The organism is Acidisarcina sp. (genome assembly GCA_035539175.1).
GTDB lineage: Bacteria > Acidobacteriota > Terriglobia > Terriglobales > Acidobacteriaceae > JANXZS01.
This window is the reverse complement of sequence record DATLIY010000008.1, coordinates 288,358-346,028: the sequence shown is the minus strand read 5'-3', so window position 1 is coordinate 346,028 and position 57,671 is coordinate 288,358. Positions and strand designations below refer to the sequence as shown.

Genomic DNA, 57,671 nt, shown 5'->3' with positions numbered 1-57,671 from the left:
TGAAGAGCAGTTCAAGCAGGCCATCGCCAGCAGTCCGCGCAGCGAGTTGGCGCAACAGTCCTACTACCAGCTCTCCAGGCTATATCGCTCGATGCAGAGGATGGACGACTTCCGAACCGCCATCGCTCAATTCCAGCAGTTGAAGGAGGAGCGAGACTCGGAAAAGTCTCGGAAGCTGGAGGAGCGTATGAAGGCCCATAAGGAAGCTGGAAAAGATTCGGCTGAAAAGTGAGGAGTCCGCTGGACCTTTGCCTGGCCAGCCATCAACGGCTCTCGACCGTGCGCTTCCGCCGGCGCGCTTTTCTAGCCTGCGCCAGGTACAGTGCGAGCATGACTCCGCCGTAGGTCCGTTCATGGCAATTGCGGCAGCGAATCGGATACTGGAGCAGTGCTAGCCTCTCCAGGTCCTTCCAGCGAAAGCGAGAGAGTCGAAAGTTTGACGATGAGCAGTTGGTACAGATCATGTTCCGCTCCTCATTGCCGACCGGTGCTTCTTTTGACACCGTTCCGACTTTTTTTACACTAGCACCTTTTCGTTGACGGAAGATGTCTGATCTACGCTACAGTTAGGAAGCATTCAGCCTGAGCTGACAGAATGCAAACGTGGAGAGTCTATGGCCTGGGACGTTTCTTTCACTTGCGATATTTGCGGCAAGAAGAAGGGCGAGAGTAATCACTGGTGGATGATCATGCTGGGGGAAGTTCCCTGCTGGGAAGACGACCAGCCAAATCAGCGATTTACGCTCTTTCCGTGGAACGCAGCAGAGAGTCGTAATTCCGAGATGTACCACGTCTGCGGTCAGGGATGCGCCATGCAGGCCATGGAACGATTTATGACCAATGGCACCATCGCCGCGACTTCTGAAGCCGGGGCTGCGCAAGCTCGTTAGCGTTTTCCGCCAGGCCCTGTCTGGGTCAGACTTCGTTCAGTCTTCGAAGAGTTTGGCGGCAGGCGCCTGAAAGCGCTTTACGTTGCGCGTGCGCGTTTCGGGGGTATTGGGCGGGACCGAGAGGATGCCCAGCAGCTCACGGAGTTCGCGGCGCATTTGCTCCACAGGAACCGCTCGCTGTCCCTTGGTTGCACCTGCCGGCGCATCCTGTGGCTTCAGCACGATAGGCATCGCGGGCATGGGCAATTCCGGCTGGCCACCCTTGCGGCGTGATTCCGCCTGCAGGATCTGCCGGGCCCCCGCAATGGTGTAGCCCTCCTCGTGCAGCAGTCGCTTGATGCGAAGCGCCATCTCCACGTCCCGCTTGCGATAGAGCCGCTGCCCCGTCCCGCTCTTATTGGGGCGGAGTTGGGAAAACTCAGTCTCCCAGAAGCGCAAAACGTAGGCTTCCACAGCACAAAGGCGCGAAACCTCCCCGATCCTGAAGTAGAGCTTATCGGGGATTTCGGTCTTTACGGAAGCGCGTCGATTTGGCTGTTGATTCGGCATGATCCAGGCGTGACTCCGCCCCGAAGGGGCCGCGTCCACTGTGCAAAGTATAGGACACCGCTCCCCGGAGACGTAGCTTTCTTTTTGAGGTTGCCCTCGCTGGTTCCCGCTTCCGCTACTTAGCTACAAGGCTGGTAGTTGCGGACGACACAGGCTGGCGCTGCGTGGCGATGCCCTCCGCCGCGCGCAGATACTGTGGAGGCCATGCGATTGACTGCTTAAGTTCCACCGCCGCATGGAGAGGCCAATAGGGATCGCGCAGCAACTCACGCGCCAGCAATACCATGTCTGCCTGTCCGTTGAGCACGATCTGATCCGCTTGCTGGGCTGAGGTAATCATCCCGACCGTGCCGGTTGGGATCCCGCCTTCCCGCCGTATCCTCTCGGCGAACGGTACCTGGTAGCCAGGCCCAACTGGGATCTTTGCGTTGGGCACCACTCCTCCGGAGGAGGCATCGACCAGATCGACCCCATGGTCCTTCAGCAGGCGGGCAAGCTTCACCGATTCTTCAGTACTCCAGCCGCCCTCGACCCAGTCGGTGGCGGAGATTCGAATGAAGAGTGGCAGTTCCAACGGCCACTCCTGCCGCACCGCGTCCACGACGTTGACTACAAGGCGGGTACGATTTTCAAAGCTGCCGCCATACTCGTCGGTGCGATGGTTGCTGAGCGGCGAGAGGAACTGATGCAGCAGGTAGCCGTGCGCGGCGTGAATCTCCACGACGTCGAAGCCTGCCGCCAAGGCGCGGCGAGCCGCGGAAGCAAAGGCCTGAATGACGGTATCGATGCCGTTCCGGTCCAGCGCGATGGGTTCGGCATAGCCGGGCTTGAAAGCGATGGCGCTCGGAGCGACGACGTTCTCCCAGCCTCCTGCGGTGGGCAGAACGACATTGTCCCCCTGTGCGTCCCACGGACGGGATGTGCTTGCTTTGCGTCCCGCATGGGCCAGTTGCACCCCGGCCCGTACGCCCTGGCTGTGGATAAAGTCTACAATCCGGCTGAGCCCTGCTATGTGCGCATCTTTCCACAACCCCACATCCCACGGGCTGATGCGGCCCTCCGGCACGACGGCGGTAGCCTCCGTAATTACCAGTCCGGCGCCGCCAACTGCGCGGCTTCCCAGGTGCACCAGGTGCCACTCATTGGTAAATCCATCCTCGCTGGAGTATTCGCACATTGGCGAAACGGCGATACGGTTGGGAAAAGTAATATTGCGGAGCGTAAAAGGAGTAAATAGACCACCGAGTTCGTTCATGAGCGCCTCATAAATTGAAGGAATCCGCGGAAGAACCACAGTCCTGCCTACTCTGATGATTTCTCTGTAAGGAAGGTCGCATGGATTCTATGAAGCTGTGGCCCAGAAAGCGGCCTTGAACACGGCCAGAAGGAGCCAGGGAACCGTCCGGCTGCAGTACGCGTATCTAGGACGGTCGCACCTTGGAGCGTCAGGGGGAGTGGGATGGCCGATATTCAATGGTTCCTGCGCAGATCGAGCATTGTTCTGGCGGCAGGCTTGCTGCTGGCGACCGCCGCATGCAGCGTTCAGGTGGATCCATCGAAGGACGGGAAAGATAAGAACGTCAAGGTTCAGACGCCCTTCGGCAATGTGCAGGTCAAGACGAACGAAATGGCCGCTTCCGATGTCGGCTTGCCTGCCTACCCAGGCGCGACTTCAATTACCCGCCGTGAGGAGAAGAGCGGCGCTTCCGATGTCCAGATGGCCTTTGGCAACTGGCAGATGCGCCTGAAAGTGATCAAATACCATACGCCGGATTCCAAGGACCAGGTTTTGACTTACTACCACAAGGCGCTGGGCCGTTACGGCGATGTCGTCCAGTGCGAAGGGGCGAAGGCTGTGGGGGCTCCTGCGGTCACCCGCCAGGGCTTGGGGTGCAGTGAGCAGGACAGCGGCCCGCATGGCTCCCACTCCGCAGTCAACGCCGATGCATCCGCGCTGCTGAAAGCAGGGTCAAAGAAGCACCAGCATCTGGTGAGCATCGACAAGTCCGGCGGCGATGGGACGGACTTCTCTCTCGTGCTTCTGGACCTTCCTGCAGATGAGCCGCCAGGTAAAGACGAAGCCCGCGAAAGCAACTAGGGCCTGCTAACCTTGGCTGGGCGGCGGCTAAGTTCTGTCATCATGAGCCTCATTTAGTTTGTCTCTCTGAGCTTCATTTAGCTTTGTCATCCTGAGCGAAGCGAAGGATCTGCCTCACAGCGCAAAAATCGCGCCATCCTTCAAGACTGGATACCTTGCTGGGCTGGTTCGCTAACGTCGAAGGGCCATGGTGTGAGCCGTGGCCCTTCGACGTTAGCCTGCATAGGATCCGCAGTGCTCCAGCTATTGCTGTATCGTCTTCAGGTATCGCGTTAGATTGCTGATTCGCTGCTGTTCTTCGGCGGAGTTGGACCGATTCATGGAGTGAAGTACAGGTCCCCATACGGGCATATCCACGGAGCCGTGGGATGGAAGCTCTGACCCGAACCGAAGCACGCTGACGATGTGATCCTGAGGAAATTTATTGCCATTATTCTTGGCAAGCATTGTCAGGTCGGTTGGGTGTGTCTTGAGCGCTGCTGCCGCCGGACCGTTGCCTTTTCCATCTGTGCCGTGGCAGGTCGCACAGTAGGCTCCATACATCTCTTTTCCGGATACCGGTGATGTCGGTTTGACCGGAACCTTTTTCACACTATCCTGCTGCTGGGCCATTCCGAAAATGGCGGGTAAAAACAGGGCCGCCATAGCAAATACGAGTACATGTTTTGGCATGTGCCCTCCTTCCGGACGTGGATACTACACTATTCGCCCCAATTGCGCGATGTGACTGTGGTCACCTGCGAAATTCACGTTGAGAACAAGAGGATTAGTCGCCTTCAGGTCTCACTGTGCCCGGATTCTGGTGCAGAATCCAATCGCGATCCGCAATCGGCCAGCGGCGTCTGGTGATGGTTCATTGCTTTTGAGGATGCCGTGGGGTAGCTTCAAAGAGGAATGGAATCTCTTTGCCATCGTTGCGGGAATCCGCTGAGCGCCTCAGGCATGTTCTGTCCTCATTGCGGATCTCCGCAGTTGCGTCTGGAAGCGAGCGACGAAATGGAAGGCATGGCCTCCTCCCGCGAATTCACGGGCGAGGCGGAGCGCAGAGGGACTTCCTGGAAGCACGCCATTCGCTCGGCTCTCATTGTTGGTCTTCCCATGGGACTGCTGAGTTCTTCTCTGCTTCCTCTCTCCACAGGATCATTCCTGTGGCTTGTTGGCGGAGCGATGGCGGCGGTCGCGCTCTACCGAAGACGCTCCCAGGCGAGCTTCCTGAATCTGCGGACGGGCCTGCGGATTGGTGTTGTAGCCGGCATTGTGGCGGCGTTTTCTGCAACCGCCTGCAATGCGGGTGTTCTCCTCTTCCAGCGCCACGCGCTGCACATGAGCAAGGCCATTGACGACTCCATGGATGGCAATATCCGGGCTATGGTGGAGCAGATGGGCGGACGCATGGCCCAAACGACACCGGAAGCGCAGGCGCAGATCCGGGCTTATTTCCGCTTCCTGCTCTCACCGGATGGCAAGGCGTTTCTTAGCCTGACCAGCTCCGCCACAACCGCGCTCGGTATGATTCTTTTTGCCGCTCTGGGGGGAGTTCTAGGGGCGCGGATCTTCGCATCGCGGCGCAGTCCCCTCAGCAATTCCTAGCTAACTCCTCGTCGCTGGAATCGCAGTCTCCGCCCTTCCTCTTGCTCCACCGGCCCGGTGCTCGTATCATCCCGCCAGAGCCTTATGACAGATCAGACAGTCACACCTACCGCCGCCCTCCGCGAAAAGCACCGGATTATGTCCGCCTCGGAGATCGAGAGAACGCTCGTCCGCCTGGCGCACGAGATTGTTGAAAAGAACAACGGAGGCCAGAACCTTGGACTGGTCGGCATCAAGCGCCGCGGCGTTCCCCTGGCGGAACGGCTGGGCCGCCTGATCAGCAGCATCGAGAGGAAGCAGATCGACACGGGCATGCTGGATATTAATTTTTATCGCGACGATCTTTCCACCCGCGATCTGCGGCCTGTCGTCCGCCCCGGCTCTATCGGCTTCGATGTGGACGGCCGCAACATTATTTTGGTGGACGATGTGCTCTATACCGGGCGCACCGTTCGCGCAGCGCTCGATGCGCTCTTCGACCAGGGTCGGCCCCAGCGCGTGCAGTTGCTCGCCCTCATCGACCGTGGACACCGCGAATTGCCGATTGAAGCCAGCTTCGTGGGCCGCCTGGTGCAGACGACCGAGAAGGAGGTCATCGAGGTGAAGCTGCGTGAAATCGATGACGATGAGGAAGTATTGTTGATGGAGCGCATCGACTGAACTCCTGATCCTCGACTTGCTGAGGATCCATAACCGCGGCAGTAACGAAATATAGACTGGACTAAAGCAACCAGCCAGGCATCCGAATGTCGAAAAGCAAAGAACCGTTCAGCCCTTCGTCCCTGCAATCTGCCACCTCAGGCGTTACCAACCGCGTTGCCGGATCGGTCCTGTCCGTCAAGGACCTGAGCCTCGACGACCTCAACTCCGTGCTGCACTTCGCCACCGTGCTGGAGAACGAGGACCCGCTGCTCCGGAGCAGGAGGCTGGCCAAGCGCCGTGTCGCGCTGCTCTTCTATGAATCCAGCACGCGCACGCGAACCTCCTTTGAACTCGCAGCCAAGGCCCTGGGCGCCGACACCGCATTGATCAGCTCGTTGTCGTCCAGTATTGAGAAGGGCGAATCGCTCAAGGATACCGGCATCACCCTGCGGGCACTTGGGGCGGAAAGCATCATTCTCCGCCATCTCTCGTCGGGCGCTCCTTATTTGCTGGAGGCATCCACTGGCCTGCCCATACTCAACGCCGGAGATGGAATGCACGAGCATCCCTCGCAGGCGCTTCTCGATCTGCGCACCATGCTGACGCGATTGTTCGGCGCGGAGAAAGCCTCTGCGGTAAACGAGAAGACTCTGGATGGGGTAACGGTTTCGATTGTGGGCGATATTTTTCATAGCCGGGTTGCTCGCTCCAACGCGCTGCTGCTTCCCCGTCTTGGCGCCAAAGTGGTGTTCTGCGGACCGGTGCCGCTGCTGCCGGAGGTGGCTGCTGCCATTGGCCCCGGCATAGAGATCGAGCGCGACTTCGAGCGTGCCCTGGCTCGCTCCCAGGTCGTCATGATGCTGCGCATTCAGGCCGAGCGCCTGGCTGGCCTGCACCTTGATCTGGAAGAGTACAAGACGCGCTATCAGCTAAACCTGGAACGGCAGGCTGCCTATGCTCCCCATGCCGTTCTGCTGCACCCTGGGCCCATCATCCGCGGGCTGGAGCTTACGGCCGAGGTAGCCGATGGGCCGCAATCCGCCATTGCCGAGCAGGTACGTCACGGCGTCGCCATCCGCACGGCCCTGGTGCTGCGAGCGCTCGAAAAGGGAAAGCTTGAATCACCAGAGAAAGCAGCGAAGTCTGCGAAAGGAAGCCGCGCATGAAAACGATTCTGATCAAGGGCGGTCGCGTGATCGATCCCGCATCTTCGCTGGATGCCGAGTTCGACGTGCTTCTGCGCGGCGGCAAGGTAGCGGCCATCGAGGCACCCGGCAAGCTGAAGGGGAACAAGGACGAAGAGATTCAGGTGATCGACGCCAGGGGACTGGTGGTTGCGCCCGGGCTCGTCGATATTCACGTTCACCTGCGCGAGCCAGGACAGGGTTACAAGGAGACCATCGCGAGCGGCACGGCGGCTGCCGCGGCAGGTGGATTCACCAGCGTGTGCGCTATGCCGAATACCATTCCCGTCAATGACTCTCCTGAGACCACCCGCTGGATGCAGAGTGCGGATCGGGGAGCTGTCGTTCGCGTCTTTCCCATTGCCGCGGCAACGCGAGGCAGTGCCGGCGAAGCGCTCTCGGAGTATGGATCGCTCAAGGCTGCCGGGGCGGTGGCTGTCACCGATGACGGCAAGCCCATTCTGAACGATGCAGTGATGCGGCAGTCGCTCGCGGCTGCGGCTCGTGCCGGGCTTCCTGTGATTCAGCACGCCGAGGATACCCGCCTCACGGTGAACTGCTCCATGAACGCCGGGCCGATGGCGTTCGCTCTGGGGCTGCGTGGAATGCCGGTCGAAGCGGAATCAGGGTTGGTGGACCGCGACATTCGCCTGCTGGCTGAGTTCAAGGACGCACGTCCTCACCTGCACGTCGCACATGTTTCGACGGCTGCGGCTTTGGAGTCGATAGGCCGCGCACGACGGAATGGTTTGCGGATTACCTGCGAAGTGGCTCCCCATCATTTTTTGCTGACGGAAGAAGCGGTTGGCCTCTATAACACCAACGCCAAGATGAATCCGCCGCTACGCTCGGCAGCCGATCGCGATGCCATGGTCGCAGGCATTCTCGACGGCACCGTGGATGCTATCGCCACCGATCATGCGCCGCACGCAACGCACGAGAAAGAGCAGGAATTCGAGCGCGCACCAAATGGCATTACGGGGCTGGAAACGGCGCTGGGTTTGTCGCTGTCATGGTTACATAAGACCCACAAGCTGCCGCTTACCCGTGTGATCAGTCTGTTGAGTACACAGCCTGCTGCCGTGCTGGGGCTGAAGGGACGAGGCAGCCTTGCGGTCGGCAGCTTCGGGGATGTGGTCCTCTTTGATCCTGCAAAGGAGTGGGTCTTCGAAGCCAGCCAGTCCAGATCGAAATCGAAGAACACGCCGTTCGATGGCGTTACGATGCTGGGCAAGGTGCATACCACGATCAGCGAAGGCCGCGTGGTCTTTGCCGCGGAGTAGAGTCCTCATCCGGCCTGTGGCAGGATTTCAGGATTGAAAGGAAGCGCGGCCTCTTCGTCAGCCAGGAGCCGCGCTCCATCCTTTGTACCTCTACCCTAAAATGCCAATTTTCCGGGCGACGCGTTCGATCGTTTCGAGCGCCTGGTCGAGCTGCTCTTTCTTGTGCTCGCTTGTCATGATGGTGCGAATCCTTGCCTTGCCCTCCGGCACCGTTGGGAAGGCAATCCCCGTAGCCATTACACCCTCGTCGAAGAGTGCTTTCGAGAAGTCCATCGTCAACCGGCCATCGCCAACTATGATGGGCGTGATCGGTGTTTCGCTTGCCGGAGTAGAAATGCCGCCGATGTCAAAGCCGGAGCGGCCCAGCTCTGTCTTGAAGTAGCGAGTGTTCTCCCACAGCCGGTCAATGCGTTCGGGCTCGGTCTCCAGCAGGTCGAAGGCGGCGATGCATGAGGCCGCAACCGATGGTGGGTGCGAGGTGGAGAAGAGGAACGGGCGGGCACGATGATAGAGATAGTCAATCAAATCCCGCGAGCCGCAGACATAACCGCCGAGTGAGCCGATGGCTTTGGAGAGAGTCCCCACCTGCACATCCACGCGCCCGTGGCAGCCAAAGTGGTCTATGCTGCCACGTCCGTTGCGCCCCAGCACGCCGGAGGCATGCGCATCGTCAACCATCATGATGGCGCCATAACGCTCGGCCAGGGCCGCCAGCTTATCGACGGGGCCGATGTCGCCATCCATGGAGAAGACTCCGTCGGTGATGATCAGCTTGTGGCCCGGCTCGTTTTCGAGCTCGCGCAGAATCGATTCGCAGTGGGCCACGTCCTTGTGGCGGAAGACCTTGACCTTGGCGCGTGACAGCCGTGCGCCGTCGATGATGCTGGCGTGGTTCAGCTCGTCGGAGAGGATGAAGTCCTCTTTACCAAGGATCGCAGAGACGGTGCCGGCATTCGCTGTGAATCCGCTCTGGAAGACGACGCATGCTTCAACGTTTTTAAAGCGGGCAATCTTCTCTTCCAGTTCCATGTGGATACTCATGGTCCCGGCGATCGTCCGCACCGCACCGGAGCCGACGCCATACTTGCGCGTCGCCTCAATGGCTGCCTCTATCAACTTCGGATGTGACGTCAGCCCCAGATAGTTGTTGGAAGCGAGATTAATTACCTTCTTGCCGTCATAGGTGCAAACCGGGTTCTGCATATCCTCCAGCACGCGCAGGCGGAAGTGTGTGCCCTTATGCTTCAGCTCATCGAGCTGTGCGGTAAGGTACTGTAGCTGCGGACGCCGGGAGAGAAGAGTACTCATTTTCGAATGCCTCCATCGTGCATAAAGCACGAACTGAAAATGATACCGCGTTCACGGAGACGAGGCGAACGCGCATTGCGAGCCGCATCCCTTCGGCCTCTCGACACACGCGCCTCTCAACACTCTTGCTGCAGCTTCTTCTGCGCCGATGCGCTCCTTTGCGGTGAAGGCGCGGCGAGCTACCGTGGCGCGTGCGATTTGCGATAGACTCAGAGCGTTTGAGCAGGGAGTTCCTCATGCGGCATTCGCTTCGTTTTCTTCTCGTCGGCATTGTAGCCGTCAGCCTCAGCCAGCCACTCTATCCCCAGTCTGTCCTTGCTCCTCCTGCAGCGGAAGCGCCGCGAAAGACTGTCGAGGATGCAGCCTTACTCGACTACATTCAGAAGGCATGGGACACCCTGTCGCGTTCGATGAGCGATTGCAATTCGCTGGTTGATCCCAAGGTCACGACCACGCCCATCCTCTACCTTCCCGCCGGGATGGAAACGCCGTCGGATGTGGTCGCCATGCAGCAGCATTGCAAGGTCGATGTGGAACACCTGCCGAATAAGATCACTCACATGGGCGATGTGTCCGTCTCCTCAATCCCGCGCCCGGGGCTGCTGTATCTGCCCAACCGCTATGTAGTTCCCGGCGGCCGGTTCAACGAGATGTATGGGTGGGACAGCTTCTTCATCATCCGCGGCCTGGTGGATGATGGCCGCGCTGGTCTCGCGCACGGCATGGTGGAAAACTTCTTCTTCGAGATTGAAAACTATGGCGCCATTCTCAACGCCAATCGCACCTACTTTTTCACCCGCTCGCAACCTCCACTGCTCAGCTCCATGATCCAGGCTGTGTATGATGCCGAGAACAAAAAAGACGCGCCAAAGGCAAAGGCATGGCTGCAGCGGGCCTATGGTTACGCGGAACGGGATTACTCCCTGTGGACCCATGAGCCACACCTGGCAGGAAAGACAGGCCTGGCGCGTTACACGGATATCGGCGCGGGTCCAGTGCCGGAGATGGCCGATGACAGCCAGTATTATCCCGATGTCATCCGCTGGCTGGTTGCTCATCCGGATGTGCATACGGATTATCTGCTGCGTGCGCCGGAGGATCCTACCGCGGAGCAGGCGGAGACGCTGGCCAGGAGCAGTTGCGATGTTCGCACCTCCAGCGTCTGCGCTCATGCCTACGCCGATGGAAATCGTCTGACCGCGAACTTCTATGCTGGGGACCGCGCAATGAGGGAGAGCGGATTCGATCCGAGCTTCCGCTTCGGTCCCTTCAGCGGCTCGACTGAAAACTATGCGCCGATCTGTCTGAATAGCCTGCTCTATAAGTACGAATTGGATATGGCGCGGTTTGCCCGCCTGCTGGGCAAGAGCAGCGATCAATCCAAATGGCTGGCACGCGCGAGGGCTCGGCACGCGGCAGTCAACCGCTATCTATGGAATCCGGCGAAAGGCATGTACTACGACTATGATTTCGTAGCCGGAAAACAATCGACATATAACTACATAACTGCTTTCTATCCCCTGTGGGCTGGGCTTGCTTCGAAGCAGCAGGCGGCGCAGGTGGAGAAGCATCTCTCTGTCTTTGAACACGCAGGTGGATTGGCGATGAGCGACCACGACTCCGGCCTGCAGTGGGACCTGCCCTTCGGCTGGGCGCCTACAAACTGGTTCGCAGTCGAGGGGCTTGCCACAGCCGGCTACTACGCCGACGCTGCGCGAGTCTCGCGAGAGTTTATGCAGATGGTGCGGCAGAACTTTGAACGCGATAAGACTGTAAGGGAAAAGTACAACGTCGTAACTGGATCGACGACGGTGAATCTATCGGCAGGCTACAGGAGCAATGTCGTCGGATTTGGCTGGACGAATGCGACCTATCTCGAGATGAAGCAGTTACTAAGTGCGAGAGGCGCGCATGCGGCAACTGCTGCTGCTCACTAGCGCGCCCCCGTGGTTTGATTCACTGCTCGGTTACTTTACTGCTTAGTTTCTCTGCTGCTCAAACGGTGCCGGCAAAACCGGACGATTTCTAAGTCCGGTTTTTGCGGTTACCAGTGGAACGTGACAGTCTTCTCGACGTATCCGTCGCCGGGTCCGAATACAACCTGCAACTTCCGCAGAGATGCATTGCCTTCGCTGGGAGCTTCCACGCCATCCATCTGAACTTTTGCTTTTCTGTCGTTCATGCGAAGAAAGATGGTCTGGTGGCTCAGTGCAGGTGCGGAGAGCTTCAGCGTCAGCGAATTTGCAGCAGCCTGCTGGTCGAGTACTTTCATCTGTTGCGTGGCTGATCCTGGCTGAGGCAGGCCGTGAGAGATTCCCACCTCCACTGCCGGCAGTGGAATGCGAAGCACCCCATTCACCAGCTTTGCTCCGTTTGCACGGGAAGCAAGAGCGATCGCTGGATTTGTAGTCTTCGTAATCCGAACAGCCAGGCTACTTCCTTCGCGCGTCATCGCGAGATCCAGGTTGTCCTTGCCCAGCGGGATGTGATGCAGCTTGGCCTCATCCCAATCCGCTGGCAGGCTGGGAGTTACCTTTAATGCCTTGGCCGCAGCATTCCACTCCACTCCGAAGAGTCCCCGCATCACCGGTGAGATCACCATCGCAGACGACCATAGTTGATGAGAGGTGCTGCGTCCGAGCGGTGCGAAGTATTCTCCAGAGAGCAATTCCGTCACCGCGCCGGGATCCTGTGCCCAGGTTAGATCGGCGTTCTGCATCAGATGCGTGTAGCCTGAGAGACTGCGCCCATTGCGGTATTCCGCGAGTGACACCCACCCGGTAAACAGCGGCCACACCGTGCCCTGGTGATAACTGATCGGATCGTAGAAGCTGACCGTAGGACTAAGATCGCGTGTGCCCCAATCGGTTGAAAATTCGCTGGATGCCCAGCGAGACATCATCGGTTGCGCATGCTGCAGAGCATAGCTGCCATCCCAGGACGCTACTGCCGGATAGATAGTCGGGCTGGGATCGGTGGTGCCGTTCGCATTGCGGCTGAAGGCGTAGAAGCTTCCTCCAGGAAGCAGATATTCCTTCTCGATCTGCTCTCCAATGTGCTTTGCTCTTGCCTCGGCATCCTTGCCCAGTTGCGTGTGGCCGGTGGTCTGCGCAAGATGCGCGAACGCTGTGCTTGCCTGTTGATCGAGTGCCGCCAGATAGATCTCCTGGTGCGGCATCCCCGGTGGCCAGGACTCCACCCATCCCGTACCTTCCGTGTTTTCGTAGATGCCATCGCCATCGGAATCGTGCGAGCTTTCAAATTTCCAGGCTTTCTGTAACTCGTCCCAATGCTTCTCTACGAATTCCTGATCGCCGCTGACTCGCAGGTAGTCGTCGACAGCCATCAGCAGTAAGAGAGTGGAGTCAGCGGAGGCATAGGCATAGGGCTGGCTCTTCCAGTCAAATAGGTTGGCGCTTTGCGACCACTCGTGCGGGATCTTACCTTCAGGACTCTGACGCTTCAGCAAAAACTCAAGCTCATTGCGTGTCAGCGAGTAGTCTCCATAGCTGTTCACCGCGTAAAGGCTCCATAAGGAGTCGCGGCCAAAGTACCAGCCAAATCCGGGTCTTGATGAGTCTCCCGAGGTGTAAAAGCCCGCGACCAGCGCCGTCTCCGCATGCGATGGAGTTACTTCTACGCGCAATTGGTTGATGGCTGTCTCAGCCCATCGAAATGCTTCGTTTAACTTTGCATCCGGCGTTTCAATGCTCAGGTGATCCTGGAGAAACGTCGCGTAGTAGCTCTGCGTATCGCGGTACATCGTCTGCACAGAGGCTTGCTGCTCTTGCAGCTTTTTTGCCAGCGCGGAGTTCGTTAACTCCGTCGCTGAATCCGCTGTCACCATGAGCAGGGGGAATATCTTCTGCGTATCGCGAGAAGGATCAAAGTGCAGCACGAATTGCAGAGGATAGGTCTTTGGACGTTCCTGATACGGCGGCAGAATGCCGGGCTCCGCATTCGGCATGGCGATTGCGGCGCCATGATCCGGAGTCGTCAGGTGCAGCACATAGTAGCCGCTGTCTCCGGTCTTCACCCAATCCGTCGTGGGGCGGTCGTCGGAAAGCGCCGGCCACATCCGCTTCATCTCCGGCGTCAAGTTGAAGGTGAGCGTCATCGGCCGTACTGCTTCTATCTGGTACAGCACCAGCGCGCCTGCTCCCTCCGGCGCATGCTGCGGAGTGACAAATGTTTCGCGAATGGTGAAGTTAGCGTGGGAAAACGTAATCGTCGTGTGATCCGGTTGAACGTCGAGGTTTGACGCTAATTCGTTGACGTCGATCGGTACGGCATAATCCTTCATCTCCGCCGTGATGCGCATGTTGCTCAGGATCTTCCAGGGAAAGATCCATGCTTCATACGTGCCGTCCTGCTGTCCTAGAAGGGCGCCCCGCGGTCCGGTAACGGTAAAGGGCCGGATGGGGAGCACGGTGCTTCGAAGAGAAATCTGTTCTGCGGTGGCAAGCGGGAAGGAGGCGACGGGCCGTAGCGGAGCCGGTTGCGGAGCCTCGCTTGTCTGTGCGTTCAGCGAAAGCGCACAAAGGAAAAGAAGAGAAGAAAAGAAGTACTTGTTCATGCAATCCTCATACCCACAATCACTGGTGCATTGCCGTCTCTAGGCCAGTTGTCGCATTCGAAGTTACAGGCCGGAGGTGGACGAAGCAAGAGAGGGATGGCGCTTCAGTCTCTCCGGAAATCAAGGGGCCGTGTCGTGCGGAATGCAAAAAGAAGAGGCGGCCCCTGGGGGGAGCCGCCTGTCAAGGAGGGAAGAATCAGAATTGGAACCTTGCATAGAACTGCAGCCTACGCATGGATGTTCCATCCTGAGAGGAAATAGTGTTGGATATGGTTCCCGCATTGCCATCCTGGCAATCGACGCAGGAGTCCGGTTGATTGAGGTTCACGTGGTTGAATACGTTGAACGCCTGTGCGGAAAGCTGCATGTTGACGCTCTCCCACAGCTTAAAGTTCTTTGCGATGGACAGGTCCGTATTGAACAGTCCAGGTCCCCAAAGAGAGTCGCGTCCGAGGTTGCCATAGGTGCCCATCTTGGGACGAGCAAATCCGCCGAAGCTGTTGTTCGGCTGTCCCGGTGATTGCAGCACATAAGGAGAAGGTGTGAAGTAGGGAACCTTGTGTCCGATTGGATCAAACTTACCCTTGTGAATCTGGAAGTCTCCGCCAGTCTTGTTCAGGTAGCAGATTCCCAGGTCCTGATCGTTGCCGCAGGAGGCATAGTTGGGTGTGAATGGCAGACCGCCATCCAACGTCAGCGATCCGTTGAGTTGGAATCCACCGATGATCTGGTTCAGCCATCCCGGAACATTCGAGGCGAGCATCTTATCCCTGCCGAAGGGCAGGTCATAGGTGCCCGCAAATACGAACGCCTGGCGCCGGTTGTAGTAGCCGTTGCCCTTGCCGATCTTGGGATCGATCAGGAATTCGTAAGCCTCGTGCCCGATGGCGTGAGACCAGGTGTAGTGCGTCAGGAACTGCAGGCCAGAGGCGAAGCGCTTGTTCAGGACCACCTGCAGCGCGTTGTAGCTGCCGGTTGCCTGGTTTGCCATGTAGTCCACACGCTGCGTCCATCCGTAAGGCGCGCCAAACTTGACGCCCAACTGCCGTTGCGCAGTCCCGTCGTAGTACGGCGAGCGCTCGGGGATGGTATACAGGCAGCTATCCGGCGGCGTGGATCCCGCCGGCAGATTCGAGCAGCCTGGGTGGTTTGGATTCACCTGGTTAAAGCCAGCGATGGTCTGTTGGTTTGCCGGGAACGATGGGGACGATTCAAACATGTTGTGATAGGCTTCGCTGCCGACGTACGCGACCTGCAAAGACAGTGTCGGAGTCAACTGCTGCTGCACAGCCACGTTCCAGCCGGCCACAGTCGGCAACCGGACTTCCATGGGCCGCGCAATCGAGTAGATGCCATCTGGCAACGGATAATTGCCAGTGGAGGGAATCGGGGGGAAGGTATATCCCGGAGGTCCCTGACTGAGGTTAAAGACCGCGGCGGAGTTTGAAGCCGGGTTCAAGCTCTGCGCAACCTGCACGGGATAGGACGCTGTGAGGACACCACCGAAGGTATCGCCCGCCCATCCCTGGCCATACACGATGCCATAGCCGGCACGAACGACCGTTTTCGGCGTCACTTGATAGGCCACGCCAATACGCGGAGCAAATTCCTTCCAGTTGTTCTTGACGTTGAGGTTGTTTCCGTAAGGCCCGTAACCCGCGATGCGGACATTGCCGGTTCCAAGGTCGAGCAAGCCTCCCTGGCCTTTGCCGGTCACCGACTCAGGAGTGTAGAGCTCCCAACGGACGCCGTAGTTCAAGGTGATCTTCGGAGTCATGCGCCACTGGTCCTGAGCATAAGCAAAGAATCGCTTCTGCCGTTCCTGCGCATTGGTGTTCTGTGTCTGGGTACGCCAGAAGGTCGTGGCGTCTCCCAGCAGGAAGGTGGCAAAGCCGACGCCCGAGGAATCGGGGCCCGCCGTGCGCGACTGAGCAAAGAAGTAAGTGCCCGAGCGGAGGAAGTTGTTGCTCACCGTGGACACGATGTGGTTCAGGCCGTAGCGGGCATCCCAGCCAAATTTGATGTTGTGAGCCCCCATGGTATGGGACCAGTTGTTCACCACCTGGTACTGGCTGGTGTTCTGCAGGTTCTGGTTTGCCGATGTTCCGTACTCGATGTTCTGGCTGCCGTTGGAGCCATTGCTCGGAATGTCGATATTGAACTGCGGCATACCGCCATTCAGTGAAAGGTCGCCAACGTTGGAGTTGGGGATGCCGAGCTGGTTGCCAAGCGGCTTGTTGTAGTCAGGTCCGTTCGAAGCGATGCGTTCGCGGTAATAGCCGAAGCGGAAATCGGTGAGCCACGTCGGAGTCACAACATAGTCGCCGCCCGCCGCGATGCTCTGGTCCCGCGCTGCATTGGTGCCTGCAAAACCGCCTGCGCCAAAGCCAAGGCCACCCGCCGCTCCAAAGTAGGGCGCGCCCGACAAGGCCGAACCGAAGTACGTGTAGCGGCCAAAGAGGTGGAGCCTGTCCCGCACCTGTCCATCGACACGCGCATCGAACTGGTTGGTGTTGAAGATGCCCGATCCAGAGGCGGAGAAGTTGTTCACGATGCCTGCTCCTGCGACATTGGGCTTCGGAAGCAGCTTGAAGAAGTTGACTGCCGGCGCGGAGAGATCGCTGGCGGGAATAATGTTTCCGGCATAAGGGGTACGTCCGGTATTGGAGGCGTCAGTCAGACTGTTGGGCTTATAGATCTGGCCCTGACCGTTCTGCAGATACTCGCTCAGGTTGCAGGCTCCGCCCGAGGTGCAGGTGGTGCGCGCCAGGTCTGTCGGTACCGTGGTCAGCGTTGCCGATCCGGTCTTCTCGCGGAGCCCCTGATAATCGCCAAAGAAGAAGAGCTTCTCCTTCTTGATCGGCCCTCCTACTGATCCGCCGAACTGATTGTGGAGATTCGGCGCCAGGTATTTTCCGGTCAAAGGATCCCGGGTTGCTTCTGCAAAAGGATCGCGCGCTTGCTGCGCATCGGAGCGGCGATATTCGAAGGCCGATCCATGGAAGGCATTGCTGCCGGATTTGGTCTGGGCCGTTACCAGGCCAGCCACGGCTTTACCGAACTCTGCGTCATAGTTCTGCGAGGTCACCTTCATTTCGGAGACCGCGTCCAGGTTCGGGTTGATAATGGCAACGCCGTTGATCGGCTCCTGGTTGTCCGTGCCGTCCAGCTCGTAACCAGTGGCGAAAGGCAACTGGCCGTTGACTTCAATCTGCTGGCTGCGTTGCGGGTTGTTGGATTCACCCACGTTCCAGCCAATGTATGTCGTGCCCGGAGTCAGCAACTCGAAGGCGGTGAAGTTGCGATTCAGGTTTGGCAGGTTTTCCACAGCGCGAGCGTTCAGGATCGTGCTCACCTCCGCGCGATCTGCTTCCAGCAGCGGTGCTCCAGAGGACACTGTGACGGTATTGGAAACCGTGCCGACCTCAAGCTTGATGTCCACCTTGGGCGCCGTATCGGCGTAGACCACAATGTTGCTCACAGAAGTCTTGCTGAATCCGGTGGATTCCGCATCGACCCGGTAGGTGTCCGGGATCAGGTGCTGTACCCGGTATTCTCCGCTTCCGCTGGTCTGGGTGGTAACCGAGGTTCCCTTGGTTACGTCGACGACGGTAATGGTTGCGTTGGGAACCACCGCACCGGTGTTGTCTGTAACGGTGCCAAAGATTGAACCGTAGACTGCCTGCCCGAAGGCCGGGTGAGCCGATGCCGTTATCCACAGAAGGATAAACGCCACCAGGATTCCCGGGAAACGACGCAGGAGTCTTGTACCGGTACAAAGGTGCTGGTCAGGAATTCGACCATTGATCTCCATTTGTTAGCCTCTCAGAGTTCTTGTTAATGTGATCGTGCTTTCCGCTTTACTCGTCCGGATTGGAGTGCCAGGCCGTCTCGACGAGGTATGGCTCAGTCAAGAGATCTCTACGGAGATCCCATTTTTGACTTCCAATCGTCTCTTCCCATCCAGAATTCAATAGGATTGGCCGTTCCATTTTCGTGCAACAACCAACCGGACAAGAGCAATGCGGTGCAATGAACGACAGTTCAGTCATGTCTGCCTTTAAATTGGGCAGACATGCTAGCCTCTAGAGTGCGGGCGGCGTTGACAAGTTTTTTACGGTGATTTGACAGTGAAGAGCAGCGGACTCAATCTTTCGGCGGTGAAGCGATTGCCTTCGGCAGATGCCGCGGAGTCCCCTGAGCACCTTAAGGACCCCAGATGGATCCTGGTTCAGCGGGTTGCTGCCAGCGAATCCTTCAAGGCCTCGACGCGTCTTCGGGACTTTCTGCTGTACGTTACCGAATGTGCGATTCGCCAGGCGCCGGAAGAGGCGACGGAACAACAGATTGGCATCAATGTCTTTCAGCGTTCTCCTGGATACAACTCCAGCGAGGACAGTATCGTCCGTACGCATGCGCGTCACCTCCGGCAAAAGCTGGCGGAGTACTTCTCAACCGAGGGTGCAGCGGAAGAGATTCTGATCGATATACCCAAGGGCCGCTATCTGCCAGTGTTTCACCCCCGTGAAACGGACGTGAAACCGGCATCTCCTACGGCATCTCCTACGCCCGTGGAGGAAACGCCACCGTTGCGGGAGACCCGCCCGGCACTTTTTGCCCGGTGGAAGCACCCGAAGTATGTCATCGTAGCCGTCCTTGTGGTGGCGTGGGTCGCCTCAGTCGCCGTGGCAACCCTGGTTGGACGAAGCTGGCCGAAGCGGGCTCCGCTAGCCAACTCGGCACTCGATACGCTCTGGGCTCCCTTCCTCTCGGGGAACCCGCCGCTCGTGATCTATAGCAACGCGCTGTTCCTGGGAGATTCAAAGACCGGGCTTCGCTATCCGCCACCGGATGCCACGCCGGACCAACTCGCGCCGGAGCACTCCGTGGATACCTATACCGGAATTGGCGAGCTTGCGGCCGTCTACCAGCTTACCCGGCTCTTCGACGCGCATCAGGCAGCCTTCGTTCTGAAGCGGAGCCGCCTGGTCACGTGGGACGAGGCCAGATTGACGAACCTGGTCTTCATTGGCTCGCCCGCGGAGAATCCTTCCCTCAAGATCCTGCCCTCGACCATGGATTTCACGATGGTCTCCGGACCGGATTCTGCGGGAGTGGTCAACCAGCATCCCAGGCCAGGCGAACCTGCGCTGTTCACCCGGCAGGAGCACCCCCTCACCAAGGACTATGCAATCGTCGCGCTGCTGCCGGGGGTAGAGGCGGGGAAGAAGATGCTGATGCTCTCCGGACTTACGACGCTGGGCACCCAGGCCGCAGTGGAGTACGTCTGCAGCCCTGAGAGCGTTGGCGAACTACTGAAGGCCGCCTCGCTCCCGAAGGGGCAGATCCGGCCGTTCGAGGCGGTGCTGGAGGTCTCCCTTGGAGGCGGCGTCCCGTTGCAGACCAGGCTAGTGGCTATCCGCGTTCACTAGCGGGATTCAACCCCGGATGACTACTCTATATTCTGCAGCTTGAGCTGGTTGGCGGAGTTGATTTTCGAAGTGGCTTCGAGTTCGCGCTTCGCGTCAGCCTCCCTCCCCAGACTGCGGTACGCCTGCCCCAGCAAGGTATGTGTCATGGTGTTGCTGGGATCCATCTTCTCGGCATGCTGCAGATACAGGACTGCCGATTGAGGGTCGTTGCGCCGCAGAAATACCTTACCCAGTTGAATGAAGGGTCCGGTACTCGACATATCCAGCGAGATCGCCTTGGTCAAAACCTCTTGCGCCTTTTGATACTGGCCACTCCGCGTATACGCATCGCCCAGCCGGTCATAAACCGGAGGATAAGCAGGATTTAGCTCGCGCTCTTGCTCGAACTGCTCGAGTGCGTGCGGAATATCGGATTTGAAGAGAAAAACCTCGCCGAGCTTGAAATGCGCCAGCGGCAATGTGGGAGAGACTGTAAGAGCCTTCTGAGCATTCTCGGCGGCAAGCTCCGGGAGATCCGCGCGCAGCAACATCCCCGCCAGCAGCAGGTATGCGGCTCCGGAGTCTTGAGCGACACCGTACTGGGCGGCGAAAGCGCCACGTGCCTGGTCATAGTGCTGCGAGTTCATATAGCAGAGGCCCAGCACATAGTTGGCATCGGCGTTGGCATTCGGAGTCCACTGCCGCACCTTCTCCAGGTATGGAATTGCGGCTGCGGGTTGTCCCATGCGGTACAGGGTCAGTCCCCGCAACTGTACCGACTCGATGTCGGACGGATCCTCCGCCATTGCTTTCGCAAATGTGCGTTCCGCCTCCGTCAGCTTTCCTGTCCGGTAGAAGGCAATCGCCAGTTCACGGTTCACTCCTTTTATCGGAGGCTGGGCCGTTGCCAACTGCTGCAGGATGGCAATTGCGTCTTCTGTCCGGCCATGCTCCAGCTTCTGCTGAGCGTCCGCCAGCGTCGGCGCGGGCTTTGCTGCGTCAGGGAGTGCCGGTGCCGCGGGGGATTGTCCGAAGCAGGGAACACCGGGTTGGCAGAAGAGCGCGGCCAGGAAAACCGCGACCAGGAAACTGCGGAAAGAAAAACTACGGAAAGAAAAATTGCGCATAGCGAATTAGAGAATACGCCAGCCGGCGGCGGATGGCGTAGTGGGGATGCTAGGATTTGCTTGATGCCCTTCTGGTCCAGGCTGTTCTTGGGAGTGCTCCTGCTGCCTCTTGCTGCAAGTCTTGCTCAGGCGCCACCCGCCCGCCACCATTCTCCTCCATCGCACGTTCTCACGCCCCCCTATCCGGCGAGCGCAGAGCATCCGGCTCCTGCGTGGTTCGTCGACGTTGCGGCCCAGGCCGGGGTGCAGATGGAGAATATCAACGGAGAAGAAAATACCAAGAAATACATCATCGAGACCACAGGAAGCGGAGTTGCGATCTTCGACTACGACCACGATGGATGGCCCGACATCTTCCTGGTCAACGGGGACTCGCTGGACGAGCCGAATAAGGGGTCGCATCCCACAAGCCACCTCTACCACAATAACCATGACGGCACCTTCACGGATGTCACTCGCGCTGCGGGGCTTACAGCCAGCGGATGGGGCCAGGGCGCCTGCGTCGGCGACTACGACAACGACGGCTACGATGATCTGTACGTCACCTACTATGGCAAGAATCGTCTCTATCACAATGAAGGCAATGGAACCTTCAAAGAGGTAGCCGAGCAGGCCGGCGTTGCAGGAACCGGCGGTGAGTGGGGGGCAGGGTGCGCCTTTGTGGATTATGACCGCGACGGCAAGCTGGACCTGATCGTCTCCAATTATGTTCACTTCGATGTCAAAACCGCCCCCCGCCCTGGACAGGGTGTGATGTGCATCTGGAAGGGCACACCGGTCATGTGCGGTCCACGCGGGCTGGAGTCCACGCCGAACGTGCTCTATCACAATCTTGGCGGAGGCAGGTTTGCCAACGTCAGCAAGGCCAGCGGGATTGAAAAGACGGAGGGGCACTACTGCCTGAGTGTCTCCACGCTCGACTATAACGGCGATGGCTGGCCGGATATTTATGTAGCCTGCGACAGTACTCCCAGCATTCTTTACCGCAACAATAAAGATGGGACCTTCACCGATGTCGCGGTGGAAGCGGCGGTCGCCTTCAATGAGGATGGCCGCGAGCAGGCTGGCATGGGCTCCTCCGTTGCGGACTACGATGGCGACGGGCTGCCGGATATTTTCAAGACCAACTTCTCCGATGACACCTCGTCCCTCTACCGCAACAATGGAGACGGCACCTTCACCTCCACGGTGTATGAGGCCGGGCTGGGGCTGAACACCCAGTACCTTGGCTGGGGAGTGATGTTCCTGGATCTGGACAACGACGGCTGGCCGGATGTGATGATCGTGAATGGCCATGTCTATCCCGAAGTAGATAGTGCGCATCTTGGCTCAAGCTATCGGGAGCCGCGGCTTGTCTACTGGAACCAGGGAAATGGAAAATTTCTCGACATCAGTCAAAAGTCAGGCCCCGGCTGCCTCGTGCCGAAGTCGAGCAGGGGGCTTGCGATTGCGGATCTGTGGAATGATGGGCGCGAATCGGCTGTTGTGAACAACATGGGCAGCAAGCCGTTATTGCTCGTCAATCAGGCAGCAAACAAGAACCACTGGCTCGGCGCCGCGCTGGTGGGGACCCGGTCGAATCGCGACGGCATAGGCGCCACCGTTACCGTTGTGGCGGGAGGCCGCAGGCTGGTGCAAGAGGTTCGAAGCGGCTCCAGCTATCTCTCCAACAACGATATGCGTCTCCATTTCGGGCTAGGCACGAGTACGCATATCGATCGCGTGGAAGTACGCTGGCCCAGCGGCCTGAAGGAGGTATTTCCGCCGCCCGCGGTCGATCGCATGGTGACGCTCACGGAAGGATCGGGAACACCATCGATTCCAGCGCCTTCGGTCTCAGCGCCTTCTGCTCCAACGTCGGCCGTTCCCGCGTCCGCCGTTCCCGCGTCTACTGTCCCATAGCTGCAAAGAACAGGGAAGCGCCCCCCCCCGGCTATCTCCCAGAGGCGGAAAGGCCGAGAGCCTTCACGATTTCGGGGTCAGCGGTCGTCACTCCATTCGCCTTGGTCACGACTCCAAAGTTGGCCTGGTAATCCCACATCGCCCAGCCGATATGGTCCTTCTCCAGGGCTACGCGCATGTCGTGCAGCCACTGGGCTCTCATGGCTGCGGGCGCGTAATCGCGAAGCACTCCAAACTCACCGCAATACACTGGCGCGTGGTGCATCTGGGACCAGAGTGCGGCAAACTCGATCGTCTTCTCCACGCGATCCGCATCCCATCGCCCCAGGCCGTATTGCTCTAGAAAGTATTTGCCGGCAAGATCCGGCTCCTGATTGAGATTGGGAGATACCGCGTCTGCCGATGAGGGATAGGGAATCGCGCGCAGCGGCTGAACCTCCGGACTGGTCCACGTAGCTCCTTGATGGGTAAATGGAAAGGGCTCGTAATCGTGGAAGGTATAGATGACGTTGGTTTGGCTTAGCGGCTCCAGCATCAACAGGTCTTCCAGGCCGGACCAGCGCGCTCCAGCGGCGATGATGGTGTGCTTCGGCGCAACGCCTCGGATAGCATCGGCGACGACATTCTCGATCCCCTGCCAGCGATAGGGATCGTCCTGCTCGGGCTCGTTCATGATCTCGAAGAAGACGTGCTCCGGATCGGAAGACGCAAAGTGTGCCGCGAGTGCCCGCCACAGCGAGGTAAAGTGTTTCACGCTGTCCGTCCCCTGGCGCAGCGGAGCCTTGTAGCTGCTCTCGGGGTGGATGTCGAGGATGACGGCCAGATGATTCGCCAGCATGATCTTGACCACGCGGTCCAGCTCGGTCATAAAGTCGGTGGAGTTGCCGTTGCGCTGCCACTCCACTAAAGGATCGGCGTCGATGCTCAGGCGCACATGGTCAAAGCCCATCCGGGCGATCAATGCGATGTCGTCCGCCGTTGTGTAGGTCTGCAGGCGCTCTCTGGAATAGTTGTGTGGCGATTGCGCAAACCACATGCTCGCATTGATGCCGTGCCGCAGGTGCTGTGCGCGCCCGGCGGCAAGATCGGGCTCAACATTCGTTGATCGTTCTGCCTGAAGCGGAGCAGCGCCGAGCAGCGAAGCCACGACCAGAATGGCAGCCGGAAGCACACGCCGGAGTCCACAACGGAGTCTTTGTCGAAACATGCCACCCAGTCTACTGCTCCGCTCCTGGCTTTCGTCTCAGGAATCTTTCGAGGGAGACCATTCAACCCATGGAAGCGACTCCGGTGCGGGATGCTAACATCCGGGCATGGCGCTGGTGGAACTGCGCAGTATTTCGAAGAGCTATCCGCGACGCAAGGGAATGCGCAGCGAAGAGCATTTTGTCGTCACCGATGTTTCGCTTTCGATGGAGCGGGGCGAAACGCTCGGGCTCGTGGGCGAATCGGGATCGGGCAAGAGCACGATTGCGCGTATTCTCCTGGGGCTGGTGCCTCCCACCTCGGGGACCGTGAGTTTCGCGGGAGTAGAGCTCACAACGGCGAGCAAGAAGGAGATGCAGCGGTTGCGCCGCCGCCTGCAGCCGGTGTTCCAGGATCCTTTCGCGGCTCTGAATCCTCGCATGCGAATTGCAGACATCATCGCGGAGCCGCTCCTTATTCATCGCCGCGATTCGCAGATCGACGCCAGCCGGGAGGGGCTGCGCCGTCAAACGCGGGAGCTGCTGCGTGCCGTCGGGATGGATGACTCGGCGCTGCTGCGCTATCCGCATGAGTTCTCCGGCGGCCAGCGGCAGCGCATCAATATCGCCAGGGCGTTGGCCTTGCGCCCGGAGCTTCTCGTCCTGGACGAGCCGGTGTCGGCGCTCGATGTCAGCGTAGGGGCGCAGATCGTGAATCTGCTGCGGGAGCTGCAGCGTGATTTCAGCCTGACGTATCTGTTCATCTCTCATTCCATGCCGCTGGTGCATTATCTGGCGGACCGGATCGCCGTCATGCGCGGCGGCAGAATTGTGGAAACCGGCAACAGTGAGGATGTATGTCTGCGGCCGCGCGATCCCTATACCCAGGCTCTGATCGCCGCAACGCCAGAGATCGTGCCAGCCTGAGCCGGCTTCAGGACCCGCGACGTTACAATCAGGAAGTATGACTCTTGCGCCCAACCTGCACAGCAGCTGGCTGTTTATCGCTTCCTTCATAGCCGGCGCGCTGAATGCAATGGCTGGCGGAGGGTCCTTTCTATCGTTTCCCGCGCTTCTTGGGGTGGGGGTACTGCCGATCCAGGCAAATGCAACCAACACCGTTGCACTATGGCCGGGGCAATTCACTTCCATCGCGGCGTATCGGGAAGAGCTGCGGGGGAACGGCAGGCTTATTCTTCCGCTGGGCGGAGCGGCGCTCACCGGGGGATTTCTGGGCGCGCTTGTGCTGTTGCGCACCGGACAGGCGACCTTTCTCCACCTGGTTCCGTGGCTGCTGCTGGTGGCTGCTTTGCTGTTTGCGGCCAGCGGGCCGGTCTCTCGATGGCTGCGATCCCGCCAGTTGCATCCCCACAAAACGAAGACTTCGCTTCCCTTGCTCGTGGTCGCGATGTCCGTGGTCTGCTTTTACATCGGCTACTTTGGTGCCGGATCGGGGTTTCTGATCATCTCCGTGCTTGCGCTCTTTGGTATCGAGGAGATGAATCAAATCAATGCGTTGAAGGTGGTCTCCACCACGCTGGCGAATGGCATTGCGGTGGTCACATTCATCGTTCGCGGGCAAATCCTGTGGCGGTACTGCCTGTTGATGATGCTCACGGCCGCCGTGGGTGGCTATGTGGGAGCCCGCTGGTCCCGTCGGCTCAATGGCGGTGTTCTCCGCTCGCTCATCGTTCTACTCGGCCTTGGCATGGCCGCATATTTCTTCTGGAGGCAGAGGTAAATCTGTGATTTCTGCCTGGGTTTCAAACAGCATAGGTTCCGGCGCCGCATTCTGCACCACCGTCTCGTTTCTGCCTCAATTGATACGAGTCTGGCGGCTGAAGTCGGCGCGGGATATCTCAATCGTCATGTTTCTGCTGTTTTCCGTGGGATTGGCACTGTGGCTGGCGTATGGGCTGATGATCCATTCCTGGCCGGTGATCCTGTCGAATGGATGCACGCTGCTCTTCTCGCTGGCAATTCTAGGGTTAAAGGTGAAATACGACAGGCGCGATGCCCGGCTTCTGCGAAGCGGCAACCCTCAGGCACAATAGGAGTAGAGGATTTATGAGTCACGAAGGAATTCGTATGGTTTCAGAAGAGCAGGCGCGCAAGGAGCAGGAAGCGCAACGCGATCTTCCCCATGAGGCGATCGAGCCGGTAAAGGTGCGCGTCCACAAGACCGAGGGCAAGGGTATGGAGATCGACTGGAAGGACGGTCATCACAGCGCCTGGACCTTTGCGTGGCTTCGGAATGCCTGTCCTTGCGCCACCTGTAACGAGGAGCGCAAGGCCGCTGGCCGCCAGCCCGGAGAGCCGAAGGCAGCCTCCAAGACGCTGCTTCCGATGTATGCGCCGCCGGTGCGGCCGGAGACGGTTACTCCGGTGGGCCGCTATGCCATCAGCTTTCATTGGACGGACGGCCACCAGAGCGGGATCTATTCGTGGGATTATCTGCGCCGCACCTGCCCGTGCGATGCGTGCCGCGCTGCCGATCTGAAGATTCCGGCTCACGAGGGCTGATTCCAGGCGGCCGACGCTACGGCAGGAGTTGCGGCTGCCTCTGGAGAAGGGGCTCGGCTTGCGACCCTACTTCCTGCTGCGCGGCGGCCTGCGGTGCCGCTGCCCGGATCAGGGTTATCGCCTGCTCCGCATCCTTGGCCACTACCAGCAGACTGCGGTTCGCGGCGCGCAGAAAGCCTTGCTCCACGGCGTGGTCCAGAAAACTCAGCAGGCGGTCATAGTAGCCGTCCGTATTCACCAGGATGCAGGGGTTCCGGTGAATTTCGAGCTGCGCCCAGGTCAGGATTTCCAGAAACTCGTCGAGTGTGCCGTAGCCGCCTGGCAGCGCGATAAAGGCATCGGAGAGGGAAGCCATCTTCGCCTTGCGCTCATGCATGCTTCCGACGATATGAAGCTCGGTCAGGTTGCTGTGCGCGATCTCCTTTGCGGCGAGGGCTTCGGGAAGCACGCCGATGACCTCGGCTCCCGCGGTCAGGGCGGCATCCGCCACCGCGCCCATCAGGCCGACGGATGCACCGCCATAGACCAGCCCCCATCCCGCGGCTGCCAGGCAGCGGCCCAGCTGGATTGCTTCCAGCAGGTACTCGGGTTTGGCCCCGTCACTCGAACCACAGAAGACGCACACGTGCAGCGAAGCAGAAGGAACACGGTTCATGATGCCTAACAGGATAGCGCCACGAGCGTCGAATGGCTCATGGGCGATACACTGTTCATAGGAAGTTCATTGCGGACCAGCAGGTTTCCAGGGACCGCAATCACCGGCCTTGGCCTACCTCCACGAGAGAAGGATTTTGCAGCATTTACTTGACAAACTGAACCCCCAGCAGCGGGCCGCTGTTGAGGCGATTGACGGTCCTGTCCTTATCCTCGCAGGGGCAGGCTCGGGGAAGACGCGCGTCATCACGCACCGCATCGCCTATCTGATCGAGGAGCGCGGAGTCGCGCCTGACGCCATCCTCGCGGTCACCTTTACCAATAAGGCCGCGGCGGAGATGGCCGAGCGCGTCGACAAGCTGCTGCCGCACGGCTCGCTGGCAAAGCCCTTGCTGTGCACCTTTCACAGCTTCTGCGTGCGCGCCCTGCGGCGGGATATCGAGACTCTGCGCGTTGGCGGCCAGGGGTTGACGCGGGATTTTGCCATCTATGACGAGTCGGATCAGCAAGCAGTCGTCAAGCAGGCAATGCGACGGCTGGGCATGGATGACAAGCAGTTGACGCCTCGGGTTGTGCTGTCGCGCATCTCCTGGGCGAAGAACCACATGCTCAATCCGCAGGAAGCCTACCTGCAATCCACCGATCCGACCGCCGAGCGTGTCGCCCATGTGTATGAGGCCTACACCAAGGAGCTGCGCAAGAACAACGCTCTCGATTTCGACGATCTGCTGCTGGAGACGGTGCGCCTGCTGCGTTCGTCGGCAGAGGTGCGCGAGCGCTACAACCGGCGCTACCGCTACGTTCTGATCGACGAGTACCAGGATACGAATCGCCCGCAATACGAGATTATGAAGCTGCTCGCGGGCAAGGATCAGAACATCTGCGTGGTCGGCGACGAGGATCAGAGCATCTACTCGTGGCGCGGCGCGGACATCCGCAACATTCTTGACTTCGAGCGCGAGTTTCCCGGAGCCAAAACGATTCGTCTGGAGCAGAATTACCGCTCGACGGAAACCATTCTTGAGGCGGCATCGGCGGTAGTTGCCAACAACGCCCAGCGCAAGGGAAAGGCGCTGTGGACAGAGCGCGAGGGCGGTCCGCTGGTGGGCTACTACGAGGCTCCCGATGGCGAGAATGAAGCGCTTTTTATTGCCGATTACATCCAGAAATATCTGCGCAAGGCAGGGGAAGAGCAGGAGGCCCCGCGCGTTGCCGTGCTGTATCGCACCAACTCGCAATCGCGCCTGGTGGAAGAGGCGCTGCGCCGCTATGGGATCCCTTACACCATGGTTGGAGGCTTCTCCTTCTACGACCGCGCCGAGATCAAGGACCTGCTCAGCTATCTGAAGCTGGTGCAGAATCCGAACGACTCGGTCGCCCTGCAACGGGTGGTCAACACGCCAGTCCGTGGCATTGGCAAAACGACGCTGGAAACGCTGGAACGGCTTGCACTGGAGACCGGAGCCAGTACGTGGAACGCCATGGGGCACGCCATCCGGAATCGCCTGCTGCCGCAGCGCGCCTGCATCGCGCTCGAGAACTTTCGCAGCATCATCAATGACGCACGCGCCATGCTGGCCTCGGAGTTTGCCGAGAAGCTGGCCGCGGATGTCTCGAATAATGTCTCGGGCGTTGTGTCGGGCGATGTCTCGAACGATGTGTCGAGCGAGGACTCCGCCGAGGCCATCCTTCCCGCGGAGACAGCCGAGGCCGAGGAGGCGGATGTCAGCTTCGACTTTGGCGAGGCTTCCCAGGGAACCCTGGAGCTGAATGCCGGAGACACGGCGCTTCCTGAGGAAGATCTGCCGGTAAACGCCGTGGACTTTAACCCGTTTCTCGACGCGGCCCCTGCTGCCTATCGCAAGGCGACGCCGAAGAAGAAGGTGGAGGTTGCCGCAGCCGCCGAACCTGAGCCAGCTCCGGTTGAGGGCTTCCGCAAATCCGGCGATCCGGCTACCTTGCCGGAATTGATCCGCTTCCTCATCGATCGCAGCGGGTACATCCGTTCGCTGGAGGAGGAGGGAACGCCCGAAGCCTTCTCCCGCATCGAAAATCTCAAGGAACTGGCAAATGCGGCGCAGGATGCGCAACAGCGCGGAGAAACCCTTTCAGAGTTCCTGGATCACGCCGCGCTGGTCAGCGATACGGATCAATACCAACCCGATGCGCGCGTTACCTTGATGACTCTGCATGCGGCGAAAGGATTGGAGTTCCCGCTTGTTCTGCTGGGGGGCATGGAGGAGGGGCTTTTCCCCCATTCGCGGACACTGAACGACCCGAATGGCCTCGAAGAGGAGCGGCGGCTCTGCTATGTGGGCATGACCCGCGCCATGGATGCGCTGGTGCTGACCCGGGCGCGCTACCGCCGCCGCTTCGGCAACGATATGCCGGAGGCGAGCATGCCGTCGCGCTTTCTCGAGGAGATTCCGCACCGGCTGCTGGAAGATCTGGGCGGCGGCGCGACGCAGCGGTCGTCCACGTGGAACGCGTATGCCACGCCCTACCCCACGCGTGGCCGCCACAGTGGAGAGGATTTCGAAGGCAGCCGCCACTACAGCTACGAGGACGAGGACCAGAGCGCCGGCTCACGCCGCAACTCCCCGGCCTCCACACCGAAAAGGCCGGATACCGGGTCGCTGGATAATATTGCGAAGTTCTTTTCTTCGCGCTCCGGGAGCGCGGCCCGCCCTCGACTGGAGGTTCCGGAAGCCACCGGGGCTCGTGGATTTGGCAAGGGGCAGCGGGTCCTCCACCCGAAATATGGCGAGGGTGTCGTCTTCCATCGCGAAGGAGACGGTGAAGATGCGAAGATTACGGTACAATTTGCAAAATTCGGAATAAAAAAACTGGTAGAGAAATTCGCCCAGTTGCAGAGGTTGTAACCAGCATCGCTGCAGGCTGCCCGGGTGACAGGATTTCGGTTGTGTCTGGGCAGGATGTCGATGGGTAGTTGGAAACTGGTGGCATTTTGCGCCACACATACAAGATCGGAGAGAGTGAAACATGGCAGATACAACGAAGATTGAAGACAAGCTCGAACGGAAGAAAGTGAAGCGTGCAGCGCGGAAAAAGGCTGCTCCCAAGGCTCCTCGTACCGGTGCTCGCGGCGAAAACAAGAAAAAAATAAAGAAGATGGCCCGCGGAGCCAGCAAGCGGTAAAACAGTAATCTGTTAGGAACTTCAGAGGAACCTTGCGGCCTGTCTCGCAGAAATGCGCGACAGGCTGGATGATTCGTCGTAATTCGCGGCGAAGGAGTCTGGGTCTGTCTAGTCAGCTTTTTGCACGCAAGTCGATCGACAAACTGATCAGCGATTCCGAACAGCCGGACCAACGCCTGAAGAAGACGCTCGGCCCGTGGTCGCTCACCGCCCTGGGAATCGGCGCGGTGATTGGCTCCGGCATCTTCACCGTCATCGGCACGGCCATTGCGGGGGAGAAGTTCGACACCTCCTCTATCGTCAACTCTCCTCTGCTCGACTACCTCATTCACCACAAGGCGCTGATCGGGAGACCTGGAGCCGGGCCGGCATTGGCTGTCTCCCTGTTGCTTGTGGCTGTAGTTTGCGCCTTGACCGCGCTGTGTTATGCCGAGATGGCGTCCATGATCCCCATCGCCGGCAGCGCCTATACCTATACCTACGCCACCATGGGAGAACTGGTAGCGTGGATTATCGGCTGGGACCTTATCCTCGAATATGCCGTCTCGAATATGGCAGTAAGCGTAGGCTTTGCGGCGCATATGGTGGACCTGCTGGACTGGTTTGGAGTCCATCCAGCACTGCGATGGATCTCGCCTGCGTTTCTACCCTCCGGACTGCAGAATTTTGACGGCGCGATGCTCTACGCTCCCGGCTGGCATTTCGGCTTCAATATCCCCGCATTCGTAATCGTTATGCTGATCACCGTAGTTCTTGTCCGGGGCATCCGCGAGTCGGCGGAGGCGAACAACATCATGGTGATCCTGAAGATCTCCGCGATCCTCATCTTCGTTTTTGCCGCAGCCGGATTCGTCAAGCCGCATAACTGGCATCCCTTTTTCCCCAACGGATGGTCGGGCATGCTGACGGGCGGCAGCATCATCTTCTTTACCTACATCGGATTCGATTCTGTCTCCACCGCTGCCGAAGAGTGCCGCAATCCGCAGCGTGACGTGCCGCTCGGCATTATGGCGACGCTGATCGTCTGCACCCTGCTCTATGTAGCTGTGGCGGTTGTGCTTACAGGGCTGGTGCCGTGGAACTCGCTGGTGGGCAACGCTGCCCCGGTGGTCAACACTCTCAAGCAGCTCTCGCTCGCGCCCGGCGGTGCCCATCTGCATTGGATCCGGCTGGTGATTCTGTTCGGCGCCATGCTGGGCATGATCTCCTCCATCTTGGTCTTCCAGATGGGACAGGCACGCGTGTGGTTTTCCATGTCCCGCGACGGGTTGTTCCCCAAATGGTTCAGCCGGGTGCATCCACGGTTTCGCACGCCCTCAGCCGCAACCTGGATGGCGGGTTTTGTAGTGGGAATTCCAGCGGGTTTGCTGGATATTGGTACACTTGCCGATGTGGCCAATATCGGTACGCTCTTCGCATTTACATTGGTATCGATCGGCGTGTTGATTCTTCGCTTCCGCGAGCCGGAACGGCATCGGAGCTTTCGCGCTCCCGGAGGTCCAGTGGTTCCGCTGCTGAGCCTAGTTTTCTGTATGCTGCTGATGGCTGGCCTGCCCATCTTTAACTGGCTGTGCTTCTTTGTATGGCTGGCGATTGGCCTGGTAATCTACTTCTTCTACAGCCGCAAACGCAGCAGCTTTGCGCCGGGCAATGCCGGGTATCTGGAACGCGGATGAATAGCTTTGCCATTCCGGGCGATTGGCTCCGCAGGCTGCCCAAGGCCGAATTGCATCTCCACCTCGAAGGCACGATTGAACCTGCGACACTGGTCGAACTGAGCCAGCGGCACGACCGCAAGCGGACAAGGACCTCGATGACGCTGGACGAGGCGAAGTCGCTCTACCGCTACCAGGACTTCAGCGGGTTCATGCTCGCCTTTAAAGCCATCACAGAACGGCTGCGCACGCCGGAAGACTACGAGCTGATTACTTACCGCATGATCGAGCGGCTGGCCCAGCAGGGAGTGGTCCATGCAGAGGTGTATGTCTCGGTTGGCGTCATCTACTATTGGCGCCGCGAGGAGTGCGAGGCCGATCCTTTCCTGATCGATCGCATCTTTGCCGGCATGGAACGCGGCCGCCAGCGTGGCGAGCGGGACTTCGGCACCACGCTTTACTGGATCTTCGACGCGGTCCGCCACTTTGGTCCTGAGGAGGCCGCCCGCGTCTTCCGCAAGGCAGCAGCGCTGAAACAGGATGCGCCCAGCATCATCGGCATCGGCATCGGCGGAGATGAACGGCGCACCGGATCCGAGCCCTTTCGCGATCTCTACGCCGAGGCGCGCGATGCCGGTCTGCACCTGACCGCGCACGCTGGCGAGACCGTCGGCCCGGAAGGGATCTGGGCCGCGCTGAACATTGGAGCGGAGCGCCTGGGGCACGCTTTGTCGGCAATCGAAGACCGTGAGTTGATGGATGTCCTTGCCGAGCGCCAGATCCCGGTGGAGATATGCGTTACCTCCAACGTGCGTACGGGATGTTGTAATTCCCCGGCGCGGCACCCCCTTCGGCAGTACTTTGACGCTGGGCTGATGGTGACCTTGAACTCGGACGATCCTGCCATGTTCGAGAGCGATATCGAGGCGGAATATCTTCTGGCTCACAGGGAGTTCGATTTTTCCGCAGACCACCTGCGCGAGCTGGCCGCCAACTCCATCGAGGCGAGTTTCCTCGATCCCGAGCGCAAAGTGGAACTCCTGCACAAAATTGAATCCATCCGCTGAAAGGACTGCCTCGCCGGACGAGGATGGCATCAAGGTGTTAGAGCGGCGAGAGAGAAAGCTGCGCTATGATGACCTTAGAAGTTTGAAGTATGCCGCCCCGCGCAGAGATGATCCAGGAGACGAAGCAGCGGGGAGGAAAAGGAAACTGCCGTCATGACTCTGCCGGAATGCAGATGTGAGAGCAAAGCGATCAAGACCATCGGCTGGGCGTCGTTAGCGCTCGGCGCAGTCACTCTGGGCGTAATTCTCGGGCGCGAATTGCGCCTCCGCTACAAGTTCAAGCGGCGCACGCCCTACGACTTCTATTCGCATGCCGGGGATAGGATGCCGACCGCCGATTACGGCGTGGGCGTCTAGTCGGACGGGCGATTGCTTCCGATCAGGCTGAATCTTGGGCTAGATCGGAGACTGAATCCTGGTGCTGAATCTTGGCGCCGTGCGGCTTCAGACATGCGTGTGTGCCGACTAGATATGTCAGACAAAAAACAGGCTCCGGGAACTCCCGGAGCCTGTTTCCATTTAGGTTGACCCAGACACTGTTCGCTAACTTGACGGCTGCACCAGTTGCCGCAACACGTACTGCAGGATGCCGCCGTTTTCGTAGTAGAGAATCTCCTGCGGAGTGTCGATGCGGACATTCGCCGGGAAGGTGATCTTTCTGCCGTCCTTACCTGTCGCGGTTACAGTCAGGGTGCGCCCCCCGGCAAACTTTGAATCCAGCAGCGCCCGCAGACCGGGGAAGTCGAAGACCTCTTCTCCCGTCAGTCCCAGGCTCTGGGTATTCTGGCCGCTGGCAAACTGCAGCGGCAGGATACCCATGCCCACCAGATTCGAGCGGTGGATGCGTTCGTAGCTTTCCGCGATGACTGCGCGCACGCCGAGCAGTCGGGGTCCCTTCGCCGCCCAGTCGCGGGAGGATCCGGAGCCGTACTCCTTGCCCGCGAGGATGACCAGTGGGACACCCCGCTCCGCGTACTTCACCGACGCGTCGAAGATGCTCATCTGCTCGCCTTCGGGTAGCAGGCGGGTCACGCCGCCCTCCGTTCCCGGAGCCAGCTTGTTGCGCAGGCGAACGTTGGCGAAGGTGCCGCGAACCATGACTTCATGGTTTCCGCGACGGGAGCCGTAGGAGTTGAAGTCCGCAGCCTTCACGCCATGATCCAGCAGATACTTGCCCGCGGGGCCATCCACCTTGATGGAGCCGGCGGGCGAAATGTGATCCGTGGTCACGCTGTCTCCCAGCACTGCAAGCACTCTCGCTCCGCGGATATCCTCGACTGCTGCGGGGTTCGCCGGCATGCCGTCGAAGTAGGGAGCCTTGCGGATATAGGTCGAATCCGGCTCCCACTGGTAGGTGCCGCCGACGGGAAACTTCAGGTTCTGCCAGTTGGCATCGCCATCCGTCACGGTGGAGTACTCCTTGAGGAAGATGCCGGTATTGATCGCGGAGGCAACTGTCTCGGAGACCTCCTTCTGCGACGGCCAGATGTCCTTGAGATATACCGGCGAGCCGTCCTTGCCCTTTCCGAGCGGCTCTGCCTGGAAGTCGTGGTCGATGCGCCCTGCCAGCGCGTAGGCCACCACCAGCGGAGGAGACATAAGGTAGTTGGCGCGCACTTCGGAGTTGATGCGACCCTCGAAGTTGCGGTTTCCGCTGAGCACGGAGACCGCGACGAGGCCGTGATCTTCGATCGACTGCGATACATCGGTGGGCAGCGGACCGGAGTTGCCAATGCAGGTCGTACATCCGTAGCCCACTACGTTGAACCGCAGCTTATCCAGGTATGGAAGCAAACCCGCGTTCTGGTAGTAGTCCGTAACCACCCGCGAGCCTGGCGCGAGGGAAGTCTTGACCCACGGCGGCACGGAGAGGCCCTTTTCGACAGCTTTCTTTGCCAACAGCCCGGCAGCTACCATTACCGAGGGATTCGACGTATTGGTGCAACTCGTGATGGCTGCGATCACGATGGAGCCGTGATCCATATATCGATCCACGTCCACGCCGAAGCGCTCCTTGACGCTGGCGGCATGGCCCTGCTCCGGCACGCCGGCAGCTGAGTTGGTTGCTCCGCCGAGCGAAGCATGTCCGCCCTCGCCCTCCCAGCGCTCTACGTTCCGCACGCCATTCGGAGCCGCATTGGGCCCGAGCAGGTCGGGGAGCTGTTCCTTGAAGCTTGCACCCGCATCACGCAGCAGAACTCGATCCTGGGGGCGCTTGGGTCCGGCGACGCTCGGCTCCACGGTGGAGAGATCCAGCGCAATCGTTGCCGAGTACTCCGCCTCCGGCGACTGGGCGGTGTGGAAGAGGCCCTGCTCCTTGTAGTACGCCTCAACCAGCGCGATCTGCTCCTCGCTGCGTCCGGTCAGTTGCAGGTATTGGAGCGTCGCCGCGTCCACCGGGAAGATGCCGCAGGTGGCGCCGTATTCGGGCGCCATGTTGCTGATGGTGGCGCGGTCGGCCAGCGGAAGCTCGCTGATGCCGGGACCGTAGAACTCGACGAACTTGCCCACCACTCCGAGCTTGCGCAGCATCTGGGTTACGGTCAGCACCAGGTCGGTCGCGGTCGCACCCTCCTTCAGCTTGCCGGTAAGTTTGAATCCCACGACCTGCGGAACCAGCATGGACACAGGCTGCCCCAGCATGGCCGCTTCGGCTTCAATCCCGCCGACTCCCCAGCCCAGCACGCCCAGGCCATTGATCATGGTGGTGTGCGAATCCGTACCCACCAGCGTGTCGGGATAGGCGCGCAGCTTGCCGTCGGCTTCGGTGGTGAAGACTACCCGCGCCAGATATTCGAGGTTGACCTGGTGGCAGATTCCCATGCCAGGCGGCACGGCGGAGAAGTTGCGGAAGGCCGACTGGCCCCATTTCAGAAAGGCATACCGCTCGCGATTCCGCTGAAACTCCAGCATGGCATTGGCATTGTAGGAGTTAGCTGTGCCGTACTCGTCCACCTGCACCGAATGGTCGATCACCAGCTCGGCGGGCTGCAGCGGATTGATCTTCTCCGGGTCGCCGCCGAGCGTCTTCATGGCGTCGCGCATGGCCGCCAGATCAACCACTGCGGGGACTCCGGTGAAATCCTGCATCAGTACTCGTGCCGGCATGTACGCGATCTCGCGCGAGGGCTCGGCCTTCGGATCCCACTTGGCCAGAAATTCAATATCCGCGGAGGTAACGGACTTGCCATCCTCGTGCCGCAGCAGGTTTTCCAGCAGGATACGCAGGCTGTAGGGGAGCCGCGCCAGCGGAATGCCCTTCTGCTCCAGCGCGCTCAGACGGAATATTTCATAGGTGCGATTACCAGACTTCAGCTCGGACTGGCTGCCAAAACTGTTACCAATGGTCTTCATGCCCAACCTTCCCTTTCGATGTGTGACGGTCTTCGTCGAGATGGCGCAAGGTATTCGGCGCGGGGCTAATACGCGCTGCGGGAATTCCTCAGGATTAGAAGCTTAGTCAGGAGAGGGCAATTCGTCCACGGTCGGGACGGCCACGGCGAAAACGTCGCAGGGATACGACTCGAAACGGATTGCATGTGCCGGGATTCATCGCTCTTCGGGTCTCATTTTAACGTGATCGCGTTCTCTTCAGCTACCGTCGCGGAAGCAGCGGCAGCAAGGAAGGGCCAGCTCAGTTCCCTGTGGCGGTCATCCAGAGGAGCAGGGCATTGAGTCCCAGGATGACGGACGCGGTGATCCAGCCGAGGACGCGGGTGATCCTGCCGTTGACGAACCGTCCCATTACCGCGGAGTCGTTGGTGAGAATCAGAAGTGGAATCAGCGCGAAGGGTAGCGTGAAGCTGAGCGCTACCTGCGACAGGATCAGGATCTTCAGCGGGTCCAGTCCGATGGCGATAACAACGATCGCCGGTACCAGCGTGAGCAGCCGCCGCAGAAAGATGCTGAAGTGGACCTGGAGAAATCCTTCCAGGATGATCTGCCCGGCCATGGTGCCGACCGTCGACGACGACAGGCCGGAGCACAGCAGCGCCACTGCGAACACGGTCGCCGAGATGGGGCCAAGGAGCGGCCCGAGAGTCTGGTGCGCCTCCTCGATCGACATGCCGGTTCGTCCCGTTCCGGCGAATGCCGCGGCGGCCACCACGATCATCGCGGAGTTCACCAGCCATGCACCGTTCATCGCCGCGAAGACGTCGATAGCCTCAAAGCGCAGATGCCGCAGGCGGTTCAGATAGATGCCCTTGGGGGAGGTGTGGCTTTCCGCACGCACGCGGGGCTGCACCAGCGCGGAGTGCAGGTAGACAACGTGCGGCATGACGGTTGCCCCCAGCATGCCGACGGCAATATAGATGCTCTTTTTGTCAATCATCGGCACGACGGTGTGGAAGGCGATCTGTCTCCAGTCAATGTGCACGAAAAAGAGCTCCACCATATAGCAGGCGCCGATCACGAAGACGAAGGCCATGATGGCGACCTCCAGGCTGCGGAATCCCCATAGCTCGAAGGCGAGAATCAGGAAGACGCAGACCGCCGAAGCAAGCGCTGCCAGCAGCAGGATGGTGGGCTTGGCAAAACCATATCGTGCGAGCCATGGCCCGAACAGCAGGTAGAAGCCCAGCGCCGCGCCAAGAAACTCCGCCAGATCCGTAGCCAGTGCCGAGAGCTCCGCCGCGATCCACAGGCCAATGGTTGTGCGACGGGAGAAGTGCCTGCGGCAGTTCTGCGGCAGCGTATGGCCGGTGGCGATGCCCAGCTTGGCCGAGAGGTACTGGATCAGGATCGCCATCGCGTTCGACCACAGCAGTACCCACAGCAGCTTGTACCCAAACTGAGTGCCGCCATCGAAGTTGGTGGCGAAGTTTCCCGGGTCGATGTACGCGATACTGGCGACGAAGGCAGGCCCGAAGTAATACCAAAGCTCCGCCGTCCGCAGTTTGGGCAGCCGAAGGCTGGACCGCCATCGCGATTTGCCGGGGGACTGCGTCGCAGATGGGGTAACGGGGGCCATAGGATTCGACGTGGATCGATAGAGCATTCCAGCGATGGCGGGAACCGGTACTGCTGCTGCCCCCTCAGTATAGATGCGTCAGCAGGAGTCCGCAGAATCGTCCCGGTGGAAGCCAGCCGGTTTGACTTTGCGGATGCTGTTTGCTGAGATAACCATTCGGGTACAGTGGGAAGAGGAGTGAACATATTATGAAAGTTCTCGTCATCGGATCAGGAGGCCGCGAGCATGCTCTCGCCTGGGCCATCCGCAACTCTAACCGAGTGGACGAGGTGGTTTGCGCTCCCGGTAACGGCGGCATCGCCTCTGTGGCGCGCTGCATACCTGCCAGCCAGAAGGACCTGGGCGACCTGCTCCGGGTAGTGGCCGCCGAGAAGCCCGACCTGACGGTTGTGGGGCCGGAGCTCCCGCTCTCGCTCGGGTTTGTGGACGAGCTGCGCCGCCGCAGCATCCCGGTCTTTGGCCCGACGCGCGCCGCTGCCATGCTGGAGACGAGCAAGGCCTTCGCCAAGCGCTTTCTGCAGCGGCACAATATTCCAACCGCGGCCTATGCCGTCTGTACCAGCGAGCAGGAGGCACGTGCCTCCATCGACCTCTTTCACACGCCGTTAGTGGTCAAGGCCGATGGCCTGGCTGCCGGAAAGGGTGTACTCATCTGCCAGTCGAAGCGCGAGGCGCTCGATGCGGTATCGGGTCTCTTTTCGGGCAAGCTGCTGGGTTCGGTGGAGCGCACCGTCCTGATTGAAGAGTTTCTTGAGGGAGAAGAGGTCTCCTTTCTGCTGCTGAGCGATGGCAAGCACGTTGTGCCGCTGGTTCCGGCCCAGGACCACAAGCGTATCGGTGAAGGAGACACCGGGCCGAATACCGGCGGAATGGGCGCCTATTCGACCGATGACATTCTTGACGTCAAAATGCGCGACTGGCTGATTAACCACGTGGCGCAGCCAACCATTGATGGTATGGCCGCCGAGGATACCCCCTTTGTTGGCGTCCTCTACGTGGGCCTGATGATGACCGCGCGTGGACCCATGGTGCTGGAGTTCAACGCACGCTTTGGGGATCCTGAAACGCAGGCCATCCTCATGCGCCTGGAGAGCGACCTGGTGGAGGGGCTGGAGGCATGCGTCGAAGGCCGGTTGAGCGAGACGGAATTCCGCTGGCGGCCGGGCGCTTCCGCCTGCGTCATTGCCAGCTCGGAGGGATATCCCGGCAGCTACGCCACGGGCAAAGTGATCACCGGCCTGAACCAGACATATCCCGGGGTTCAGGTCTTCCACTCGGGAACGGCGCTGATCGATGGCGAGTACCTGACCAGCGGAGGGCGCGTGCTCGGCGTGACGGCCGCGGCGGGGAATCTGGAATCCGCCCTGGGGCTCGTCTATGACGCTCTTGCCAAGATCCACTTCGACGGAATGTACTATCGTCGTGACATTGGACACCGGGCGCTCAAGCCCAGACGCTGACTTCAAGACGAATCGGAAGCAGGGAGAGGCTGAACCCATGCGGACTCCGGGCATTACGTTCAAGGAATTGCTGGCGGACAACGAAGCGAACGCTGTGAAGTGGCAGAACTGGTTCGAGGCGCATCCACAGGCACTGGAGGTGCTTTGCGATGTAGCCGGTTCGAAGACTATAGGGGAGCTGGTCCATCACATCTTCATTGTGCAACTGCGCCTTTCGCAGCGGCTCCTGGGAGAGCCGGTGCATGGCTTCGATAACGATCCGGTGACCGCTCCCGAGGTTCTCTTCTCGCTGGCAGACGAGGGCCGTAGCAATCTGCGCCGCTTTCTCCAGCACACCAACGAAGCCCACGCCGGGGAGATTATCCACTTCACACTCCGCAGTGGGCGCCAGGTTTCGGTCAGCCGCCGCAAGTTGTTTGTCCACATCATGATCCACGGCATCCGGCACTGGGCGCAGATCAGCACGCTGCTGCGGCAGAATGGCTATCACCCGGGTTGGGGAGCCGACTTCCTCGACAGCACCGCAATGGTCTAAAAGATATGTTTAGGGATGTGGCCTGAGATTTGGCCCAGGATTCCGAAGTCTCAGAGGGGACGTGCGAGCGCAGTCTCTTCCCCTGCCAGTTCGCAGAGGAAGAGACTGGCAGCCTTAAGCATCCAGCTTCTTTGCCACCAACTCATTCAGCAGAGCGGGATTGGCCTGCCCCTTCGAGAGGCGCATGACCTGACCGACAAAGAAGGCAGCCACTGTCTTTTTGCCAGCGCGGTATTGCTCTACCTGCTTTGGGTTTCCCGCGATGATCTCGTCGATCATCGCCTCCAGCGCGGCGGGATCGCTGATCTGCTGCGGCTTCTCGCGTTCATAGACGACTGGGAAATCCTCGCTCTTTTCGAATGCTATGTCGAAGATCTGCTTCAACTGCTTGCTGGAGAGGTCGCCCTTTTCGGCCAGATCCGCCGCGAAGACAAGCCCGTCCATCGTCACCGGCGATTGCGCAAGCTCGATTCCGGCAGCCTTGAGGCGTCCGGTCAGTTCGCTCAGGAAGAGATTCGTCAGCCGTTTCGGGCTCTTCGCCTTCTTTGCCGAGGCTTCAAAGGTGTCCGCGAACTCCCGTGTAGCCGTCAGCGTCTGCGCATCCTGCTCGCTCAGGTCATAGTCGGCGATCATGCGTGCGCGCCGCGCTTCCGGCAGCTCGGGCAGCGACTTCGCAATCTCCGCCTTCCACTCCGCCGTAACGATCAGCGGCGGCAGGTCCGGCTCCGGGAAGTAGCGATAATCGTGGGCCTGCTCCTTCGAGCGCATCGAGTAGGTACGGCCATCCTGAGCGTTCCAGGTTCGCGACTCCTGTACGACGCGGCCGCTGGATTCGATCACCTCTACCTGGCGCTCGATCTCATACTCCAGCGCGGCGCGAACAAAACGGAAGCTGTTGACGTTCTTTACCTCGGCCTTGGTGCCGAACTCCTTCTGCCCGCGCGGCCGCACGCTCACGTTGGCGTCGCAGCGCAGGGAGCCTTCTTCCATGTTGCAGTCGCTCACGCCGGTGTAGAGCAGGATCTCTTTCAGCCGCGTCAAATACTCGTAAGCCTCGTCTGGCGTGCGCATATCCGGCTCGCTCACGATTTCAATCAGTGGCGTGCCGCAGCGGTTCAGGTCGACGTAGGTGTGCGTGGCTGAGTCGCGGAATCCGTCATGGATGCTCTTGCCCGCATCCTCTTCCATATGCAGCCGCGTGATGCCGATGCGCTTGGTCCCTGCCGGCGTGGGGACATCGATCCAACCGTGCTCGCCAAGCGGCTTGTCATACTGCGAAATCTGGTAGCCCTTGGGCAGGTCGGGATAGAAGTAGTTCTTGCGCGCAAAGATGGAGCGCTCCCGCACCTCGCAGTTGATGGCCATCGACGCCAGTACGGCGAACTCCACTGCCCGGTAGTTGAGCACCGGCAGGGAGCCGGGCAGGCCCAGGCAATTGGGGCAGATGTGGGTGTTGGGCTCGGCTCCGTACTTTGAGGAGCAGCCGCAAAAGGCCTTGGTCTCGGTCAGTAACTGGACGTGGACCTCGAGACCGATCACCGGCTCATACTTCGAAAGAATCTCAGGGGCAATACTGGTTGTGGCAGCCATGACTGCCTTTGATTCTAGCAGTGTGGATCGCCGCTGGAAGCCACAATCCGCTCTCTCCTGCCGCTCTCTCTCGCGGCTCTCCCCCGAGGCCGGGGCGCATACCGCCGGGGCTCCCGGATCTGGTTTATTCACCCTGCTTTCATAGAGACGCTACAATCGCTCATCGGAATTCCGCCGAGACGATTCTTCGGAGCCTCAATGAGAATTGCTTTTCTGAAAGCCTGCGCTGCCCTGGTTTTTGCCGCTGCAACCTTTTCTGCCACCGGGTTGCCCGCGCAGCAGCCTGACCCGGCAAACCGCGCGCTGGCGCACGACATTTTCGCGCAGTTGATCGAGATCAACACCACGGATTCTGTCGGCAGCACCACGACCGCTGCCCGGGCCATGCAGCAACGGCTGCTGGATGCTGGCTTTCCCGCTGCCGATATGCAGTTGCTCGGCCCGAATGACCGCAAAGGAAACCTGGTGGTCCGTTATCGCGGCACCGGCGCCAAAAAGCCGGTCCTCATCATCGGCCATTTGGATGTGGTCGAGGCGCGGCGCGAAGACTGGACTACCGATCCCTTCAAGTTTGTCGAGAAGGATGGCTTCTACTATGGCCGCGGCACGCAGGATATGAAGGAGGACGACGCCCTGTTCGTCGCCAACTTCATCCGCCTGTGGAAGGAGGGTTACAAGCCCGATCGCGATATCATCCTTGCGCTTACCGCCGACGAGGAGGGTGGCAAATCCAATGGCGTCGCCTGGCTGCTGAAGAATCACCGCAACCTGATCGATGCGGCGTTCGTCATCAACCCCGACTCGGGAGGCATCGACCTCAGCCATGGCAAACCTCTGCTCGTCGCGGTAGAGGCGACCGAGAAGGTCTACGCCGATTACCAGTTGATGGTTACGAATCCCGGAGGCCACAGCTCGCTGCCGCGGCCGGACAACGCCATTTATCATCTTGCCGATGCGCTCGTGCGCCTGCAGCAGTATTCCTTCCCGTTCGAGCTGAACCCGGTCACCCGGACCTATTTCGCCCGCCTGTCCTCGCGCACCAGCGGCCAGACCGCCGCCGACATGCAGGCGATCCTGAAGCCGTTGCCCGATCCGGAAGCCATCCAGCGCCTCTCGCGGGATCCGCTGTACAACTCCACTATGCGGACCACCTGCGTCGCCACGCGCCTCAACGCGGGCCACGCCAACAATGCGCTTCCGCAGACAGCGCAGGCCAACGTCAATTGCCGCATCTTTCCGGGCCATTCGCCGGAGCAGATCCGCAAGCAGTTGATCGGCGTCTTTGCGGACGACAAGGTGACGGTGAAATATGTGAGCGATGCCGGCGAAGCCTTCGATACCGCTCCGGAAAGGACCGTGATCGCGCCGCCGCCGCCGCTTCCCGAGGTCTTCGACCCGCTGGAGCGCATCGCCGCCGAATTCTGGCCCGGCGCTCCGGTTGTGCCCATCATGGAAACCGGCGCCTCGGACAGCATCTACATCGCCGACGCCGGAATCCCCAGCTATGGCTTCTCCGCCGTGGCGCTGGAGAGCGGCGATATGCGCGCCCACGGCAAGGACGAGCGCATCCCCGTCAACTCCTACTACCAGGCCGTAGAGTTCTATTACAGATATCTAAAGGCGATCAGCGGAGGGAAGTAAGAAGGCGGTCCTTCTGCCAAATGATACCCGGCGAGGGCGGATTAAAAAGCAGTGCGGACTGTCTTCGGATAGACCGTATTCACCCGCAATCGCAAGGTTTGGCGTCGAAACCCTACCCTGGCATTTCCAGCTGAGTGCTAAGGCGATGATGCTCCAACGTACGAAGAGAGCGTTTATCGGGACCTACCCAGCAGCACATCGCCGCGTTGGTTCGGCTTCTTCCCAAATGGGCAAAGCTCAAAACTTGATCGGGGAAATCACAAACCTGTAGCACCCCTGTTTTTGCACCTCGCGGATGCTCAAGGGTTGTTGCGAGTGCGCCCGGTCATACGGCACGTCGACCTTGAGTGGGCTCCCGAACAAGCACGCTTTCCAGCACAGCGGGAAGATGACGATCGTGTCCGGGTGAGCAAGGACTTCCGGGGTGACTGCTGGAGCTACCAGTGTGCCTCGCACATACACCGCTTGGTCAGTAGCGGTGTATGGGTTGTTCTCTTCGTCGATGTATCGCAAGCACCAGTGCATGTCCTTAGCCCATGAAGACCCGGATTGCACGTCAGCTAACATCTGCCCAATGACAGCATTCCTAACTGCGGGGGCGGACATCGGATACGGCGTCATAGTATCGACTTTAATTCCGGTTAGGCTCGGGTTCGTGGGATGGGGGAAGATGTCCGTTACCTGCACCACCTTGTATGAGCCAGCAACTGTTCGTTGCTGTTCCATCGCCATTGGAGACCTTGCTCTGAGCATGTGCATGAACTCAATCAGAAAATCCCTGTGCTTCGCCCACGACGCGAACTTGTCACGCTCCATTAACTCAAGCTGCGACCGCCATTGCTTCTCGAGGCGTCCGAATACAGAGTCGGGATGTGTAACGGCATCGTAGTCGGTTCCCTCGGCGTAGTCATAAAACCCTTCGCCCTGTCCGATTTCCTTAGTGCTGACCGGCCTCCATTCCTGAGTCTCTTTCTCAAAACAGAAAAGAGGTCTAGGCTCCTCCTTGCGTGACGGGCCGATGAACCCTTGCATGTAACACTGCGGGAGCCAATGGTCTTTTCTTCCCGTCAGTTTGAAGTTCTTTTCGATTGAGGACATTCGCCATACCTTTCGTTTCTCCGCGAGATCAGGAATTGATAATGATAAGTCGGCCAGTGTACCGGAATCACATAATCGGCTCGGGGCAGGAAAATCGGACACTGCGGCGTCTATATGGAATAACCGGGATGGCTAATGGTTTACCCTTAGAGCACTATGACCGATCCATTTACCTGCAACAAAGAGCAAGCGATAACTCGGTTCAAAAATGCGCTATTGCTCGTTGCTCCCGAATACTTTTGTGTAGAGTTGCCCGACGGTAGCCAAGCTTGCCAGGAACGAGTTTTTGCCTATGAGCTTTATCATCAAGTGAGATTGCAGTTCACAGAGTATTGGTATGTAAATGGCGAGTTTCGCAAGGGTCTGAGTTTGGTTCCGCGCGTCAATAGAAGAGATTGGGTGATCCCGGATCTAGTCATTCATCAGCCAGCAACAATAGAAAATAACCTGGTTGCTGTTGAGATCAAGAGTTCGCCGGATTTGGCTCCTACGGACCTGTTGGCGGATTTGAAGAAGCTCGAGATGTTCACAGATCCGGAGCAGGGTCTTGGATTTGCAATCGGGATCATGCTGATTGTGAATGCTGACTTCAATTGCGTTTTTTCGCGAGCTAGCGATGACGTCAAAGCATCAATCGCTCAGATACTTGAGAAGGGACCGAGAGTCGCTATTTGGAATATCGCTAGACCTGAGGCTGATGGCGATTATGGCGATGGGCGCCTAGGTTCAAATTGTCTAACGATATTCAAAGCTTGTGATGTGAGTAAACGACTAGCGTCGCAAGCCCGTTGACGACCGCGTTAGTCCTCATATGTCGGCTCCTGTTGACCGATCCTGGCCTCGGTTGTTGCCAACAGGTCTTAGCGCTCGGGGGAGAGAAAGTTTCTCAGTCTGCCCCAAAGGTTCCGGGCGTTTGGTCGGCACTCGGAGAGCAATTGTGATCGATCCTTGAGTTAGTTCCGAAGCGGTAATTCGGTCACAACGGCGTGGAGTGCATTCAGGACCTCGCTTACTCGAACGGGAACGCGGCTTTCGGTCAAACCTGCCTCCTTCGCAGAACTCTCACAACGGACGCACCATCCCCCACCTCGCCTGACCCCTGTTAAACTGGGTACTGGCATGATCCTCCCGTTTGTCCGCGAGCTACTGGCGGATTTGGAGCATTCGGAGTCGTTTGAGCGTGTCCGGCGGCATCTTGCTCTCGGCAGAGGGCGTCGTCGTGTCTCGGGGCTGACTTCCACCGCCCGCGCCCTGTATCTGCCACTCTTTGCCAAGGCCGCCGATGCGCCGGTGATCGTGATTGTGGCCGACAACAAGGCGGCGGAAACCCTGCAGACTGCTGTCCGCGCCGGATGCGACCTCACAGGAGCCTGCTCTCCCGATGCCGTCGTCACTCTGCCTGCCCACGATGTTCTTCCCTTTGAAAACCTCTCGCCACACCCCGATGTGCAGGAGCAGCGTGCCGCGGCTCTGTGGAAGATCGCAACCGGGGCGGCCTCAATTGTGATTGCGCCGGTGGAAGCCGCGGCCATGCGCCTCTTCTCTGCCGACTATTACGCCAATCTTGCGCGCACCCTGCGTCGCGGCGAAGAGGTTGACCTCGAAGCGCTGGTCGTCCACCTCGCCAGCGTTGGGTATACGGCCCTGGATGTGGTCGAAATGCCCGGCCAGTTCACCCGTCGCGGCGGCATCCTTGACGTCTATTCGCCGGAGGCGGATCGCCCGGTGCGCGTGGAGTTCTTCGGCGACGAAATCGAGTCCATCCGAAAGTTCGATCCTGAGACGCAACGCTCTTCCACGCCGCTGGATGAGGCGGAGCTGCTCCCGCTCACGGAGACGCCGATCAATGAGCGCCTGCTGGCGGCTGTGCATACGCGGCTCTCGGGCGAGCGGCTTGAGTCGTCGGACGATGACCTGGTTGCACAATCCATCGCCGCCGGAGGCGTCAGCGTCTTTCCCGGATGGGAGTTTTTTGCCCCTGTCTCCGGCGCGCAGGGATCGCTGGTCGATCTCTTTCCCCGCTCACGCCTTTTTGTAGAAGAGCCGGCGATGATCAAGAACCAGGTGGAGCGCTGGTGGAACAAGGTGCAGCAGCGCCACGAGCGCAGCGGCATTGGCTCGTTGATCACGCCGCAGGATATCTACCTCGAACCCGATCTGCTGCTGGCGCACCTCTCCTCGCTCCCTGGTCTCGACCTCGACCAGCTCGGCGCCGTGGATGTGCTGGATGAGGATACGACCCTCGGCGAGATCGCCTTCGCCACCCGGCCAACGCTGCGCTTTCATGGATCGATCCCGGCATTCCTTGAGCAGGTGCGCTCGCTGATGCAGCAGGAGCAGCGCATCCTGCTGGCCGTACCCAACCAGGGCGAAGTGGAGCGGCTGGTCACCCTGCTGCGCGAGTATGGCCTGCCGTATCGGCTGGGCAGCCGTATGCAGCACACGGGCAGCGAAACGATCTACGACGAATCCAGCTACCTCGCAGGTGACTACCGCACGCCCATCATCCTGCGCAGCCCCGTCGCCAACGGCGTCAATCTGCCCGATCACAACCTGTTCCTGTTCGGAGCGAACGATCTCTCCGATGAAGCCGATGTCACGGCGCGTCCGGTACAGGCTCGTCCCAAGTCGAAAACCGCTGCCTTCGTCTCGGACTTCCGGGACCTCACGGTTGGCGACTACGTGGTGCACGTAGAGCATGGCATCGCGCGCTACCTCGGCCTCAAGGAGATTGAACAGGATGGATTGACCGTCGAGTTCATGATTCTGGAGTTCGCGGACAATGCGCGGCTCTATGTTCCGCTGACCCGCCTCGATCTGATCCAGAAGTACCGCTCGACCGACGCAGGCCCCGCGCCGGTGCTGAATCGGCTGGGCTCGCAGCAGTGGGCCAAGACGAAGGCTCGCGTCAAGAAGGCCATGCAGGACATGGCCGACGAACTACTCAAGCTCTATGCGCAGCGCAAGGCCGCACAGGGCCATGCCTTTCCTCCGGATAATCAGTTTCAGCGCGAGTTTGAAGACGCCTTCGATTACAACGAAACGGATGACCAGCTTGCTGCCATCGCCGACATCAAGCGGGACATGGAGTCGACGCTGCCCATGGATCGGTTGCTCTGCGGCGATGTCGGTTACGGCAAGACGGAAGTCGCGATGCGCGCCGCCTTCAAGGCCGTGCAGGATGGCCGCCAGGTAGCGGTCCTTACCCCGACGACTGTGCTGAGCTTCCAGCATTACGAGACATTTCGCGAACGCTTCAAGCAGTTCCCGATCAATATCGAGATGATCTCCCGCTTCCGCACTCCGAAAGAGCAGAAGGTGATTCTGGAGCGCGTGGAGGCAGGCAAAGTCGATATCCTGATCGGCACGCATCGGCTGCTTTCGAAGGACCTCAAATTTCACTCGCTCGGCTTGCTTATCGTCGATGAGGAGCAGCGCTTCGGTGTGCGCCACAAGGAGCGCCTGAAGCAGATCCGGCAGGAAATCGATGTGCTGGCAATGTCGGCTACGCCGATTCCTCGCACCCTGCACATGTCGCTGGTGGGCCTGCGCGATATGAGCGTGATCGAGACTCCGCCAAAAGATCGCATGGCCATCCAGACGGTGGTTGCCAAGTTTGACGAGAAGCTGATTCGCTCCGCGATTGAAGTGGAGCTTGAACGCGGCGGCCAGGTCTATTTCGTCCACAATCGCGTGGAGACCATTTATGAGCTGGCCGCGAAGATCCACGAACTGGTGCCTGCGGCCCGTGTAATCGTCGGCCACGGACAGATGAGCGAAGCGGAACTCGAGCGCGCCATGCTGGCCTTCATGCATCACGAGTACGACGTGCTGGTGGCGACAACCATCATCGAGAATGGCCTCGATATCCCACTGGCAAATACCATCGTGATCAATCGCGCAGACCGCCATGGACTCTCCGAGCTATACCAGTTGCGAGGGCGCGTGGGCCGCTCCAACCGCCGCGCGTATGCCTATCTGCTCATTCCGCCGGAGCAGGAGCTTACAGAGATCGCGCGCCGGCGTCTTGCCGCGCTCAAGGAGTTCTCCGATCTTGGTGCGGGCTTCAAAATTGCTGCTCTCGACCTGGAGTTGCGCGGCGCAGGGAACATGCTGGGCGGCGAGCAGAGTGGACATATTGAAGCTGTCGGCTTCGAGCTCTATACCAGCATGCTGGAAGAGGCAGTGAGCAAGCTGAAGGGCGAAGAGCGCGAAGAGCATCCGACAACGCAGTTGAATCTAGGCATCAGCCTGCGCGTGGATGAGTCCTACATCGCAGAGGAGAACCAGCGGCTGCGTATCTACAAGAAGATTGCCGGCGCGCAGAGCGAGGCTGTCATCGAGGACGTTCGCGCCGAGCTGCAGGACCGCTTCGGCGAGCTGCCGGAGTCGGCCATTCATCTGCTCGAAGCTGCGAATCTGCGTCTTGAGTGCGAACGCATCGGCGTTTCGCAGGTAGACCGCAAGCGGGATCAGCTGCACATTCGCTTCACTGAGAAGGCGAACGTCGATCCTGGCCGCCTGATGCAACTGGTTGCCCGGAACGCGAAGCGCGGTGCGCAGTTCACCCCACAGGGCGTTCTCCGCTTCCCGCTGACTGCGACGAAGCCGGAAGAGATCTTTGCCGAAGTCCGTTCGCTGCTCGAGTCCCTTGAACTGGTGGAAATTGCCTCATAAGTATCAGTTATGGTTGCAAATAGAGAGGGCTATCGCGTGATTCGTAATCTGCTTGTCGTTCTACTGGTATTTGGAGGCATCATGAGCGCACCCCGAAACGGAATCGCACAGCAGACGGCGCAAGCCTCTTCTCCGCAGGCCGTCGCCGCGTTTCGTACTCTCGCCGATCAGTATTTTGATCAGGTCTACTTCAAGTACGCGCCCACGACGGGCACTCTGGCTGGCTTTCATCAATACGACAAGGATCTTGAAGATTACTCTCGCGCCGCTGTTGACGGCCAGATAGCCGCGCTGCACGCCTACGAGAAGAAGTTCGCGAGTGTGCCGTCCGGGCAGTTGGATGCAGTATCGCAGGATGACCTGACGTTGCTGCGCAATAACGTTCAGTCGACGTTGCTGATGCTGGAGGTGATCCGTCAATGGGAAAAGAATCCCGACAACTATTCAGGCGGAATCACCAACAGCGCTTTCTCCTTAATGGAACGCAAGTTTGCCTCGCAGGATGAGCGGCTGAAATCGCTTGTAGCCCGGGAAAAGCAGATGCCCGCGGTTTTCGCCGCTGCGCGCCAGAATCTGAAGAATCCGCCACGTATCTATACCGAGATAGCCATCGCGCAACTGCCGGGGATCATCAGCTTCTTCCAGAAGGATGTGCCGCTGGCATTCAAGGATGCAACCGATGCGACGACAAAGGCCGAGTTTGAGAAGTCCAATGTTGCGGTGATTGCCGCGCTCCAGAGTTATGAGAGCTGGCTGAAGACGGACCTGCTCCCGCGCTCCAATGGCGATTACCGTATCGGCGCGAAGGCGTTTCAGCAGAAGCTCCACTATGACGAAATGGTGGATACACCGCTGGACAAGCTTCTGGAGATTGGTTTCGCGGATCTTCACAAGAACCAGGCTGAGTTCAACCGCATTGCCAGGGAGGTGGAAGCAGACAAGACCTCGCGGCAGGTGCTTGAAGAGCTTGGCGCGGACCACCCGGCTCCCGATCAACTACTGCAGAGCTTCCGCAACACATTCGACGGCCTGATTCAGTTCATCCAGCAGAAGCAGATCATCACGATTCCCTCGGATGTCCGGCCAATTCTGGAGGAGACGCCACCGTTCATGCGCGCCGTCACGTTCGCTTCCATGGATACGCCTGGCCCCTTCGAGAAGGTGGCCCACGAAGCCTATTTCAACGTCACACTGCCGGAGAGAGACTGGACCGCGGAGCACGTCTCCGAATACATGGCCAGCTTCAATATTGGAACCATTCTCAGCACCTCGGTGCATGAGGCGTATCCGGGCCACTACATTCAATTTTTGTGGGTACCCCAGGCGCCCAGCAAGGTGCGCAAGCTTCTCGGCGCCAACACAAACGTGGAGGGCTGGGCGCACTATTGCGAGCAGATGATGCTCGATGCTGGTTACGGACAGCCCGGCGCCGGGGCAAAGGACGCGCGCGAAGCGAAGCTGCTGCGCCTCGGCCAATTGCAGGATGCATTGCTGCGCGATGCGCGTTTTATCGTCGGCATTCGGATGCATACGGGAGATATGACCTTCGATCAGGGAGTCGATTTCTTTGTCAAGGAAGGCTACCAATCGCCGGCAAGCGCATTGGTGGAGACGAAGAGGGGCACGTCGGATCCCACCTACCTCTACTACACGCTGGGTAAATTGGAGATCCTCAAGCTTCGCGCCGACCTCCAGAAGAAGCAGGGAGCGAATTTTTCTCTGCAGCAATTCCACGACAACTTTATGAGGCAGGGATTTCCTCCCATCGCAATCGTTCGCAAGGCAATGCTGGGAGACTCTTCTCCAACGCTGTAGCAAGTTTTCAACACTTCAGCGTCGTGTAGCGTGCATCTTAATTCCTGAAGTGTATGATTTTCGACGCGTACTGCTGGATGATTGCCACCATGGGACAAGCGGAATACTTCGCCGTGCGTATCATCGGCCGTCTGCGGATCCAACCAAGTGAGGATTGAGGAGAACCATTTGATGAGAACGAAGGTGCGCAAAGCCGTCTTTCCCGCAGCAGGCCTGGGTACACGCTTCCTGCCGGCCACCAAGTCCATTCCGAAAGAGATGCTGGCGCTGGTGGATAAGCCGATTATTCAATACGGCGTGGAAGAGGCAATCGCTGCAGGGTGTGAGGACATCATCGTCATTACGGGCCGCGGCAAGGACTGCATTGAAGACCACTTTGACAAGAGCTATGAGTTGGAGACGCTGCTGGAGAAGCGCGGCAAGAGCGACCTGCTCGCCATGACGCGCCAGGTTTCCAGTATGGCGCGCATCATCTCGGTTCGGCAGAAGGAGTCCCTGGGGCTTGGTCATGCCATTCTTGTCGCTCGAGACCTGATTGGCGACGAGCCTTTTGCTGTGATTCTTCCCGACGACGTCATCGATGCGGAGGTTCCATGCCTCAAGCAGATGATCGATGTATACGACGACGTGCAGGCTTCCGTACTTGCTACGCAGGAGGTGGAAGGGCCGAGCATCTCGTCCTATGGAGTTCTGGACTGCACCCCTCTTCGGGGAAACCCCAGCGTTCTGGAAGTGAAGGATCTGATTGAGAAGCCGAAGATGGAAGACGCACCTTCAAAGAACGCCATCATCGGCCGGTATATTCTCTCGCCCAGAATCTTTGATCTCCTGGAGCAGACAAAGCCTGGTGCTGGAGGCGAAGTGCAGCTGACCGACGGCATCAAGGGACTGCTGAAGTATGAGAGAGTCTACGGCTATAAATTTGCCGGCAAGCGGCACGACGCGGGGGACAAGTTTGGCATGCTGAAAGCGACCGTCGAGTTTGCGCTGAAGCGCGAGGATCTCGGACCGGCCTTTCGCGAGTACCTCAAAGGGCTGTCCCTCTAAAGCCAAACCCGGAGGCCTCCTTCAGATGGTCTCCGGGTTATTGGTAACCTTTCCATTTTGGCTTCCCAGCCTATATACTTCTCCGTTCCCTCATTTGACCGCTGCTTCGCGGTATCTTTTGGAGAAGATTTCATGCCTCGTCTCGCCTTCCGCGCTCCGCTTTGGCACGCTCTCGTGTCGAGTGTTTCGCTTCTTGTGTTTTCTGGTTGTCTGTTCGCATCTGCGGCAGTTCAGGCGCAATCGCCTCAGGCCGCTCCTGTGCTTAGCGAGAAAAGCCTAGGTGTGATCCAGCGCCTCGATTCTCTGCGGGAATTGCCGGTAAACGGCTGGGCGTATCACGAGGGTGATATCGCTCATGGGGAGTCGCCAACGCTGGACGATTCCGGCTGGTCCAAGGTGGAGAAGCGCGCAGAGTTTCCAACTGGCGCGATGTGGTTCCGCAGATGGATTGAGGTTCCCAAAACGCTGAACGGCTATGACCTGACCGGTGCGCGCATCTGGTTCCAGTTCCGCGCGGGAGCCAATGGGCCCATTCCGCAGATCATCTACTTCAATGGCCGTCGCGTGGCGTTGGGAGAGGACCTGGAGCCGATTGTGCTGTTCGAACCGGCGAAGCCAGGTGAGAAAGTCCTGGTTGCCGTCAAGCTGCTTGCCACAGTCGACAAAAAAGAATTTCATTCGGCCTCAGCCCGAATTGATTTCGCAGAGTCGCGCCCCAACCCCGAAGTTCTGGTTGCCGAGGCACGCTCCGCCCGCGCCCTGCTACCCGCACTTGGTGCCGCAGGCGATATGAAGCAACTGGAAGCAGCGCTCGCTCAGGTGGATCTAAGCGCGCTGGATCACGCCGATCAGACAGCCTTCGACGCCTCGCTTCGTACGGCGCAAAGTTCGCTCCAATCGCTGAAGCCGACTCTGCAGACGGCAAACATCCGGCTGGTTGGCAACTCGCATATCGACGCGGCGTGGCTCTGGCCCTGGACGGAGACGGTGGAGGCGGTCCGCAAGACATGGTCCACGGCTCTGCAACTTCAGCGCGAGTATCCGCAATATACCTTCACCCAGTCCGCCGCTGCCTTTAGCGACTGGATGTGCGATAAGTATCCCGACATGTGCAAGCAGATGAAGGAATCCTACAAGGAAGGCCGCTGGGAGATTGTGGGCGGCATGTGGGTGGAGCCCGATCTGAATATGCCGGATGGCGAATCGCTTGTGCGCCAGATCCTGATCGGCAAACGCAGCTTCAAGGAGACCTTCGGCGGAGACGTGCGCATCGGCTGGAATCCAGACTCCTTCGGCTACACCTGGCAACTGCCGCAGATCTATAAAAAATCCGGTATTGATTATTTTGTGACGCAGAAGATGGGCTGGAACGATACCAATCAGCTTCCCTTGAAGCTCTTCTGGTGGCAGTCGCCCGATGGCAGCCGCGTCCTCACTTACTTCCCGCATGATTACGTCAACCAGGTCGAGCCCGTACGCATGGCCGAGGATTTTGCCGCGGCTCGCAAACTCAATCCAGGAACGACGGAGATGATGCACCTCTACGGAATCGGCGACCACGGCGGCGGCCCAACCCGCGCCATGCTTGACTCCGGCATGAAGTGGACCGGTCCCGATGTCGTCTATCCCAAGGCGAAGTTCGGAACTGCGCAGAGCTTCTTCTCCGACGTTGAAACGCATCTCGACACGAAGCATGCTCCTGTTTGGAACTACAGCACTCTCGCCGCCAAGTCGGCGGCGTTGCCCACGCCGCCTGCGGGCGAGGTGAGCCTCCCCGTATGGGACGATGAGCTTTACTTCGAGTATCACCGCGGCGTAATGACCACGCAGGCAAAGCATAAACGCAATATGCGCGAGGGCGAAGAGATGCTGCTCAACGCTGAGAAGTTCTCCTCGCTCGCGTGGTTGCAGGGGCTGGCGTATCCGCAGGCGAAGTTTACCGATGGCTGGAAGAAAATTCTCTTCAACCAGTTTCATGACACAGCCGCCGGGTCCGGCATCGCCGTCATCTATCGCGACGCAGACAACGATACGAAGGTTGTGCGGCTGGAGACCGAAACAGCACAAGCTGCCGCGCTGCAGACCTTGACCAGTTACATCAACACCAGCGGCAAGGGGGTTCCCGTAGCAGTCTTCAATCCGCTTGGCTGGCAGCGCTCGGACTCTGTGGCGTTCACTGTGCAGATGCCGGAGTCCACGCCCTCCATCCAGATCGCGGATGCGGCAGGCAAGGTGCTCTTTGCCGACGTGAAGCTTGTGAACCCAGCGACGAATAGCTTCCATGTGCAGGTTATGACCGATGTCCCAGCCCTGGGCTATCGGGTGCTGTATGCCCGTCCTGCGGCTTCTGGCAAGGCAGAAACGTCGGACCTGAAGGCGACAGACCAGACTCTGGAGAACTCTCTGCTGCGGGTTGTCGTCGATCCGCACACCGGCTGCATCACCAGTCTGATCGATAAGAAGAGTGGCTTCGATAGCATCGCCAAGGGTGGATGCGGCAATCAGTTGCAGACATTCAAGGATCTGCCGAAGGACTACGATGCTTGGAATATCGATCCCGGCACGCTCGACTCCGCTACGCCAATCGATAAAGTCGATTCCGTTCAATTGGTCGAGACGGGGCCCATGCGCGGCAGCATCCGCGTCACGCGGACCTGGCAGAACTCGAAGTTCGTCCAGGACATCTCACTTGAGGCAGGATCGCCGATGGTGAAGGTGACCAACAACATCGACTGGCATGAGACGCATGTCTTGCTGAAGGCAGCGTTCCCACTCGCCGCATCGAGCGCCAAGGCCACTTACGAGATTCCTTATGGCACGATTCAGCGTCCCACTACGCGCAACAACAGCTTTGAATCGGCGCAGTTTGAGGTTCCCGCAATGCGCTGGGCCGACCTGGGAGATGCGCAACACGGCTTCACGCTGATCAATGAATCCAAGTATGGCTACGATGCCAAGGACAACGTTCTGCGCCTCACGCTGCTGCGTTCGCCCGTATGGCCGGATCCTGACGCGGATCGTGGCCATCAGCGCTTTGCCTTCTGGCTCTACCCGCACGCGGGTGATTGGAAGACGGCGCTGAGCATGCGGCACGGCTATGAGACGAACTATCCGCTGACTGCGGTGCAGGTATCCAATCACGCCGGTGAGTGGCCTGCGGAGCGTTCCTTCGTGAACGTTACGCCGGAAAACGTCGTATTGACCGCGCTCAAGAAGTCGGAAGACGGAAACGCCCTGCTGCTGCGCGTCTATGAGTGGGCAGGGAATTCTGCAACCGTGACAGCTACAATTCCCGAAGGCGCAAAGTCTGCTTCGGTAGCGGACATGATGGAGAACCCGATTGCAGGGGACGTCAGCTTGTCCAGCAAAACGTTAACCTTCGCCATTCACCCCTATGAGATCCAGACGATTCGGATCGAATATGGTGCTCCGGCTCCAGCAGTCGCCGCAAAGTAGAGGACCAATCCAGTAAACAAGGGGCCCGCGCCACGGAAACCGGTGGCGCGGGCCTCTTATTTCGTGAATTGATCCAGCGAGGCCGATCCCGCGCAGCTCACTTCCACTTGATGTTGCAACCCAGGCTGGGCCTCTGCTCTGCGCTCACAGCCTTGCCTGCCAGCACTGCGTCGATCGCGTCTCGCATGTCTTTGCAGGTCACAGGAATATCATTTCCCGGGCGGCTGCCATCGAGCTGGCCTCGATAGGCGAGCTTGCGCTCGCGGTCGAAGAGAAAAGGGTCAGGAGTGCAGGCAGCGCCATAGCTCCGCGCCACCTCCTGCGTTTCATCGAAGAGATACGGGAAGATAAACCCTGTTGCCGCCGCCTGTTCGCGCATGCCTTCGGGTGCATCTTCGGGGTAACTGGCGATGTCGTTGCTGCTGATAGCTGCAATGCCGAGTGGCTTTTGCGCATAGTCCCTGGCGAGTTGAGCCAGCCCTGCCTCTATGTGCTTCACAAAGGGGCAGTGGCGGCAGATAAAGATCACCAGCAGAGCATCGCGATCGGCAAAGTCCGCGAGCGTGACGATGGCGCCCGTGGTCACGTCGGGGAGTGCAAAGTCCGGCGCGGGCGTTTGCAGTGGAAGCATTACGGATTCGGTTCGTGCCATGGCGTATCCTCCTCGCATTAGACGACCTGGGCCTTCTGGCAGGCTTGCCGCCCTTTAACCCGTCTAGAACAGTAGTTGCTTGCGCGGTAGCGGCAGGCCAAAGTGCTCATAGGCAAGCCGGGTTGCTACGCGGCCTCTCGGCGTACGATCCAGGAACCCGATTTGGATGAGAAACGGCTCGTAGACTTCTTCGAGCGCGTCCTCTTCTTCCGCCAGCGTTGCCGCGAGCGTATTCAGCCCCACTGGGCCTCCATCGTATTTCTCAATGATGGTGAGCAGCAGCTTGCGATCCAGTTCGTCAAAGCCGTGGGCATCCACTTCCAGCAACTTCAGGGCAGCCTGTGCCGTTGGCCGGTCGATCACGCCTGTGCCTTTTACCTGTGCGTAATCCCGCACGCGCCGCAGCAGCCGGTTGGCAATGCGCGGCGTACCCCGAGAGCGCAAGGCTATCTCCGCAGCGCCATCGCGATCAATGGGAACCTGCAGGACTTCCGCCGAGCGCTCGACCACAAACCGCAGTTCGTCTTCGGTGTAGAACTGCAGCCGCAGCAGGATTCCGAAGCGGGAGCGAAGCGGCGACGAAAGCAGGCCGGGCCGTGTCGTTGCTGCAACAAAGGTGAAGGGCTTGATGTCCATCACATGGGTTCGTGCCGCCGGGCCCTGGCCGATGATGATGTCCAGCTTGTAGTCTTCGAGCGCCGTGTAGAGCTTCTCTTCGAGAACCGGCTGCAGGCGGTGAACCTCATCCAGAAATAGCACCTGGCGGTCGCGGAGGTTCGTGAGAATCGCCGTCAGGTCGCCCTGGATCTGTAAAGCCGGGCCGGAGGTCTGCTGAAAGCCGACGTTGAGTTCGTTGGCGATGATCGTCGCAAGCGTCGTCTTGCCCAGGCCCGGAGGACCGAAGAGCAGCACGTGGTCCAGCGCTTCGCCGCGGGTCTTCGCGGCTTCGAGCGCAATGGCGAGTTGCTCCTTCGCCTTCTCCTGCCCGATGAACTCCGCCAGACGCCGCGGCCGCAGCTTCAGTTCGAAGGAGTCTTCTTCCTCCGCACGGGCGGCTGAGATTAGCCGCTCTGGGTTGTCATCCGCCTTAACCATTTGTTTCGGAGTCTAACGGCTCAGGGCAGCCCAAAGCAATCTCGCCGCCGGGGCGGACGCCGGAGCGCCCAAAGGAGCGCCTGAGAAGCCCCGCCTCAAACGGGGCTCTTCGGGCGGGGTTTCCCGGGTTGTGTCTCTCAGGTTGGGCTTGTGGGTTGCTTCAGTGAATCTCCGTCACCGTCAGCTCTACCTGCATCTTCTGCCTGGAGCTTATGTCGTCGGAGGAGAAGATGGTTGTGGTCTTGCCCAGCGGCACAACCGTCATGGCTTCCCACCGGTTTTGACGAATAACAGGTGGCAGACCCCCGCTGTCGCTTGACCGGGATTTGGTTTCGGCTCCGCTGGTTGCGTGCGCGCTGCTTTCCTGTGGCATGTCCGTGGCAAACGTGCTGACCTCGCCCTTGATGTACATGGCAAGCTCGTTGCCTCTCATGCTCAGGCGGTTGCAGTCAATGTTCACTCCCGCATCCAGGTACTGGAATTGTGAATGGTCTCCCCCTTGCAATACCGGAATCCGCGCCCCCGCACGTATGGAGCAACTGCTGCCGCGTTGGTCGGAGGCGGAGGTGATGAAGGATCGGCTGTTGAGCACCTTGCCGAGCTCTACCTCCTTGACCACGAACTCCAGATGGAAATAACGTGCATCCGCGCTCTTCGCTTCATCGCCGGATGGTAGAGCTCGCATTGCATTGGTTGCAGGCTTTGCTCCCGCATCGTTGTCCTTGTTCTGCGCCACCGCGCTTCCGCAGACCGCCATTGCTGCGGCAGCCCCCAGAACCATCCACAGCCTGGTTGTCTTGTGCATCTTTCTCCTCCGAATGCTCATGGTTT

The 57,671-nt window shown here is 59.4% G+C and carries 44 protein-coding genes (2 of these 44 only partly in view); 27 read left to right on the top strand and 17 right to left on the bottom strand.

Annotation, left to right across the window (positions count from 1 at the left end):
- On the top strand, positions 1–232 hold the end of the coding sequence (locus VM554_09525; protein HVJ08614.1) for a tetratricopeptide repeat protein. Its footprint begins 995 nt before the window's first position; the window shows 232 of its 1,227 coding nt (coding positions 996–1,227); its start codon lies off the left edge, out of view; its stop codon occupies positions 230–232.
- Between the two features lie 382 nt (positions 233–614).
- Positions 615–890, top strand: coding sequence for a hypothetical protein (locus tag VM554_09520; protein ID HVJ08613.1), 276 nt, complete (start codon positions 615–617; stop codon positions 888–890).
- A 36-nt stretch (positions 891–926) separates the two neighbouring features.
- Here the strand turns inward: VM554_09520 and VM554_09515 are convergent, their stop codons facing one another.
- The gene (locus tag VM554_09515) at positions 927–1,439 is read right to left on the bottom strand and encodes a MerR family transcriptional regulator (protein ID HVJ08612.1); all 513 of its coding nucleotides are present in this window, start codon (positions 1,437–1,439) and stop codon (positions 927–929) included.
- A gap of 115 nt (positions 1,440–1,554) precedes the next feature.
- Positions 1,555–2,694 (bottom strand): NADH:flavin oxidoreductase/NADH oxidase, encoded by a 1,140-nt coding sequence (locus VM554_09510; protein ID HVJ08611.1) that lies wholly within the window; start codon positions 2,692–2,694, stop codon positions 1,555–1,557.
- Between the two features lie 204 nt (positions 2,695–2,898).
- On the opposite strand from VM554_09510, the gene VM554_09505 reads away from it, so the two are divergent.
- Entirely contained in the window at positions 2,899–3,537 is a 639-nt protein-coding gene (locus tag VM554_09505) for a hypothetical protein (GenBank protein ID HVJ08610.1), read from the top strand.
- 243 nt (positions 3,538–3,780) lie between these two features.
- Here VM554_09505 and VM554_09500 read toward each other — a convergent pair whose 3' ends face one another.
- Positions 3,781–4,209, bottom strand: a complete 429-nt coding sequence (locus VM554_09500; GenBank protein HVJ08609.1) for a cytochrome c — start codon at positions 4,207–4,209, stop codon at positions 3,781–3,783.
- A 300-nt stretch (positions 4,210–4,509) separates the two neighbouring features.
- Between VM554_09500 and VM554_09495 the strand changes: the two genes are divergently transcribed.
- The 4 genes from VM554_09495 to VM554_09480 all read left to right on the top strand — a co-directional run bounded on the left by VM554_09495 (position 4,510) and on the right by VM554_09480 (position 8,236).
- Positions 4,510–5,127, top strand: coding sequence for a hypothetical protein (locus tag VM554_09495; GenBank protein HVJ08608.1), 618 nt, complete (start codon positions 4,510–4,512; stop codon positions 5,125–5,127).
- A gap of 84 nt (positions 5,128–5,211) precedes the next feature.
- Entirely contained in the window at positions 5,212–5,787 is a 576-nt protein-coding gene (gene pyrR, locus VM554_09490) for a bifunctional pyr operon transcriptional regulator/uracil phosphoribosyltransferase PyrR (GenBank protein HVJ08607.1), read from the top strand.
- Positions 5,788–5,873: 86 nt separating this feature from the next.
- A complete protein-coding gene (locus VM554_09485; GenBank protein ID HVJ08606.1) occupies positions 5,874–6,935 on the top strand; it encodes an aspartate carbamoyltransferase catalytic subunit in 1,062 nt (353 codons plus the stop codon).
- Positions 6,932–8,236: a dihydroorotase gene (locus VM554_09480; GenBank protein ID HVJ08605.1), complete on the top strand. Its 1,305-nt coding sequence runs from the start codon at positions 6,932–6,934 to the stop codon at positions 8,234–8,236. Before VM554_09485 ends, VM554_09480 begins: the two co-directional genes overlap by 4 nt.
- Before the next feature lie 90 nt (positions 8,237–8,326).
- Here the strand turns inward: VM554_09480 and VM554_09475 are convergent, their stop codons facing one another.
- Positions 8,327–9,544, bottom strand: coding sequence for a glycine C-acetyltransferase (locus VM554_09475; protein HVJ08604.1), 1,218 nt, complete (start codon positions 9,542–9,544; stop codon positions 8,327–8,329).
- Between the two features lie 236 nt (positions 9,545–9,780).
- On the opposite strand from VM554_09475, the gene VM554_09470 reads away from it, so the two are divergent.
- On the top strand, positions 9,781–11,481 hold the full coding sequence (locus VM554_09470) for a trehalase family glycosidase (protein ID HVJ08603.1): 1,701 nt from the start codon (positions 9,781–9,783) through the stop codon (positions 11,479–11,481).
- A 107-nt stretch (positions 11,482–11,588) separates the two neighbouring features.
- On the opposite strand, the gene VM554_09465 is transcribed toward VM554_09470, so the two are convergent.
- On the bottom strand, positions 11,589–14,120 hold the full coding sequence (locus VM554_09465; protein ID HVJ08602.1) for a hypothetical protein: 2,532 nt from the start codon (positions 14,118–14,120) through the stop codon (positions 11,589–11,591).
- Positions 14,121–14,316: 196 nt separating this feature from the next.
- Positions 14,317–17,856, bottom strand: a complete 3,540-nt coding sequence (locus tag VM554_09460; GenBank protein HVJ08601.1) for a carboxypeptidase regulatory-like domain-containing protein — start codon at positions 17,854–17,856, stop codon at positions 14,317–14,319.
- Between the two features lie 388 nt (positions 17,857–18,244).
- On the opposite strand from VM554_09460, the gene VM554_09455 reads away from it, so the two are divergent.
- Positions 18,245–19,552 carry a hypothetical protein gene (locus tag VM554_09455; GenBank protein HVJ08600.1) on the top strand — a complete coding sequence of 436 codons (1,308 nt, stop codon included), beginning with the start codon at positions 18,245–18,247 and terminating at the stop codon, positions 19,550–19,552.
- A gap of 20 nt (positions 19,553–19,572) precedes the next feature.
- Here the strand turns inward: VM554_09455 and VM554_09450 are convergent, their stop codons facing one another.
- Positions 19,573–20,658 carry a tetratricopeptide repeat protein gene (locus VM554_09450; protein ID HVJ08599.1) on the bottom strand — a complete coding sequence of 362 codons (1,086 nt, stop codon included), beginning with the start codon at positions 20,656–20,658 and terminating at the stop codon, positions 19,573–19,575.
- A gap of 63 nt (positions 20,659–20,721) precedes the next feature.
- On the opposite strand from VM554_09450, the gene VM554_09445 reads away from it, so the two are divergent.
- Entirely contained in the window at positions 20,722–22,560 is a 1,839-nt protein-coding gene (locus VM554_09445) for an FG-GAP-like repeat-containing protein (GenBank protein ID HVJ08598.1), read from the top strand.
- 31 nt (positions 22,561–22,591) lie between these two features.
- Here VM554_09445 and VM554_09440 read toward each other — a convergent pair whose 3' ends face one another.
- Entirely contained in the window at positions 22,592–23,767 is a 1,176-nt protein-coding gene (locus VM554_09440; protein HVJ08597.1) for a glycoside hydrolase family 5 protein, read from the bottom strand.
- A 106-nt stretch (positions 23,768–23,873) separates the two neighbouring features.
- On the opposite strand from VM554_09440, the gene VM554_09435 reads away from it, so the two are divergent.
- Genes VM554_09435 through VM554_09420 form a run of 4 tightly spaced genes read left to right on the top strand, consistent with a single transcriptional unit; the run spans position 23,874 to position 26,267 of the window.
- Entirely contained in the window at positions 23,874–24,671 is a 798-nt protein-coding gene (locus VM554_09435) for an ATP-binding cassette domain-containing protein (GenBank protein ID HVJ08596.1), read from the top strand.
- 37 nt (positions 24,672–24,708) lie between these two features.
- Positions 24,709–25,485, top strand: coding sequence for a sulfite exporter TauE/SafE family protein (locus tag VM554_09430; protein ID HVJ08595.1), 777 nt, complete (start codon positions 24,709–24,711; stop codon positions 25,483–25,485).
- A gap of 4 nt (positions 25,486–25,489) precedes the next feature.
- Positions 25,490–25,798, top strand: a complete 309-nt coding sequence (locus tag VM554_09425; protein ID HVJ08594.1) for a SemiSWEET transporter — start codon at positions 25,490–25,492, stop codon at positions 25,796–25,798.
- A gap of 13 nt (positions 25,799–25,811) precedes the next feature.
- Positions 25,812–26,267, top strand: coding sequence for a DUF971 domain-containing protein (locus VM554_09420; GenBank protein ID HVJ08593.1), 456 nt, complete (start codon positions 25,812–25,814; stop codon positions 26,265–26,267).
- Between the two features lie 16 nt (positions 26,268–26,283).
- Here VM554_09420 and VM554_09415 read toward each other — a convergent pair whose 3' ends face one another.
- A complete protein-coding gene (locus VM554_09415; protein HVJ08592.1) occupies positions 26,284–26,922 on the bottom strand; it encodes a TIGR00730 family Rossman fold protein in 639 nt (212 codons plus the stop codon).
- 136 nt (positions 26,923–27,058) lie between these two features.
- Between VM554_09415 and VM554_09410 the strand changes: the two genes are divergently transcribed.
- From VM554_09410 to VM554_09390, 5 genes are all read left to right on the top strand, one after another.
- Positions 27,059–29,803 carry a UvrD-helicase domain-containing protein gene (locus VM554_09410; GenBank protein HVJ08591.1) on the top strand — a complete coding sequence of 915 codons (2,745 nt, stop codon included), beginning with the start codon at positions 27,059–27,061 and terminating at the stop codon, positions 29,801–29,803.
- Between the two features lie 121 nt (positions 29,804–29,924).
- Positions 29,925–30,080: a hypothetical protein gene (locus tag VM554_09405; GenBank protein HVJ08590.1), complete on the top strand. Its 156-nt coding sequence runs from the start codon at positions 29,925–29,927 to the stop codon at positions 30,078–30,080.
- 68 nt (positions 30,081–30,148) lie between these two features.
- Positions 30,149–31,756 carry an amino acid permease gene (locus VM554_09400; GenBank protein HVJ08589.1) on the top strand — a complete coding sequence of 536 codons (1,608 nt, stop codon included), beginning with the start codon at positions 30,149–30,151 and terminating at the stop codon, positions 31,754–31,756.
- The gene (gene add, locus VM554_09395) at positions 31,753–32,802 is read left to right on the top strand and encodes an adenosine deaminase (protein HVJ08588.1); all 1,050 of its coding nucleotides are present in this window, start codon (positions 31,753–31,755) and stop codon (positions 32,800–32,802) included. Before VM554_09400 ends, add begins: the two co-directional genes overlap by 4 nt.
- 153 nt (positions 32,803–32,955) lie before the next feature.
- Positions 32,956–33,159: a hypothetical protein gene (locus VM554_09390; GenBank protein HVJ08587.1), complete on the top strand. Its 204-nt coding sequence runs from the start codon at positions 32,956–32,958 to the stop codon at positions 33,157–33,159.
- Positions 33,160–33,345: 186 nt separating this feature from the next.
- On the opposite strand, the gene acnA is transcribed toward VM554_09390, so the two are convergent.
- Entirely contained in the window at positions 33,346–36,156 is a 2,811-nt protein-coding gene (gene acnA, locus VM554_09385; protein HVJ08586.1) for an aconitate hydratase AcnA, read from the bottom strand.
- A 280-nt stretch (positions 36,157–36,436) separates the two neighbouring features.
- Positions 36,437–37,774, bottom strand: coding sequence for an Nramp family divalent metal transporter (locus VM554_09380; GenBank protein ID HVJ08585.1), 1,338 nt, complete (start codon positions 37,772–37,774; stop codon positions 36,437–36,439).
- 188 nt (positions 37,775–37,962) lie between these two features.
- Between VM554_09380 and purD the strand changes: the two genes are divergently transcribed.
- Entirely contained in the window at positions 37,963–39,234 is a 1,272-nt protein-coding gene (purD, locus tag VM554_09375) for a phosphoribosylamine--glycine ligase (protein HVJ08584.1), read from the top strand.
- Positions 39,197–39,769, top strand: a complete 573-nt coding sequence (locus VM554_09370) for a DinB family protein (protein HVJ08583.1) — start codon at positions 39,197–39,199, stop codon at positions 39,767–39,769. Before purD ends, VM554_09370 begins: the two co-directional genes overlap by 38 nt.
- 114 nt (positions 39,770–39,883) lie before the next feature.
- On the opposite strand, the gene gatB is transcribed toward VM554_09370, so the two are convergent.
- Positions 39,884–41,359 (bottom strand): Asp-tRNA(Asn)/Glu-tRNA(Gln) amidotransferase subunit GatB, encoded by a 1,476-nt coding sequence (gene gatB / locus VM554_09365; protein HVJ08582.1) that lies wholly within the window; start codon positions 41,357–41,359, stop codon positions 39,884–39,886.
- A gap of 198 nt (positions 41,360–41,557) precedes the next feature.
- Between gatB and VM554_09360 the strand changes: the two genes are divergently transcribed.
- Complete coding sequence (locus VM554_09360) at positions 41,558–43,000, top strand: M20/M25/M40 family metallo-hydrolase (protein HVJ08581.1); 1,443 nt, start codon at positions 41,558–41,560, stop codon at positions 42,998–43,000.
- Between the two features lie 237 nt (positions 43,001–43,237).
- Here the strand turns inward: VM554_09360 and VM554_09355 are convergent, their stop codons facing one another.
- Positions 43,238–44,098: a DUF4238 domain-containing protein gene (locus VM554_09355; GenBank protein ID HVJ08580.1), complete on the bottom strand. Its 861-nt coding sequence runs from the start codon at positions 44,096–44,098 to the stop codon at positions 43,238–43,240.
- A 156-nt stretch (positions 44,099–44,254) separates the two neighbouring features.
- Between VM554_09355 and VM554_09350 the strand changes: the two genes are divergently transcribed.
- From VM554_09350 to VM554_09330, 5 genes are all read left to right on the top strand, one after another.
- Positions 44,255–44,890, top strand: a complete 636-nt coding sequence (locus VM554_09350) for a hypothetical protein (protein ID HVJ08579.1) — start codon at positions 44,255–44,257, stop codon at positions 44,888–44,890.
- A 327-nt stretch (positions 44,891–45,217) separates the two neighbouring features.
- Complete coding sequence (mfd, locus tag VM554_09345) at positions 45,218–48,775, top strand: transcription-repair coupling factor (protein ID HVJ08578.1); 3,558 nt, start codon at positions 45,218–45,220, stop codon at positions 48,773–48,775.
- Between the two features lie 9 nt (positions 48,776–48,784).
- The gene (locus VM554_09340; protein HVJ08577.1) at positions 48,785–50,590 is read left to right on the top strand and encodes a DUF885 domain-containing protein; all 1,806 of its coding nucleotides are present in this window, start codon (positions 48,785–48,787) and stop codon (positions 50,588–50,590) included.
- A gap of 171 nt (positions 50,591–50,761) precedes the next feature.
- Complete coding sequence (gene galU, locus VM554_09335; GenBank protein HVJ08576.1) at positions 50,762–51,637, top strand: UTP--glucose-1-phosphate uridylyltransferase GalU; 876 nt, start codon at positions 50,762–50,764, stop codon at positions 51,635–51,637.
- 282 nt (positions 51,638–51,919) lie between these two features.
- Positions 51,920–55,093: a glycoside hydrolase family 38 C-terminal domain-containing protein gene (locus VM554_09330; protein ID HVJ08575.1), complete on the top strand. Its 3,174-nt coding sequence runs from the start codon at positions 51,920–51,922 to the stop codon at positions 55,091–55,093.
- A 97-nt stretch (positions 55,094–55,190) separates the two neighbouring features.
- On the opposite strand, the gene VM554_09325 is transcribed toward VM554_09330, so the two are convergent.
- From VM554_09325 to VM554_09310, 4 genes are all read right to left on the bottom strand, one after another.
- Positions 55,191–55,745, bottom strand: a complete 555-nt coding sequence (locus VM554_09325; protein ID HVJ08574.1) for a thioredoxin family protein — start codon at positions 55,743–55,745, stop codon at positions 55,191–55,193.
- A gap of 63 nt (positions 55,746–55,808) precedes the next feature.
- On the bottom strand, positions 55,809–56,840 hold the full coding sequence (gene ruvB, locus VM554_09320; protein HVJ08573.1) for a Holliday junction branch migration DNA helicase RuvB: 1,032 nt from the start codon (positions 56,838–56,840) through the stop codon (positions 55,809–55,811).
- A gap of 160 nt (positions 56,841–57,000) precedes the next feature.
- Positions 57,001–57,645, bottom strand: a complete 645-nt coding sequence (locus tag VM554_09315; GenBank protein ID HVJ08572.1) for a hypothetical protein — start codon at positions 57,643–57,645, stop codon at positions 57,001–57,003.
- A 24-nt stretch (positions 57,646–57,669) separates the two neighbouring features.
- On the bottom strand, positions 57,670–57,671 hold a 2-nt sliver of the coding sequence (locus VM554_09310) for a hypothetical protein (protein ID HVJ08571.1). It continues 598 nt past the right edge of the window; only 2 of the gene's 600 nt are visible here; its start codon lies beyond the right edge, outside the window; only part of the stop codon is in view: it crosses the right edge, with 2 bases visible at positions 57,670–57,671.

Excerpts from the sequence above, each read along its gene's own strand:
- VM554_09405 (HVJ08590.1), top strand. The coding sequence starts at position 29,925 with ATGGCAGATACAACGAAGATTGAAGACAAGCTCGAACGGAAGAAAGTG.
- add (HVJ08588.1), top strand. The coding sequence starts at position 31,753 with ATGAATAGCTTTGCCATTCCGGGCGATTGGCTCCGCAGGCTGCCCAAG.
- VM554_09505 (HVJ08610.1), top strand. The coding sequence starts at position 2,899 with ATGGCCGATATTCAATGGTTCCTGCGCAGATCGAGCATTGTTCTGGCG.
- VM554_09420 (HVJ08593.1), top strand. The coding sequence starts at position 25,812 with ATGAGTCACGAAGGAATTCGTATGGTTTCAGAAGAGCAGGCGCGCAAG.
- VM554_09445 (HVJ08598.1), top strand. The coding sequence starts at position 20,722 with ATGCCCTTCTGGTCCAGGCTGTTCTTGGGAGTGCTCCTGCTGCCTCTT.
- VM554_09325 (HVJ08574.1), bottom strand. The coding sequence starts at position 55,745 with ATGGCACGAACCGAATCCGTAATGCTTCCACTGCAAACGCCCGCGCCG.
- galU (HVJ08576.1), top strand. The coding sequence starts at position 50,762 with ATGAGAACGAAGGTGCGCAAAGCCGTCTTTCCCGCAGCAGGCCTGGGT.
- VM554_09380 (HVJ08585.1), bottom strand. The coding sequence starts at position 37,774 with ATGGCCCCCGTTACCCCATCTGCGACGCAGTCCCCCGGCAAATCGCGA.
- VM554_09390 (HVJ08587.1), top strand. The coding sequence starts at position 32,956 with ATGACTCTGCCGGAATGCAGATGTGAGAGCAAAGCGATCAAGACCATC.
- VM554_09510 (HVJ08611.1), bottom strand. The coding sequence starts at position 2,694 with ATGAACGAACTCGGTGGTCTATTTACTCCTTTTACGCTCCGCAATATT.
- VM554_09465 (HVJ08602.1), bottom strand. The coding sequence starts at position 14,120 with ATGAACAAGTACTTCTTTTCTTCTCTTCTTTTCCTTTGTGCGCTTTCG.
- ruvB (HVJ08573.1), bottom strand. The coding sequence starts at position 56,840 with ATGGTTAAGGCGGATGACAACCCAGAGCGGCTAATCTCAGCCGCCCGT.
- acnA (HVJ08586.1), bottom strand. The coding sequence starts at position 36,156 with ATGAAGACCATTGGTAACAGTTTTGGCAGCCAGTCCGAGCTGAAGTCT.
- gatB (HVJ08582.1), bottom strand. The coding sequence starts at position 41,359 with ATGGCTGCCACAACCAGTATTGCCCCTGAGATTCTTTCGAAGTATGAG.
- VM554_09480 (HVJ08605.1), top strand. The coding sequence starts at position 6,932 with ATGAAAACGATTCTGATCAAGGGCGGTCGCGTGATCGATCCCGCATCT.
- VM554_09400 (HVJ08589.1), top strand. The coding sequence starts at position 30,149 with ATGATTCGTCGTAATTCGCGGCGAAGGAGTCTGGGTCTGTCTAGTCAG.
- VM554_09435 (HVJ08596.1), top strand. The coding sequence starts at position 23,874 with ATGGCGCTGGTGGAACTGCGCAGTATTTCGAAGAGCTATCCGCGACGC.
- VM554_09360 (HVJ08581.1), top strand. The coding sequence starts at position 41,558 with ATGAGAATTGCTTTTCTGAAAGCCTGCGCTGCCCTGGTTTTTGCCGCT.
- VM554_09485 (HVJ08606.1), top strand. The coding sequence starts at position 5,874 with ATGTCGAAAAGCAAAGAACCGTTCAGCCCTTCGTCCCTGCAATCTGCC.
- purD (HVJ08584.1), top strand. The coding sequence starts at position 37,963 with ATGAAAGTTCTCGTCATCGGATCAGGAGGCCGCGAGCATGCTCTCGCC.
- VM554_09440 (HVJ08597.1), bottom strand. The coding sequence starts at position 23,767 with ATGTTTCGACAAAGACTCCGTTGTGGACTCCGGCGTGTGCTTCCGGCT.
- VM554_09470 (HVJ08603.1), top strand. The coding sequence starts at position 9,781 with ATGCGGCATTCGCTTCGTTTTCTTCTCGTCGGCATTGTAGCCGTCAGC.
- VM554_09450 (HVJ08599.1), bottom strand. The coding sequence starts at position 20,658 with ATGCGCAATTTTTCTTTCCGTAGTTTTTCTTTCCGCAGTTTCCTGGTC.
- mfd (HVJ08578.1), top strand. The coding sequence starts at position 45,218 with ATGATCCTCCCGTTTGTCCGCGAGCTACTGGCGGATTTGGAGCATTCG.
- VM554_09340 (HVJ08577.1), top strand. The coding sequence starts at position 48,785 with ATGGTTGCAAATAGAGAGGGCTATCGCGTGATTCGTAATCTGCTTGTC.
- VM554_09355 (HVJ08580.1), bottom strand. The coding sequence starts at position 44,098 with ATGTCCTCAATCGAAAAGAACTTCAAACTGACGGGAAGAAAAGACCAT.
- VM554_09415 (HVJ08592.1), bottom strand. The coding sequence starts at position 26,922 with ATGAACCGTGTTCCTTCTGCTTCGCTGCACGTGTGCGTCTTCTGTGGT.
- VM554_09350 (HVJ08579.1), top strand. The coding sequence starts at position 44,255 with ATGACCGATCCATTTACCTGCAACAAAGAGCAAGCGATAACTCGGTTC.
- VM554_09500 (HVJ08609.1), bottom strand. The coding sequence starts at position 4,209 with ATGCCAAAACATGTACTCGTATTTGCTATGGCGGCCCTGTTTTTACCC.
- VM554_09515 (HVJ08612.1), bottom strand. The coding sequence starts at position 1,439 with ATGCCGAATCAACAGCCAAATCGACGCGCTTCCGTAAAGACCGAAATC.
- VM554_09315 (HVJ08572.1), bottom strand. The coding sequence starts at position 57,645 with ATGCACAAGACAACCAGGCTGTGGATGGTTCTGGGGGCTGCCGCAGCA.
- VM554_09430 (HVJ08595.1), top strand. The coding sequence starts at position 24,709 with ATGACTCTTGCGCCCAACCTGCACAGCAGCTGGCTGTTTATCGCTTCC.
- pyrR (HVJ08607.1), top strand. The coding sequence starts at position 5,212 with ATGACAGATCAGACAGTCACACCTACCGCCGCCCTCCGCGAAAAGCAC.
- VM554_09475 (HVJ08604.1), bottom strand. The coding sequence starts at position 9,544 with ATGAGTACTCTTCTCTCCCGGCGTCCGCAGCTACAGTACCTTACCGCA.
- VM554_09520 (HVJ08613.1), top strand. The coding sequence starts at position 615 with ATGGCCTGGGACGTTTCTTTCACTTGCGATATTTGCGGCAAGAAGAAG.